Below are 56,174 nucleotides of genomic sequence, written 5' to 3'. Positions count from 1 at the left end.
GAAGACGTACTTGCCGACGGTCGGCCAGTCGAACGCCTCGCGCTGCGCGGCGTCGATGATGAAGACGGCGACGACCGCGAGCAGCAGCACGGCGACGACGATGCGCCACGGATGCCGCAAGCGCACGACCTTCGTCGGGACCGGGGCGGCACCGGGGCCGCCCGCCGGCGCGGGCATCGTCGCCCGGCCGGAGGACGTGTCGTTCATCAGGTGCCCGCGTTGATCTCGATCGTGTCGACGGCGCCGGACTCGACGCCCCACTCGGCGAGGATGTCGCCGTAGGTGCCGTCGTCGATCAGCGACTGCATCGCGGCCTGGACGGCCGCGGCGAGCTCGGAGCCCTTCGCCACCGGGAAGCCGTACGGCGCGGAGTCGAACACGTCGCCGGCCGCCTCGAGCTTGCCGTCGGTCTGGGCGATCGCGTAGCCGGTGACGGGAGAGTCGGCGCTCATGGCGTCGGCCTGGCCGAGCACCACGGCGTTCGCCGCGGCATCCTGCGTGTCGAACGGGGTGATCTGGATCGCGGGCTTGCCGGCGTCGACGCAGGCCTGGCTCTTGGCGGGCAGTTCATCGGTGTGCTCGTACGTCGTGGCCTGCACGGCGACCTTCAGGCCGCAGGCGTCGTCGGGGTCGACGGTCTTTCCGGCGGGAGCGGCCCACAGGATGCCGGCGCTGTAGTAGTCGACGAAGTCGACCTGCTTCTGGCGCTCGGCGTTGTCGGTGAAGCTCGACATCCCGAGGTCCATCGTGCCGCCGGTGATCGACGGGATGATCTTGTCGAAGCTGGCGATCTCGTACTGGACCTCGAGGCCGAGCTTCGCGCCCAGGGCGTCGACGAGGTCGACGTCCCACCCGATCGGGTTGCCGTCGTCGTCCTTGTACTCGTTGGGCGGGTAGGCGGCGTCGGTGCCGACGACGAGCTTGCCGGAATCGGCGATCTCGGCGGGCAGCAGGGCCGCGGCGGCCTCGTCGACCGCGATCGTGGGGGCCGAGGCGTCGGTGTCGGCTTCGCCGCCACCGGTCGTGTTGTCGACACATCCGGAGAGGAGGAGGACCGCTGCTGCGGCCACGGTCGGGATGAGCAGTCGTCGGGAGTGCATGGGAGAACCTCTGTCATTGCGATGGGGATCGACGACGAAGACCCAGGCCCCGGCGCCGTTACAGAGAGAGCATATGTCACCTGCGGCGCGCGGGATCCGGCTCCGAGATCACGATCCGACCGTCGATAGAGTTGATCCCACTGTGGGAAGCTACTCCGAACTGCTCAGAACCTCGGGCGTCGCTCGCATCATCGCCGCCCAGCTGACGGCGCGCTTCCCGTCGGGCATGCTCTCGCTCGCGTTCCTGCTCCACGTCGAACAGCAGACGGGCTCGTACGGCGCCGCCGGACTCGTGCTCGCGGCGACCTCGATCGGCCAGGCCGTCGCCGGGCCGCTCACGAGCCGGCTCATGGGCCGGCTCGGCATGCGGCCCGTGCTCATCGCGACCCTCGCCGTCTGCGTCACGGCGATCGTCGCGATCGCGTTGCTCCCGCTCACGGTGCCCCTCTACATGGCGATCGGCCTCGTCGCCGGGCTCGCGAACCCGCCGGTGCAGCCGGCGGTGCGCACGATCTATCCCAAGATGGTGAACTCCCGTCAGCTCACCCCACTCTTCTCGCTCGACGCCTCGGCGCAGGAGATCATCTGGGTCGTCGGGCCCGTGGTCACGACGTTCGTTGCGACCCAGATCGGGACCGTCTGGGCGATCCTCCTGGCCGCGGTGCTCATGGTCGTCGGCGGCATCTGGTTCATCTCCTCGCCCGAGCTCGGCCGGGTGCGGATCCCGCGGTCGAAGCGGCGCTTCGGCGCGGTGCTCGGCCGCCCTCCCGTGATGCTCGCGACCATCGTCGGCTTCCTGCTGATCGGCGCCACCGCGGCGATCGAGGCCGGCGTCGTCGCGGTGTTCGGTCATGGCGGCGCCGAAGCCGGCATCGTGCTCGCGATCTTCGCGGTGGGCTCCCTCGCCGGCGGCCTCTTCCTCGGCCACGTGCCGATCGGGCCGTGGTCGACGGCCCGCCGCATGTTCATCGTCTTCGCGGGCACGGCGCTGGCCGCGGGCCTCATGGACTTCTGGTGGCTCTCGATCACCCTCTTCATCGCGGGCATCGGCATCGCCCCGGCACTCGCCGTGCTCTTCGCGATCGTCTCCGCGAGCGTGAAGTTCTCGGACACCGCCGAGGCGTACGGATGGGTCGGCACCGGCCAGCTCATCGGCGCCGCCCTCGGCTCGGCGCTCGCGGGCTTCCTCATCGACGGCAGCGGCCCGCAGGGAGCCTTCTGGGCCGCTGCGGCGCTCGCCTTCCTGGGCTTCCTCGTCGCCGTGCTGGGCAAGCGATGGCATCCCGACCTCCGAGGGCGCGACGCCAGCCCGATCCCCGACACCGAGCCGGTGCCGGCGCAGCCGAGCTGATGCTCCCGCGCCGACGCCCCCGCTGAGAGAAGCACCGGATGCCACGACCACTGCCCGCAGCTCCCCGACTCCCGCTCGCCGACGGCTCGAGCATTCCGCAGCTCGGGTACGGCCTGTACAAGGTGCCGGCAGCGGATGCCACGGGCCTCTGCCTCGACGCGATCGACGCGGGCTACCGGCACCTCGACACCGCGGCGTTCTACGGCAATGAACGCGAGGTCGGCGAGGCGGTGCGCGCATCGGGGCTCGCGCGCGACGAGCTGTTCGTGACGAGCAAGGTGTGGAAGGACGACAACGGCTACGATCAGGCGCTGCGCGCCTTCGACGAGTCGATGCGGCGGTTCGCGCTCGATCGGCTCGACCTCTTCCTCATCCACTGGCCGGTGCCGTCCACCGACCGGTACGTCGACACCTGGCGAGCGCTCATCCGCCTCCGCGACGAGGGCCGCGTGCGTTCGATCGGCGTCTCGAACTTCCACGCCCATCACATCGAGCGACTCGTCGCCGAGACGGGCGAAGCGCCCGTCGTGAACCAGGTCGAACTGCATCCGTGGCTGCCGCAGGCGGCGTTGCGCGAGTTCGACGCGGCCCACGGCATCCGCACCGAGGCGTGGTCGCCGCTCGCGCGAGGCCGCGTGCTCGGTACGCCGCTCCTCGACGAGATCGCCGCGAAGCACGGCCGGAGCCCGGCACAGGTCGTGCTGCGCTGGCATGTCCAACTCGGCAACGTCGTGATCCCGAAGGCAAGTCGCCCGGAACGCATCCGCGAGAACCTCGACGTCTTCGGCTTCGAGCTCGACGGCGACGACCTCGCGGCGATCGCCGCACTCGACAGCGGCGAGCGCACCGGTCGGGACCCCGACGACGACTGAATCGGGGCGGCGGAGCGACATCCGATCGTGACCCGACTCCCAGCCGAGTTCCAGACATCGCATTCCGGGCCGGCAATACAGTGAGCGCATGAGACGACGACTCGCACCGACGGCGGCCGTTGCAGCCGCGCTCACCGCCCTCCTGCTCGCCGGGTGCACGGCCGGTCAGAGCACCTCGACGGGCGAGCCCGGCGTCATGAGCGGCGAGATGGCGCCCGATGCCCCGCTGTCGGTCGAGGGCGGCGACGCCGCCGACGACGCGGTCGCCGACCGCAGCGTCGTCACGACCGGCTGGATGGCGATCACCGTCGACGACCCGATCGCCGCGGCGCAGCGCACCGCCGACATCGCCGATGCCTCGGGCGGACGCGTCGACAGCCGCAACGAGACCCCCGGCACCGACACGCAGACGCCCAGCGCGCGGCTCACGCTGCGCGTTCCGGCCGACGCGCTCGAGGCCGTCGTCGCCGACCTCCGCGAACTGGGCACCGTCACCTCCGTCTCGATGGACGCCACCGACGTGACCGCGCAGCGCCAGGACCTCGATGCGCGCATCGAAGCGCTCACCGCCTCCGTCGACCGGCTCCGGGAACTCCTCGGCACGGCGACGTCGATCACCGACCTCATCGCGATCGAGTCCGAGCTGACGACCCGGCAGGCCGAGCTCGACAGCCTGACGCAGCAGCGCGACGCGCTCGTCGACCAGGTCGACTACTCGACCCTCGGCGTCGAGCTCGTGACCGAGGCCCAGGCACCCGCCGCGGTGCCGGGCGACTTCTGGAGCGGCCTCGCTGCCGGCTGGAATGCGCTCGTGGTGTTCGGCGCGTGGCTGGGCGTCGCGATCGGCGTGCTGCTGCCGTGGCTCCTCGCCGCGGCCGTGATCGCCGCGATCGTGGTCGGGATCGTCCTGTCGTCGACGCGGCGGCGACGCGCCCGTCGAGCGGATGCCGCGGCATCCGTCGCCCCGCAGACCCCGCCGACGGCGGACTCGGCGCAGCCCGCGGTGCCCCCGCACGACCGGACGCCCGAGGCGTAGTCTGGCGGCGTGAGCACCACGCCTGAGACCCTGCTGAACGATGAGCTGCTCGAACGCTTCCGCGAGCGGGCCGCCCGGTACGACCGCGACAACGCCTTCTTCGACGAGGACCTCGCCGAGCTCCGGGAGACCGGCTACCTGACGGCCCTCGTGCCGCTCGAGCTCGGCGGCCTCGGCTGGACGTTCGCCGATGCCGTGCGCGGCCAGATGCGCCTCGCGGGCGCTGCGCCGGCGACCGCACTCGCCGTCAACATGCACCTCGTCTGGACCGGCGTCGCCAAGGTGCTGCGCGATCGCGGCGACGACTCGCTCGACTTCGTGCTGCGCGAGGCCGGCGCGGGCGAGCTCTTCGGCTTCGGCATCAGCGAGGCCGGCAACGACCTCATGCTCTTCGGCTCGCGCACGGTCGCAGAGCCCCAGGCCGACGGCGGGTACCGTTACACGGGCCGCAAGATCTTCACCTCGCTCTCGCCGGCATGGACGCGGATCGGCACGATGGGCCTCGACACCGCGTCGGCCGATGCGCCGAAGCTCGTCTACGGCTTCATCGACCGCGAGGATCCCGACGTGCGCATCCTCGACGACTGGGACACGATGGGCATGCGGGCGAGCCAGAGCCGCACGACCGTGCTCGACGGGGCGTTCGCGGCATCCGACCGCATCGTGCGCCGGCTCGACCCCGGGCCGAACGCCGATCCGCTCATCTTCGGCATCTTCGCGAACTTCGAACTGCTGCTCGCCTCGGTGTACGCCGGCATCGGCGACCGGGCCCTCGACCTCGCCGTCGCGGCGGCGCGCCGGCGCACCTCGATGAAGAACGGCGGCGCGCCGCTCTCCCAGGATCCCGACATCCGCTGGCGCATCGCCGATGCCGCACTTGCACAGGAGGCCATCGCGCCTCAGCTCCTCGCGATCGCGCACGACCTCGACGAGCTCGTCGACCACGGCTCGTTCTGGTTCGCGAAGCTCGTGGGCATCAAGGTGCGCGCGACCGAGACCGCGAAGCACGTCGTCGATCAGGCCGTGCGCGTCTCGGGTGGATCGACGTACTTCGCGGGCTCCGAGCTCGGCCGCCTCTACCGCGACGTGCTCGCCGGCATCTTCCACCCGTCGGACGACGAGTCCGCGCACTCGACGGTCGCGAACGCCTGGCTCGGCCCGATCGACTCGTGAGCCCGACCTCGGGTGCGCCCGCCCGGTAGACTCGACCGGGCGGCGCGGACCGCCACCGGAACTCTGGAGGTCGTTGTGAACGTCGTCACTTTCCTCATCTCGATGGGACTCTTCGTCTTCGGCATGTGGCTCATGGGCACCGCGCCCGTGATGACCGAGTTCCAGGCGCCCGTGTTCTTCGGCGGCATCGTCGCCGTGGCGCTCTCCCTGGCGATCCCGTTCCACCTCCTCGGTCGCAGCGACGGCGTCTGAGCCCCGACGTGCTGCCCGCTCGCGACACGCTCGTCACCTACCCCGACGGCGCACTCGACGCCGACACCGTAGTGCTGCACGTCGCACCGGCGGATGACGGCCGGATCGCCGTCGTCACCGAGGCGACGAGCTTCCACCCGGTCGACGCGGCGTGGCCCGACCAGCCGGCCGACACCGGGTCGCTGACGGTCGGCGCCGTCGAGATCCCGATCGTCGACGCCGTCGTCGCGGCCACCGACGGCGCCGAGCTCTTCCTCGGCGCCGACATCCCGGTGCGCAAGGGCACCGAGGGCTGGTCGTTCCTCGTCGCCCACCTCGTCGCAGACGGTTCCGCCGTCGCCGAGGGCGATGCGGTGACGGTGCGAGCGGATGCCTCGGCGCGCCGCGCCCTCTCGACCGGCCACACCGCCTGCCACGCGGCGGCGCTCGCCCTGAACGCCGCACTCGCCGGCAACTGGTCGAAGGCCGCCCGCGAAGACGCGCTCGGGGCACCCGACTTCGACGGCATCGCGATCGCGTCGAGCCGCATCGTGCCCGGCGGCTCGGTCGACGTGTACCGCCTGAACAAGTCGCTGCGCCGGGCCGGGTTCGACACGGCCTCGGTCGCCGCCGACGGGCTCGGCGAGCTCGCGGCATCCGTCACCGCGACGATCGCGGAGTGGGCCGCCGCCGGCGCCTCCGTGCGCATCGAGCGCGACGGCGACGGGCTCACCGACCGTCGGTACTGGGTCGCCGAACTGCCCGTCGGCACCGCGCGCATCGCGTGCGGCGGAACCCACGTCGCCTCGCTCCCGGAGCTCGGCGACGTGCGGGTCGAGTTGGAGGCCGGCGACGACGCGGGCACCCCCGTGCTGACGATGCGCACGCACACTGCGCCGCCGCGCTGAGCACCGCTGGCCGCGACACCTCCGCGCGGGGTTACGATTGCGGATGTGGGTATACGCATCGAGAAGGTCGACCTGCCCGGCATCGGCATTCGACACGACCTCGTCACCGAGAGCGGGCGGCGCATCAGCGTCGTGTCGCACCGTGACGGTGAACGCGACCTCGGGCTCTTCGATCAAGACGATCCCGACGCCTGCCGCGACTCCATTCCGTTGAACGACGACGAGGCCGCCGCCCTCGCCGACGTGCTCGGCGCCTCGGTCATGCTGAGCCGTCTCACGACGCTCAGCGACGAGACCGCAGGCCTCTACACCGAGCAGATCGCCCTGCCGACGGACTCGCCGTACCTGAACCGCACCCTCGGCGCCACGAAGGCGCGCACGCGCACGCACGCCTCGATCGTGGCCATCGTCCGCGACGGCGCGATCATCCCCTCGCCCACGCCCGCAGAGACACTGCGTGCTGGAGACGTCATCGTCGTCGTCGGAACACGTGAAGGACTCGACGGAGTAGCCCGGCTGCTCGCCAACGGCCCCGACTGAGGCCGGGCGTATGCACGAGACCACGCTGCTCCTCATCGAAGTCGGCGCGCTGCTTCTCGGCATGAGTCTGCTCGGGCGCCTCGCGCTCGCGTTCGGCATCTCGCCGATCCCGTTCTACCTCGTGCTCGGCCTCGCCTTCGGCGAGGGCGGGTTCATCGCGCTCGACGCGAGCGAGGAGTTCTTCCAGACGGGCGCCGAGATCGGCGTCATCCTGCTGCTCGCCCTGCTCGGCCTCGAGTACACCGCGTCGGAGCTCTTCGGCAGCCTGAAGTCGGCGCGCACCGCCGGCCTCATCGACGCCGCGCTCAACGCCGTGCCGGGTGCCGCGCTCGCCCTCCTGCTCGGCTGGGGTCCGGTCGCCGCGGTCGCCATGGCGGGCGTGACCTGGGTGTCGTCGTCGGGCGTCATCGCCAAGCTCCTGCGCGACCTCGGCCGGCTCTCGAACCGCGAGACGCCCGCGATCCTGGCGCTGCTCGTCATCGAGGACCTCGCGATGGCGTTCTACCTGCCCGTGCTCTCGGCCCTCGTCGTGGGCATGAGCCTCATGCAGGGCGCCGTCTCCGTCGCGATCGCGGTGAGCGTCGTCGCCGTCATCCTGTACGTCGCCCTGCGACACGGGCACATCGTCTCGCGGCTCTTCCCGGCCGACCACTTCGAGCCGTTGCTGCTCGGCGTGCTCGGCCTCACGATGCTCGTCGCCGGACTCGCGGCGGAGGTCAGCGTCTCGGCCGCGGTCGGCGCGTTCCTCGTCGGCATCGCACTGTCGGGGCGGGTCGCGGCGAACGCGAGCCAGGTGCTCACTCCGCTCCGCGACCTCTTCGCCGCGATCTTCTTCGTGTTCTTCGGGCTCACGACCGACTCGTCGGCGCTCCTGTCGATGCTGCCGGCGGCACTCGCCCTGGCCATCGTGACGATCATCACGAAGCTCATCACGGGCTCCTACGCCGCGCGGCGGGCCGGCGTCGGCACGCTCGGCCAGTGGCGGGCCGGGCTCTCGCTCGCACCGCGCGGCGAGTTCTCGATCGTCATCGCTGGGTTGGCGGTCGGCTCGGGCGTCGTGGCGCCCGAGCTCGCACCGCTCGCGACGGGCTACGTGCTCATCACGATCGTCGCCGGCACGTTCCTCGCCCGCGTGCCCGATGCACTCTGGTTCCGTGCGGCCGTGCGCCGGCGACGGGCGGCCTCCGGGGCGAGCTCGGCGCCGCCCGTCGCGTGAGCGCGTCGGCCCCGGGTCAGTCGATCGGGCGATCGGCGGATGCCGCGGCATCCGCTCGATCGGCCGCGGCCAGTTCGGTGCCGAGGTCGGCGACCGAGCTCAGCTCGGCGTCGGCGGCGTCCGAGGCCGCGAGCAGTTCCTTGACGCGCGGCACGACCTCGGTGGCGTAGAGCTCGATGCTGCGCATCATCGACTCGTGCGGCAGGGCGCCGTTCGAGTACTTCATGTCGAACCGGGTGGCCCCGATCGCGCGCATGGCCGCGGCGATCTTGACGGCGACCTTCTCGGGCGATCCCGCGTAGAGCGCGCCGTTCGGCCCCGCCTCGTCCTCGAAGTGGGCGCGGTCGACCGCACCCCAGCCGCGCTCGCGGCCGATGCGGTCGATGCTGACCTTGTAGTGCGGCCAGAGCGTGTCGAGCGCCTCGGCGTCGGTCTCGGAGATGAATCCGGGCGAGTGGATCGCGATCGGCTGGAGCGGGTTGCCGAACTGCTCGAGGGCGCGCCGGTAGAGGTCGGCGAGCGGAGCGAATCGTGCGGGGCTGCCGCCGATGATCGCGAGCACGAGCGGCAGGCCGTAGTGGGCGGCGCGCACGACGGACTCGGGGCTGCCGCCGACGCCGACCCACGTCTTCAGGCGGCCGTGCTCGACGGGCGGGAAGACGAGTTGGTCGGTGAGCGAGGAGCGGAGCTGGCCGCTCCACGTGACGGGCTCCTGCGGCAGGAGGGCGGAGAACAGGTTGAGCTTCTCCTCGAAGAGCTCCTGGTACTGGTTCAGCTCGAAGCCGAACAGCGGGAAGGACTCGATGAAGGAGCCGCGACCCAGGATGACCTCGGCGCGGCCGTTCGAGAGGCCGTCGAGGGTGGCGAAGCGTTCGAACACGCGCACGGGGTCGTCGGAGCTCAGCACCGTGACCGCCGAGCCGAGGTGGATGCGCTCGGTGCGGCCGGCGATCGCGCCGAGCACGACCTCGGGCGCCGAGACCGCGAAGTCCACGCGGTGGTGCTCGCCGAGTCCGAAGAAGTCGAGGCCGAGCCGGTCGGCGAGCACGGCCTCCTCCACGACGTTGCGCAGCACCTGGGCGTGCGGCAGCGGCGCGCCGTCGGCCCCGTTCGTCACATCGCCGAAGGTGTCGACCCCGAATTCGTACCGCTCAGACATCCCGATCCCTTTCCTTGCTTCCATGCGTTCGCATACAGAGTTCGGAACCACCGTCGGGATGAGACTATTCCCCCGAGGTCGCCGAGCGCACGGGCGCGGGAATGCGCACCGGCGATGGTGCGTTCATTTCCATGACGATGCATCTATCGGGTGCGGCGAGTGATGGGAGAATCAAGACGTGACGGATCGGCCGGTCATCGGAATCTACGGCGCGGGCAAGGTGGGCACAGCCCTCGCCCGCCTCCTCGTGGCATCCGGGCATCGCGTGCTCATCGCGGGTTCACCGCGCCAGACCACGCTCGACCTGCTCGTCGGCGTCGTCGCCCCCGGCGCTGAGGTGACCTCGCCCGAAGCCCTCGCCGCCACCGCCGACGTCATCATCGTGGCCGTGCCGTTCGGCAAGGCCGGCACGGTGCCCTGGGACGCGTTCGACGGCCGCATCGTCGTCGACGCGATGAACTACTGGCCGCCGGTCGACGGCAACATCGCCGAGGTCGACGACGACCCCCGCACGACGAGCGAGATCAACGCCGCACGCAACCCGCGCGCCCGCGTCGTGAAGTCGCTGAACCACCTCGGCTACCACGAGATGGAGGACGACAGCATGGCCGCCGGCTCCCCCCTGCGCCGCGCCCTCGCCGTCGTCGGCGATGACGCCGATGCCCGCGCCGTCGTCGCCGAGATCATCGACGAACTGGGCTTCGACCCGGTCGACGGCGGCGAGCTCGGTCACGGCGTCGCGCTCGAGCCCGGCCACCCGGCGTTCGGCCGTGAACTCTCGGCCGCCGAGCTCGCGGCGCTCCTCACGCCGGCCGTGCACCTCGCCGCCTGAGCCCGGCGCGAGTGGCGTCATCCGCTCGCTTAGGGTGAGTGGATGCCCGAACCAGTGACCGTTCGCGACGGCTCGGCCGAGCGCCTCTCCCGCATGGTGCAGCTGCCGACCGTGTCGGCCGAGCTCGCCGAACGCGGCCTCGCCGACTTCGACCGATTCCGACTGCTCATCGCCGAGCTCTACCCGCTCGTGCACGAGCGCCTCGACTTCGAACAGGTCACCGAGCTCGGCCTCCTCTTCCGCTGGCGGGGGCGCAGCGATGCCGACCCCGTCGTGCTGATGGCCCACTTCGACGTCGTGCCGGTCGACGAGCGCGACGGATGGCGCTTCCCGCCGTTCGAGGGCCGCATCGCCGACGGATCGGTGTGGGGCCGCGGCACCCTCGACGACAAGGGCCCACTGCTCGTCGTGCTCGAGGCCGTCGAGAACCTGCTCGCCGACGGGTTCACCCCGGCGCGCGACGTCTACCTCTCGTTCGGCGGCAACGAGGAGAGCCACGGCGCCGCAGCCGTGGCGATCGCGGCCCTGTTCCGCGAGCGCGGCATCACCCCGTGGCTGGTGCTCGACGAGGGCGGTGCGGTCGTCGACGCTCCCCTTCCGTTCGTGCAGGTGCCCGCCGCGATGGTCGGCGTCGGCGAGAAGGGCGTGCTGACCGTCCGGTTGACCGCTCGCGGCGACGGGGGCCACGCCTCCGCGCCGCCGAGGACCACGCCGACCGCGCGCATCGCCCGCGCCGTCGACCGGCTCGCGCCGAACCCGTTCCCGAAGCGCATGCCCCGTTCGATGCGGGCCATGCTCTCGAGCTTCGTACCGCACACGCGGGGCGCCTCTCGGCTGCTGCTCCGCCTGCTCATCGCCCTCCCGTGGGTGACGGCACGCGTGTTCTCGCGACTCGGCGGCGAGCCCGCGGCCCTCGTGCACACGACCGTCGCCGCCACGATGCTCGAGGCCGGCACCGCCGACAACGTGCTCCCGTCGCAGGCGACGGCGACGCTGAACCTGCGCATCGCCGTCGGCGAGACGGTCGAGTCGGTCGTCGCGCACCTGCGCCGCGTCATCCGCGACCCCGAGGTGGAGGTGACGGTCGTCGACGGCGGCGACCCGTCGCCCGAATCGCCGACCGACTCCGCGCAGTTCGCGGCGATCGCGTCGGCCGTCGCGGCCTCGTATCCCGAGGCGGTGACCGCGCCGTACCTCATGATGGCGGCCACCGATTCGCGGTACTTCCACCGCTTCTCCCCTGCCGTGTACCGCTTCGCGCCGATCGCTATGACGGCCGCGCAGCGCGCCGCCATCCACGGGGTCGACGAGTGGGTGACGATCGACAGCCTCGAGCGCGGCGAGCGATTCCACCGCGCCCTCATCACCGCGATTCCCGAGTGAGACGGATGACCCATTAGGGTGAATCCACCCCGTCCCGAAGGAGCCCCGATGTTGCGTGCTGCCAGACTCGGTCCCGTCGCCGCGATCGTCGGATTCCTCGCCTTCGTCGAGTTCACGAGCGGCATCCTGCAGGGCTACTACACGCCACTGCTGACCGACATCGCACGTCACCTCGGCATCCACGACGCCGACGTCAACTGGCTCGAGGGCACGCAGCTCATGCTCTCGGCCCTCGTCGTGCCGGCCTTCGCGAAGCTCGGCGACATGGTCGGCCACAAGCGGATGCTCGTCTGGTCGACCGCGGTCACGGCCATCGCCTCGATCGCGCTCGCCTTCACCGACCAGTTCTGGGTGTTCCTCGTCGCCTGGGCGCTGCAGGGCTTCTACGTCGTCTGGCTGCCCCTCGAGATCGCCCTCATCTGGTCGCGCAGCCGCTCGGCCGAGCGGCCCGCGGCGATGACCCGCAAGGCCGCCGGCCTGCTCGTCGCCGCGCTCGAGCTCGGCGCGATCGCCGGTGCCCTCTCGGCAGGCGCACTCGCCGAGCTGCTCCCCATGCAGGTGCTGCTCCTCGTCCCTGCCGTCGCGGTGGTCGCCTGCTTCTTCGTCGTGCTCTTCGGGGTGAAGGAGTCGCCCGACCTCACGGGCGGCACGCTCGACACCGGCGGCCTCATCCTCATCTCGCTCGCCCTGCTCTCGCTCACCGGCGGGCTCAGCTTCATGCGCCTGAACGGCCCGGCCGACCTGCTCTCGTGGGCGCTCGTGGCGCTCGGCGCCCTGCTCGTGATCCCCTTCGCCCGCTACGAGCTGAAGCACCCCGACCCGCTCATCGACGTTCGCATGTTCCGCGAGCCCACCCTGTGGCCGATCTTCCTCACCGCCGGCCTCTTCGGCGTCAGCGTGCTCGGCGCCCAGGCACCGCTCTCGACGTTCGCCCGCACGGATGCCTCGGCGTACGGCTTCGGCCTCAGCGCGACGACCGGGCAGACGTCGATCCTCGTCGGGGCCTACGTGCTGTCGCTCGTCGTCGGCGCGATGCTCTTCCCGCTCGCGACCCGGTGGGTCACGCCGCGCGTCGCGCTCATCGGCGCCAGCTCGCTCGTCGCGATCGGGTACCTGCTGTTCCTGCCGTTCCACGACGGGTACGCGCAGGTGCTCGCGAACATGGTCATCGCGGGCATCGGCTCGGGCGCCCTCGTCGCCGCCCTCCCCGCTGCGGCAGCGGCGGCAGCGCCGGCCCACCAGACCGGGGTCGCGACGGGCCTCACGAACTCGGTGAAGACTGTCGGCGGCGCGATCGCGTCGTGCGTGTTCGGCATCGCACTGCTCGGCGCCGCCGGGGAGGCCGCCACGGGCACCGCGGGCGCCTTCGGCGGCTACGTGACCGTGTGGCTCGTGTGCGGCCTCACTGCGGCCGTCGCGGCCGTGCTGCTCGCCTTCGTGCCGAAGCTCGCGTTCTCGGACGCCCCTGTCGTGGAGGCCGCTGCCGCCGTACGCTGATCCCGACGACGGGAGGCGCGATGTCGGATGCCGCGGAGCTCATCGCGGCCCTCGAGGCGCTCGCGAGCGACGAGGAGCGGGAGAAGTACACCCGGTACTTCCCGCCCGACCCCGACGCCCCGTTCATCGGAGTGCGCATGGGCGCCGTGTTCGAGCTCGCGAAGACCGCGCTCGACCTTCCGCCGGGTGAGCTCGAGACGCTGCTCGAGCAGCCCACCCACGAGGTGCGCGCCCTCGCCTGCAGCATCATGGGCAAGTGCGCGGCTCGGCCGAAGACCACCGAGGAGCGACGCGCGGAGCTGTACGGGCTCTACCTGCGCCGCCACGATCGCATCGACCAGTGGGACCTCGTCGACCTCGCCGCCCGTGACGTCGTCGGCGGGTACCTGCTCGAACGCGACCGAGCGCCGCTCGCCGAGCTCGCGTCATCCGCGTTCTGGCCGGAGCGCCGCACCGCGCTCGTCGCGACCTTCGCCTTCCTCCGCCGCGGCGAACTCGACGACGCCTACAAACTCGCGGAGTCGCTCGCCGACGATCCCGAGCCGCTCGTGCAGAAGGCGCTCGGCTGGGTGCTCAGGGCCGCGGGCGACCACGACCGCGACCGCCTCACCGCCTTCGTCGAGCGGCACGCGGCGACGATGCCGCGCGTTGCGCTGCGCGCCGCGATCGAGCACTACGACAGGCCCGAGCGGGCGCGCATCCTCACGATCCGCTGAGGACGCGGCGGGTCAGTCCGCTTCCTCCGCCGGCGGCTCGCCGAGCGCGCTCCGCTGCCGACCGCGCGCACCGAGGTCGAGCACGCCGATCGCGAAGGCCACCGCCACGAGCACGGCGACGGCGATCATGCCCATGGCATAGGCGTCGCGGTAGACGGACAGGTCGGGCTCGCCGCTCGACTCCCGGTAGATCGTCGAGTAGAAGAGCGAGAGGGTGATCGCCGTGCCGATCGCCGTGCCGATGCGCTGGCCGAGCTGGCCGACGGATCCGGCGAGCCCTCCCTGCTTCACCGGCACGTCGGCGAGGGCGAGCGTCTGGTTCGGGGAGATCACGAATCCGCCGCCCGCTCCGCTGAAGACCATGGCGATGGCGATCGCCCACGGCGTCAGCTCGGGCGGCGTCGCGAAGACGGCGAGCACCGAGAGGCCGATGCCGACGAGCAGCAGCACGAGCCCCCACACGACGAGCGGTCGGCCGATCCGGTTCACGAGATTGCCGCCGACGTACGAGGTCACCGCGCTCACGAGCGCGAATCCGATGGTGACCATGCCCGCGTAGACCGCGGCGAGCCCGAGGCCGTGCTGCAGGTAGAGCGTCGTGAGCAGGAACATCGGCGGCAGCGCGGCGAAGTAGACGCTCGCGAGCGCGGTGCCGTTGCGGTAGGAGCTGATGCCGAAGAGCGCGAGGGGCACGAGCGGATGCTTCCCGCTCGCCGCGTAGCGCCGCTCCCACACGAGGAACGCGGTGAACGCGAACACGAAGATCACGAGCACCCACCACCGGGCCGGGTCGTCTTCGGGAGATCCGGTCGTGAAGAGGAACGGCCACATGAGCGACACCACGCTGATGCCGAAGAGGGCGATGCCGACGGGGTCGAGCGACAGGGGCTTGCCCGACGGATGCCTCGTCAGCGGCAGCAGCCAGATCGCCAGCACGATCGCCGCGAGGGCGAGCGGCACGTTGATCCAGAAGATGCCGCGCCATCCGTCTTCGGGTCCGCCGATCGCGATCATGAGCCCGCCGAGGGTCGGACCGAACGCGGTCGCGAGGCCGATGGTCGCCCCGAACAGGCCGAACGCCTTGCCGCGCTCCTTGCCGTGGAAGAGCTCCTGGATGAGGCCGAGCACCTGCGGCATCTGGATGCCGGCGGCGACGCCCTGCAGAAGCCGCGCGATCAGCAGCACCGTCGCGTTCGGCGCGAGCGCCGCGATGCAGCTCGTGAGCGTGAAGAGGCTGAGGCCGACGATGAAGAGGGTCTTGCGCGAGCGCTGGTCGCCGATGCGCCCGGCCGGCACGAGCGTGAGGCCGAACGTGAGCACGTACCCCGCGACGATGAGCTGCAGCTCGGTCGAGCCGGCGTCGAACGCGTCCTCGATCGCGGGCAGCCCGACGTTGACCTTCGAGAGGTCCATGATCGTGAGCGCCGCGACGGCGACGCACACCCAGTACGCGCGCCAGCGGTGCGCTTCGGAGACGGGGATCGAGCGAGTGGCCGGCGCGTCTGACATCGCCACAAGCCTACGCCCCGGGGTGGAGCCCGCCCGGCGCCCCGCCTTGCCGCCGCAACGCAGAAGTCCCCGCCCGATCAGGGCGGGGACTTCTGCTGCACGGTGGACCCTAGGAGATTCGAACTCCTGACCTCCTCGATGCGAACGAGGCGCGCTACCAACTGCGCCAAGGGCCCGAGCGAGAAAAAGCCTATCATCCCGCAGTCGGTGGTTCAGACCATACGGACCGCTCGGCTCGATCAACCGGCCTGGCGCCGACGACGCAGGACGGCGTCGAGGTCGTCGAAGCCCGCGTGCGCCTCGTCGACGATGCCCATGCGCGCGTACGGGCTGACGGGAACGTCGTCGTGGACCTGCGGCGCGACACGAGCGCGAGCTGCGGATGCCGCGGCCGCCGCGGCGGGCGCGGCGGGCGCGATGACCGGCAGCTCAGGCTCGAGCTCGGCGGCACGACGCGCGATGTCGTCGCCGATCTCTGCCCGCTTGAGTTCGGCCGCCGCGTCGATGGAGGCCATCGCCATCGCGGCGATCGTGCCTCTGGAGAGGTGCAGCGGCTTCGGCAGCGGCTGCGGAACCCAGCCGTCTGCCGGCGACTCGGTCTCGACGAGGTCGATGGGCTCGAACGGCGCCGCCTCGGCGGTGGCCGCCGGTCGCGCCGCCACGGGAGCCGCGGGTCGCACCCGCGCGAGCCGGACGAGTCCCGCGAGCGCGAGAGCGACGCCGAACGCGCCGATCACCGGGGCGATGAGCGATGCGCCGAACGCGGCAGCGACGCCGCCGCCGATGACCGTGAGCAGGGAGACGAGCAGGACGAGCGAGCACACGGCCCGCCCACGGCGCAGCCGCTTGCGTGCAAGCGCACTCGCAGCACTGCGGGCGACCGGTACGGGCGCGCTCGGCGGCTCGACGGGAGCGATGATGGCGATCGGCTCGGTCGCCGCTGCGTGGGCGGCGAGCACGACGCCCACACGGAGGCGCGCGGCATCCACTGCGCCCTCTGCGGCCCAGCGCTCTGCGAGCGCCTCCCGCTCCTCGGCCTCCGCCGTGAGCCGGGCCGTCGCCTCGCGCTGCTGCAGGATGCGCTGCTGCGCTGCAACCTCGCGAGCCGTCGCCTCGACCCTGACCGCCTCGGGCGTCTCGGCCGTCTCAGCGAGGATGCGGAGCGTCTGCTGGAGCCGCACGGCGTTGCGTTCGGTGGCCATGTACTGGCGACGACGCAGCCAGTTCGGCAGGAGGTACGCGATCCACAGCGCGGCCGCCACGGCCACGAGCAGTCCCCCACCGATCACGTCCATGGGACAACGCTAGGTCACTGCATGCCTTCAGGCGTACTCGGCGCCCGCGTGTTCACCGATCGGGCAGCTGCAGCGGCCTCGCGGATGCCGCGCGGTCGACGTCGCTCACCCGCGCGACCTCCTCGGACACGAGTCCGTCGCGCCAGCGCCGGAGCACCCCGCGGGGCACCTCCTCGCTCACGAGCGCGAACGCGAAGTGGTCGCTCCAGACGCCGTCGATGTGGATGAACCGTCGCCGGAGCCCCTCGTAGCGGAACCCGAGCTTCTCGACCACACGGAGCGACGGCGCGTTCTCGGGCCGGATGCAGATCTCCATGCGGTGCAGCCGCAGCGTGTGGAAGCAGTAGTCGGTGGCGAGTGCGACGGCCGTCGGGGTGATGCCGCGACCGGCGACCTCACGCGCGACCCAGTAGCCGATCGTCGCGGACGACAGCGAGCCGTACGCGATCGACGAGACGTTCAGCTGCCCGACCAATTGACCGTCGACCTCGATGACGAAGGGCAGGGCATGACCGGTGCGCGCGTGCGCCAGCAGGTTGCGGATGCTCGCGCGCGTGTCGATCACCGAGCCGCCGCCCGGGTACGTCGCCTCCCACTGCCGGAGCCACCCGCGATTGGCGAGCAGGACTCGTTCGAGCGGCTTCGCGTCGCGGACGCGGATGGGCCGCAGCGTGACGTCACCGTCTCGCAGGGTTGGCACGGCGACTGCGGGCATTCTCAGACTGTATCGAGTCCTGCCGCGTACTCGATGAGCCACGGGCGGAGTTCCGGCCCGAGGTCGTCTCGATCCGCGGCGAGCTGGATGACCGCCTTGATGTAGTCGAGCTTGTCGCCCGTGTCGTAGCGGCGGCCGCGGAAGACGACGCCGTAGACGCCGCCGGTTCCCTCGACGTCGCCGGCCATGGTCATGAGCGCATCGGTCAGCTGGATCTCGCCGCCCTTGCCCGGCGGCGTGTCCTCGAGGATGTCGAACACCTCGGGCTTCAGCACGTAGCGGCCGATGACCGCGTAGTTCGACGGTGCGACGTCTTTGCTCGGCTTCTCGACGAGGCCCGTGACCCGCACGACGTCGGGGTCGTCGGTCGCCTCGACCGCTGCGGCGCCGTACAGGTGGATCGAATCGGGGTCGACCTCGAGGAGCGCGACGATCGACGCATCCCGAAGGCCCTGCTCGTCGAGCATTCGCGTCAGCAGCGTGTCGCGGGCATCGATGATGTCGTCGCCGAGCAGCACGGCGAACGGTTCCTTGCCGACGTGCATGCGCGCGCGCAGCACCGCGTGTCCGAGGCCGAGCGGGTCGCCCTGGCGGACGTAGTGCATGTCGGCCAGGTGGGTGGACTCGTTGACCTTCGCGAGCTTGGCCGTGTCGCCCTTCGCCTCGAGCGTCGCCTCGAGTTCGGCGACGCGGTCGAAGTGGTTCTCGAGCGCGTTCTTGTTGCGTCCGGTCACCATGAGCACATCCGTCAGACCTGCTTCGACGGCCTCTTCCACGACGTACTGGATGGCGGGCCGGTCGACGACCGGCAGCATCTCCTTCGGCATCGCCTTCGTCGCCGGCAGGAATCGAGTGCCGAGTCCTGCAGCGGGGATGACGGCCTTCGTGATCCGTTGAGTCATGCGACTCAGCGTACCGGCCGCCCCTCCGAGGTGTTCAGGCCGCCTCGCCATAGGATGTGTGCCATGCCCGACGATCCGGATGTGGACAAGCGGATCCTCCGCGCCGAACTGCGCGAGCGACGCCGGAACATGCCGGCGCACGAGCGCGACGTCGCGACCGAGGGCTTCACCGCGCGCCTCGAGGAGCTGATCGGCTCGACCGAGGCGCAGTCGATCTCGTGCTACCTGTCGATGCCGACCGAGCCGAACACCCGGCCGTTCGTGAACTGGGCCGAGGCCAGGGGCATCCGCGTGCTGTTCCCGGTGACTCGCGAGGACGGCCTACTCGACTGGACCGTCGGCGAGGAGGAGACCGAGACGCTCGGCCTCCACGGCACCCCGGAGGCGGTCGGCGAACTGCTCGGCCCGATGGCGATCAACGACGTCGATCTCATCATCGTGCCGGCCGCCGCGATCGACGCGACGGGCATGCGCCTCGGGTGGGGCAGGGGCTATTTCGACAAGACCCTCGGATCGATGGGAAAATGTCCTCCGGTGTACGCCGTGGTCTTCGACAGCGAGTTCGTCGAGACCGTGCCGCGTGAGGTGCACGACCAGCCCGTGAACGGCATCGTGACGCCCACGCGCATCATCGCGTTCTGACCGGCCGAGCGCCGGCGAATCACCCGAGATCGGAAGAAGTTCCATGCCCACGTACTCCTACCGTTGCACCGAGTGCGACAACGCCTTCGACATCCACCAGGCCTTCACCGACGACACGCTGACGGTCTGCGAGGTCTGCGGCGGCAAGCTTCGCAAGCTCTTCAACACGATCGGCGTGACCTTCAACGGCTCGGGCTTCTACCGCACCGACTCCCGCAGCGGCGGCTCGGGTTCATCGGGTTCCGGCTCCTCGGGGTCGTCCGGGTCGTCGGGCTCGAGCTCCAGCAGCGGCTCCTCCGGGTCGTCGGCGTCGGGTTCCTCCTCGTCGTCGAGCGGCGGCACGGCCGGCGGCGGCGCTTCATCGTCGAAGTGACCTTCGGCTAGCGTGGTGCCGGTCGGTCCCACGACACCGGGATCCGCCGAACTCGGATCCGCCATCGACCAAGGGGGAGAGCCATGATCAAGGGCTTCAAAGAATTCATCATGCGGGGCAACGTCATCGACCTCGCGGTCGCGGTCGTCATCGGCGCCGCCTTCACGCAGGTCGTGAACGCCATCGTCGAGGGACTCATCAACCCGCTGATCAGCCTGCTGTTCAAGGCGGAGAGCCTCGATTCGCTGACGTTCCAGCTCGGCCCCGCGACCTTCGCGTACGGCTCGATCATCGGCGCGATCATCTCGTTCCTCGCCGTCGCCGCCGTCGTCTACTTCGTCTTCGTGATGCCGATGAACCACTTCAAGGAGCGGGCGGAGGCCAAGCGCAAGGCGGGTCAGCCCGACCCCGAAGAGCCCGAGACCGAGCTCACCATGCTCGCCCAGATCCGCGACCTGCTCGCCGAGCGCGCCGGTGGCACCGGCGCCCATCGCGAGTGAGCTAGGTCTGCCTCCAGTGCGGCGGCCGGTCGCGGGTCAGGCGCTCGTCGTCGGATGACCCCGCGCCGGCCTTCCCCTTCGGCGGCCGCGCCGGTTCGTCCGGGCGATCGACCGGCGCCTCAGGCGACGGATCGGAACCCGGCGCCGGCGTGAGACGCGCACGGCGCGCCCGACCGGAGGCGCGTTCGACGCGCTGGCGCGGCTCTTCGGTCATCGGCGTTCGGCCGCGGCATCCGCGGTGTGCTCCGCATCGGGTCGCCCGAGCAGCGACGCGACGCGTGAGGCGACCGCATCGGGGTTGCCGAAGAGCTCGAAGCTGTGCACGCGCAGGTAGTGCCAGCCGAGGCGGCGCAGCACGTCGGGGCGCAGCCGCAGCGACTCGCGAAGGCTGAGTCCGGCGAGCGCGTCGTCGGTCTCGACGACGACCGCCTTGCCCGCGTTCGCAGCGGCCAGCGCGAGTCGGCCGCGATGGCCGACGCTGACCCGCACGCCGCGGCGCTCGAGCCGCGCGGCGAGGTCGTGCAGCATCGAGGGCGCCTCCCCCGTCGCGCTCGGCCCAGCAGCGCGCTCCTCGGTCTGCGTGAGCACGTTCGCGAGTGCCAGCACGCCGTGGCTCTGCCGGTCCTCGTCGATGTCCTCCGGGCGGAACGCCGAGACGACGTCCATCGAACGGCGGGCGCGGGTCATGCCGACGGCCAGCAGACGGTCTCCGCCCGGTTCGCCGAGAGAGCCGAAGTTCGAGAGCAGCCGGCCGTGCGGGGTGCGACCGTAGCCGACCGAGAAGATCACCCGGTCGCGGCTCTGCGCGACCGCCTGCTCGAGCGTCAGCACCGTGAACGGCTCGGCGCGGTCCTTCAGGATGAAGTCCGAGAGGTCGGTGCGCTTGGCGAAGGCCGCGAGCACCGACTGGTGCACGCGCCCGGCGTGCTTCGTGCTCGCGGTGATCACCATGAGCGACTCCCGCGGCCGCTTGACCGCGTGCTCCATCACGAGCTCGACGACCTTCGCGACCTCGGAGTCGATCGACTCGACGGTGCCGGTGACGGTGTCGGGCAGGCCGTTGCCCGCGACGTAGTGCAGGCCGAGGCTGCCGTGACCGAGGAAGCTGCCGGCCCAGGGCAGCGAGGAGATGCGCCCCGCGTAGAAGCGGTTGTTGACGAGTTCGGCGAGGTCCTCCCCGCCGGCGCGGTAGCTGCGGGTGAGCGTGAGCGTCGGCAGCAGTTCGCCGAGCCGCGCGAGCGCCGAGTCGGCGTGCAGGGCGTCGACGCCGTGCTCGGTCGACGAGATCCTGGACTGCTCGACGTCGTCGAGGCCCGTCTCGAAGAGCGTGGGCGTCTGGGTCACGGGATCGCCGAACGCGACGACCTGCTTCGCCCGCCGGATGGCGCCGAGGTTCTCGGCGATGCTCGTGGCGCCCGCGTCGACGAGGATCACCGTGTCGAAGCCGATCGAATCGTCGATCGCTGCGACGTCGTACGGCGAGGCCAGCCAGATCGGGGCGAGGGCGCGGAAGAGGTGCGGCGTCTCCGCCTGCAGCGTCTCGGGTCGCACCCGGTCGCCGCGGAGCATCCGCTTCAGCCGTCCGGCCTCGTCGGCGTGGTCGACGAGCGCGACCTTCCAGTTCTCGGCGAGCCGCCACGCGAGGAGCGGGCCCGCCGCTGAGGCGTGGGCCTCGTCGACGAGCCGGAAGTCGCCCTCGAGGCGGTCGAGCACCGAGGTGTTCGCGCCGAGCAGGGCCTTCTCGTGTGCGAGCACCGATTCCAGCACCGACTGCCACCACGCGAGCTCGAGCTCGGCGGCGACGGCCCGCTCGGGCACGTGGCGCTTGGCGAGGTCGAGCAGCAGCGGGTCGAGGCCGAGGTCGCGGAGCCGCCCGAGCACCGCCGTGCGCTCCTGCAGGTTGGTCAGGACCTCGGACTCGGCGGCGAGGCCCTCGAGCGCCGAGGTGAGCTCCCGGATCGGACGGGATCCGAGCTGGCGCGACGTGCCGACGACGCCGAGCGGCGCATCGAGCGCCGCGAGGTCGCCGACGACGTGCTGGTAGGCGACGTGCACGTCGTCGATGCCGACGGGAACGCCGGGGATCGCGCCGGCATCGGAGTACCGCTGCCAGAGCGTGCGCTGCTGCTGGATGCCGCGGAGCGCCGAGTTCAGGTCGGAGACGTGCACTCCGGGGCGCACGAACTCGAGCGCGTGCCGGCGCAGGCGCCTGCGGTTGGCGCCCGACATGCCGGGCGAGTCGCGGCGCGACGAGGTCGCGGCGATGAGCTCTCCGAGCGGCCGGTCGAAGACCGAGGGCTGGAAGCGGTCGAGCGTCTCGCGCACATCGAGCAGCAATCGCAGGAAGACGCCGAGCTCGGCGACCGACTCGAACTCGCGCAGCCGGGTCTGGGCGATGAGCGCGCGGCCCCGGTCGAGGAGGCGCGGCAGATCGCTCCGGGAGAGTCGTTTCGCGAGTTCGTGGGCACCGGTCGCCTCGTCGGAGGAGGTGAACGACGCCCCGTACCAGGGCGAATCGCCGGGACCGTAGCGGAACTCGCCGAGCGCGGCTGCGCGCGCGAGGTCGCCCGCGATCTCCTCGCGGCGGTCGGCGACGGCCACGAGCGCGGCGTGGTCGAGGCGCGCTGTGGTCGACGGCGGGTTCGGCACGAGCGCGAGGCTCGCGAGCTCACCGAGCGCGTCGAGCACCGAGACGTGCAGTTCGGGGTCGGTGCGGGTCAGCGCCGAGCGGTAGTCGAGCAGCACCTTGCGGAGCCGCACGAGCGCGTCGTCGACGTCGGCGACCCGGGGCCGCTCGGCCTTCTCGTTGCGCGAGATCGACTGGATCAGCTCGCGGCGGAGCCCGGCGGTCGTGACGGCGGCGCCGCCGAGCCCGACCTGGCCGAGCCGGTGCGCGATGCCGTCGAGGCTCGCCCGACGGGCGCCGACCACGAGCACTCGCTTGTCCTTCGCGACGAGCGCGCCGATGGCGTTCACGATCGTCTGCGTGCCGCCGGTGCCGGGCAGCGTCTTCACGACGACCGAGGTGCCCGCTTCGATCTCGGCGACCGCCTGCTCCTGCTCGGGGTCGGCGTCGAGGAGCAGCGTGTCGGTCGACGGCGGCCGCGCGTCCTGCGCCACCGCGCGCACCCGCTCGCCGGTCGCGGCGACGACGGCCGCGCGGGCGGCGGGGTTGCCGGCGATCGCGTCGATGACGGGGTGGTCGAGCTTCGCGGCATCCGCTGCCATCTCGGGGCCGACCTCGGCGAACGAGGAGACGACGAGGCGCGGCGCCACGTGGAACCACGGCAGGTGACTCGTGAGTCCGCGGAGCCGGTCGATGACGGGCTGCGGCTTGAAGACGCCGTTCGTGATCGCGAGGGCCACGAACGCGTCGGCGTCGAGCGTGATCTGGAACTGCTCGCGGAGTTCCCGGGCGAGCGCCGGGTTCAGGAACGGCTGCCCCTTGAGCTTCAGTTCGAAGTCGCGCCCGTATCGCCGGATGGCGAGGGGCCGCAGCAGCACCGGGGCCAGGAACTCCTCGCCGGCGTTGCGCCAGGAGGCGAGGCCGATCGCCAGGTGCACCGACTCGATGCCGCGAACCGAGCGCAGCTCGATGCCCTTCTGGGTGATCTCGGCTGCGGCGAGCCTCGCGTTGCGGAGCGCGAGCTCGTCGCGGATGAGGCTCGAGAGCAGGGTGGACTTGCCGGTGATGAACTGCGGCAGGCCACCGGGATGCGTCGTGGAGAGCTCGATGCGGGTGTGCGGGGTGTCGACGAAGCGGGCGAGCGGCGAGCGGCCGCCCACCGCGGCGAGCTCGGAGTTCCATCGCCGCCACGCGGGTTCGGCGACGTTGCCCGCGACGAGGTCGGGGTCGCCGAGGCTCAATCCATCGGGGCTCGTGATGTCGTGTCGCATATGCTCCGGGGTGAGGTTCTCGGCGGCAGCATCGACCTCGGGGTCGAGGATGTCCTCCTCGTCGTGATTCCGATCGAGCCGCCGCACACCGACACCATACGTGGAATCACGCGGATTCCTCGGAGCATCGCCGCGTCCGGAGCTCTTTCGATACCCCCAGGGTATTGTGCTACCGTCGCCCGGGTGAGTCCAGCACTGCCCGAGAGCCCTTCCGCAACGTCCGAGTCCCCCGCGACCGCACCCCGCACGACGGTCGTCGTCGGCGGCGTCGCCGGGGGCATGTCCGCCGCGACACGCCTGCGGCGACTCGACGAGGAACGCGAGATCATCGTGCTCGAGCGCAGCAGCGAGGTCTCGTTCGCGAACTGCGGCCTGCCCTACCACGTGTCCGGCGTGATCGCCGATCGAGACGCCCTGTCGCTGCAGTCGCCGGAGCGGCTCGCGGCGCGATTCCGCATCGACGCGCGGGTGCGGCACGAGGCCGTCGCGATCGACCGGGCGGCCAGGACCGTCACGGTGCGCAGGCTCGACGACGACACGACGTCGGAGATCCGCTACGACGAGCTCGTGCTCTCCCCCGGTGCGGCACCACGTCGGCTCGCGAACACGTCGACGGATGCCCCGGTGCGCACGCTCCGCACCCTCGACGACCTCGACCGGATCATGGCCGACCTCGACGCGATGCCGGCCTCCGGCCCGGTCGTGGTCATCGGCGGCGGGTTCATCGGCATCGAGATGGCCGACAACCTGCTCCGCCGGGGACTCGACGTCGCGCTCGTGCAGCGCGGCGCGCACCTGCTCGCCGAACTCGACGAGGAGATGGCGTCGCCCATCGCCGACCACCTCGTCGGACTCGGCATCGACGTGCGCCTCGGCCAGCCCGTCGTCGCGATCGACGCCGACCACGTGCTGCTCGGCGACGGCAGCCGGCTGCCGGCCGCACTCGTGATCACCGCGATCGGCGTGACGCCCGAGGCATCCCTCGCCGCCGATGCCGGCATCGCGATCGGCGCGAGCGGCGGTATCGCGGTCGACGCCTTCCATCGCACGAGCGACCCGGCGATCTTCGCGATCGGCGACGCCGCGGAGAAGCGCGACGCGAACGACGGCACCGGCACGCTGACGACCCTCGCCGGCCTGGCGAACCGCCACGGACGCGCCGTCGCCGACACGATCGCGGGAACGGAGGCCCCGTCACGGCCCGCGCTCGGGACGTCGATCGTCGATGCGGCCGGCCTCACGGCCGCGAGCGTCGGCTGGTCGGAGCGCGTCGCCCGCGAACGCGGTCGCGAGGTCCGCGTCATCCACACCCATCCCTTCTCCCACGCCACGTACTACCCCGGCGCAGCGCCGCTCTCGCTGAAGCTCGTGATCGACGCCCACGACGACCGCATCCTCGGGGCGCAGGCCGTCGGCACCGACGGCGTCGACAAGCGCATCGACGTCATCGCCACGGCGATGAGCATCGGCCTCGCGGCATCCGCTCTCGCCGATCTCGAGCTCGCGTACGCGCCGCAGTACGGATCGGCGAAGGACCCGATCAACATGCTCGGCTACGTCGCGCGCAATCTCGCGAGCGGCGAGGACCGAGTCATCCAGTGGCACGAACTCGAACACGAGCTGGCCACGGGCGCCGTGCTCCTCGACGTGCGCGCCGAGGCGCAGCTCGCCGAGGGGCGCATCCCCGGTTCCCGCTGGATCCCGGTCGAATCGCTCCGCGAGCGTCACGCCGAGTTCGCGGGCCGCCGCGTCGTCGTGCAGTGCCGCGTCGGGCAGGGCGCGCACACTGCCGCCCGTCTGCTCGCCGTGCTCGGCCACGACGTCGTGAACCTCGACGGCGGCTACCTCACCTGGCGCGACGGCCGGCGCGCCAGGGCGCTCGCCGAGCTGCCGCTCGCCGCCTGAACCCCGCACCCCCACCCACTGCCCTCACCGGCATCGACCAGACACCGAAACAGGAGCCCAGATGCGATCCATCACCCCGAACGACGTCCACGCGATCACCGACGCCGTCATCCTCGACGTGCGAGAGCCGAACGAACTCGCCCAGGCCCGCATCGAGGGCACGCTCGACATCCCGCTCGGCGAACTCGTCGAACGCGTCGCCGAGGTGCCGAGCGACACGACCGTGTACGTGCTCTGCCACGCCGGCGGTCGGAGCGCACAGGCCGCGCAGTACCTCGAGAGCCGCGGCGTCGACGCCGTCAACATCGACGGCGGCATCGTCGCGTGGCACCGGGCGGGACTCCCCGTCTCGCTCGGCGGCGCATCATGACGACCACGACCGAGTCCAAGGCCGACGCGCAGCGCCGGATCGCCAACCGCCTGAAGCGTGCGCGGGGTCAGCTCAACGCCGTCATCGACGCGGTCGAGTCCGGCGCCGACTGCCGCACGGTCGTCACCCAGCTCTCCGCGGTCTCGAGCGCCCTCGACAAGGCCGGCTTCGCGGTCATCTCGACCGCGATGCGCGAGTGCCTCGCCGAGCCCGACGAGTCGCCGACCACGGATGCCTCGGAGCGCCTCAGCGTCGACGAACTCGAGAAGCTCTTCCTCACGCTCTCCTGAGCGCGTCTGCCGAGACCGCAGCAGCACGCACGACCGGACGCCGCGGCGGCGGCCCGGAGGCACGCCGCTGCGGTCCCGGATCAGATCAGATCGATGCGAGCTCGAGGCCGTGCGCCGCGGCGACGCCCTCGTTCGTGAGCTTGCCGGCGGTCGCGTTCAGGCCCTTGGCGAGCGCGGGGTCTGCGGCGAGCGCGGCCTCCCAGCCGAGGTCGGCGATCTTCAGCGTGTACGGCAGCGTCGCGTTCGTGAGCGCGGGCGTCGACGTCGCGGGCACCGCACCGGGCATGTTGGCGACGCAGTAGTAGATCGCGTCGTGCACCCGGAAGGTCGGGTCGGCGTGCGTCGTCGGGCGCGAGCCCTCGAAGCATCCGCCCTGGTCGATCGCGATGTCGACGAGAACCGAGCCCGGCTTCATCGCGGCGACCATGGCGTCGCTGACGACCTTCGGCGCGGCCGCACCGGGAACGAGCACGGCGCCGACGACGAGGTCGGCGTCCTTCAGCTGCCGCGCGATCTCGTACGGCGACGAGGCGAGCGTGTGGATGCGGTGGTCGTAGCGCGCATCGATCTCGCGCAGCTTCGGCAGCGAGATGTCGAACACGGTGACGTCGGCGCCGAGGCCCAGCGCGGTGGCCGCGGCCTGCTCGCCCGCGACGCCGCCGCCGATGACGACGACCTTGGCGGGCGAGGTGCCGGGAACACCCGCGAGCAGCACCCCGCGCCCGCCCTTCGAGGCGAGCAGCTCGGCCGCGCCGACCTGCGGAGCGAGACGGCCGGCGACCTCGCTCATGGGGGTGAGCAGCGGCAGCGACCGGTCGGCGAGCTGCACCGTCTCGTAGGCGATCGCGGTGACGCCCGAGTCGAGGATCGCCCGGGTCAGCGGCAGGTCGGCCGCGAGGTGGAGGTAGGTGAAGAGCGTGAGGTCGGTGCGGAGGAATCCGTACTCGGCCGCGATCGGCTCCTTGACCTTCAGCACGAGGTCGGCCGCCCACGCCTCAGCGGCGGTCGCGACGATCGTCGCGCCGGCCTCGGCGTACTCGGCGTCGAGGTACCCGGCACCCGTGCCGGCGCCGGCCTGGATGGCGACCTCGTGGCCGCGACCGGCGAGCGCGTGCACGCCCGCGGGCGTCATCGCGACGCGGAACTCGTTGTTCTTGATCTCTGCAGGCACGCCGATGCGCATGGGGTTTGCTCCGTTGCTGTGGTCCGAATGTCGTGGTGACAAGTGGCACAATTCTCGCCGCTTGTTCGCCACTCCGACAGATCAACCGCACAGAATTCGATAGAATGGCGATATCCGCCGCACTCATTCGAATCAAGGATGTCTCGATGCCCGATGCACCGCAGATCAGCGCACCCGGTGCGGAGCCCACACCGGTCGTGCTCGACGCGATCGACCGCCAGATCATCGCCCGGCTCCACGAGAACGCGCGCATCCCCAACGTCGACCTCGCCCGGGCGGTCGGGGTCTCGCCCTCCACGTGCCTGGCGCGCGTGCGGTCGCTCCGCGAACGCGGCGTCATCGTGCGCTACACCGCCGAGATCGATCCCGCAGCGCTCGGGTACCACCTGCAGGCGCTCGTGAGCGTACGCATCCGGCCGGGCGCCCGGCACCTCATGGAGCAGATCTCCGACGAACTCCGAACGCAGCCCGAGGTCTCCCAGCTCTTCTTCCTCGGCGGATCCGAGGACTTCCTCATCCACGTGCGCGTCCGCGACAGCGACCACGTGCGCCAGTTCGTGCTGAAGAACCTCTCGGCGAACCCGGCGGTCGCCCTCACCGAGACGAACCTCGTCTTCGAGCACCACACGGCGTTGTCAGCCGGCCTGCGCGCCGTGATCTGAGGCGGGCCTCTGGTCTCAACGCCGGGCAGCGGATGCCTCGCGCTCTCGCCAGCCGGGGCATCCCGGTTCTATCGTTCGGCGCCGGTGATCTCAGCCGCCCGCTCTCGCCAGCTGAGGCATCCCGCAATATCGTTGAGGCCATGGCGCCCAACGAGATCGTCGCCCCCATGCTCGCCAAGGCCGTTCCCGGCGTGCCCGACCCCGACTCGGTCGACGGCGGTCTCGCCTACGAGCCGAAATGGGACGGCTTCCGCGGCATCGTCTCGTTCGACGGCGAGGACGTCGAGATCGGCAGCCGGGGGGCGAAGCCGCTCACCCGGTACTTCCCCGAGCTCGTCGAGGCGTTCACGCGCCTCCTGCCGGTGCCGTGCGTGCTCGACGGCGAGATCGTGATCTCGACGGCCCGCACCGGCCAGGCGCGGCTCGACTGGGAGGCGTTGTCGCAGCGCATCCACCCCGCCGCGAGCCGGGTCGAGCTGCTCGCACGCGAGACCCCGGCGATGTTCGTGGCATTCGACCTGATCGAGTCCGACGGCGTCTCGCTGCTCGATCGGCCGTTCTCGGAGCGACGGGCAGCGCTCGAACGCCTCGTCGGCGACATCGGCGACCCGATCAGGCTGACCCGCATCACGACGGACGTCTCGCTCGCCCGACGCTGGCTCGAGGAGTTCGAGGGCGCCGGACTCGACGGCGTCGTCGCCAAGCCGCTCGCCGCGCCCTACTCCCCCGGCAAGCGCGTGATGCTGAAGGCGAAGCACCACCGCACCGCCGACGTGGTCGCGCTCGGCTACCGCATCCACGCCTCGGGCAGCGGTGTCGGCTCGATCCTGCTCGGCCTCTACGACGACGAGGGGCGGCTCCGCAACGTCGGCGGCATGTCGGCGTTCAGCAATGCACGGCGGCTCGAGCTCATCGACGAGCTCGCGCCCTACGTCGTGCGCGGCGACGACGGCGCGATGGTCACCGGCGAGACGGAGCGCAGTCGATTCTCATCGGGCCGCGACGTGTCGTTCGTGCAACTGCGGCCGGAGCTCGTCGCCGAGGTGCGCTACGACCAGCTCGAAGGCGACCGGTTCCGCCACACGGCGCAGTTCGAACGATGGCGGCCCGACCGCGAGCCGCGCTCGTGCACCTTCGAGCAGATCGAGCGGCCGGTCGCGTACGACCTCGACGACGTGCTCGGCTGAGGCGAAGGGCGGCAGGAACGTGAGCTCGGCGACCCCCACTGCGCACCGCTACGAACGTGAGAGCGTCGAGTTCGCGCGAACCTTCGCGTTCCTCGATGCGGTCTATGCGATCGCCCTGACCATCCTCGTCGTGAACATCGATCCGCCCGACGCGTCGGAGTGGCAGAGCATGTCGACCCTCCTCGCGAGCGGCCTCGGCTGGCAACTGCTCGGGTTCGGCGTCAGCTTCGCCGTGATCGCCGTGTTCTGGCGCGCCAACCACCGGATCGTCGCGGGGTTCGGCGCGATCACTCCCGCGGTCATCACGGCGAACCTCGTGGCGATCGCCTTCGTCGTGCTGATCCCCTTCTCGACCCAGGGCGTCAGCGACCTCGCCCTGGCCGACGAGCCGCTGACCGTGACGGTCTACGCGCTGAACATCAGCGTCGCCGTGCTCGCGCAGTCGGCGGTCTTCTTCGTCGCCCGCCGCGACGGAGTGCTCCGCGACCCGCTTCCGCGGCGCGCCGACACGGTGAAGTTCATCGACACCCTCATGACGCCGGCCGTCTTCCTCGCCTCGATCCCGGTCGCCTACCTCTTCGGCACCGACTGGGCCCGGTACACGTGGGCGCTCCTCATCGTCGTCGGCCCGCTCAGCGGGCGGTGGTCGACACGGCGCATCGCGCGCATCCAGGCGTCGGCGGCGTCGCATCCGTCGGGTCGGGGCGCCGCCTGAGCGCCCGGATGCCTCGTCGGGCCCTGCGCACGAGCCCGACGTGTGCATTCCGACCCTCGCGGGGTGCGACGATTGAAGGATGCCCGTCGACACGTACCCGTTCGTGGAGGAACTCGCGATCGCGAGGTTCGTCGGTCCGCTGAACCTGAGCCGCGGCCGCACCGCCGAGCGCGCCGGTGCCGTCGTCTCGCTGGACTGGGACCCCGCCCACTTCCGGTTGAGCGCCGACGTGCGAGGCACCGCGCCCGAACCGTACCGCTCGACCGTGAAGCTCGACCTCGGCATGCCGGGGCGGGCGACGATCCTCGCGGGCGCGTGCACGTGCCCGGTCGGTCGCAACTGCAAGCACGTCGCAGCCACCCTGATCGCCGCGGCCGAACGCCACAAGCGCGAGCAGGCCGACGCCGCCGGCCTCGAGGCCCGCGACGCGGCGAGCGCGGCGGCGACCGGATGGCGCGGAGAGCTCGCGGCACTCGCCGGCATCGCGCAGGGCTCCTCCGAACCCGCGGACGACGCGGCGATCCGCCAGCCGCTCGCGCTCCAGTTCGAACTGCGCGAACGGGTCTCCCGCAAGGCCAGCGCCCGCCAGACGGCCCGCGACGAACCGGCGTCGTCGGCGGCATCGGTCGATCGCCTCGCCGTGCGCCCGGTGACGCGCGGCAGCCGCGGCGGCTGGATCAAGGGCAGCCTGACCTGGCAGAACGTCGGCTTCCAGGGTCGCGCCGGCGGGTTCGACCCCGCGCAGGCGCGTTGGTTCGCCGAGTTCTCGCTGCTGAAGGGCACGAGGCACTCCGCATTCGCCGAGTACGGCTCCGCGTGGATCTCGCTCGACGAGTACGAGAGCCGCACGCTGTGGGCCCTGCTCGACGCCGCGCCGCGACTCGGCATCGCGCTCGTCGGCGGCACGGCGCGCACGGTGATCGACATCGCACGGCCCGCGGTGATCGGGCTCGACGCACGGCTCGCAGCGGTCGCGCCCGGTGCGGACGAGGAGCACGAGGCGGACACGGATGCCGCGTCAGATGCGGCCGCGTCGCCCGACACCGACCTCGTGCTCGCCCCGTCGGTCGCCGTCGGCGGGCGCAGCTACCCGACCGAGCTCGTGCGGCTCATCGGAGACCACGGCGTCTACGCCTTCGACTTCCTGGACGGCACGATCACCCTCGCACCGCTCGCAGCGCCGCTCACCCCCGCCGGCCGCGCCGCGGTGCGGCGGCGTGCACCGATCATCGTTCCCGCCGCAGAGGTCGAGGCCTTCGTCGACGAGCAGTACCCGGCGCTCGCACGATCGCTGCGCCTCGCGAGCGGCGACGGCAGCTTCGCGCTGCCCGAGCTGCCACCCGCGACGCTCGTGGCGACCATGCACCACGAGCCGAACCACGTCGTGCGACTCGAGTGGCAGTGGGAGGCCGACGGCGGGCGCAGGTTCGCCCTCGACGCCCCCGACGCCGAGTTCCACGATCCCGAGCGGGAGCGGCTCGTCGCGGCATCCGCTGCCGCACTGCTCGCCGACGACCCGGCCGGCCTGCCGGCGGTCGCCCCCGGCACCGAGCCGAGGCTCCGCCCTGAGGCGGAGCTGCGCGGCCTCGCGAGCGCGGAGTTCACGGCCCGTCTCGTGCCGCGCCTGCAGGAGCTCGAACGGCTGCGGATCGACGTCGTCGGGGATCCCCCCGCGTACCGCGAGCTCGTCGAGGCGCCGACGCTCACCGTCACCACGGTCGAGAGCGATCGCACCGACTGGTTCGACCTCGGCGTCGTCGTCACGGTCGAGGGCAAGCGGGTGCCGTTCGGGCCGCTGTTCAGCGCGCTCGCGAAGGGGCGGGCGAAGCTCCTCCTCGTCGACGGCAGCTACCTGTCGCTGAAGCAACCGGTGTTCGACCCGCTGCGCGAACTCATCGAGGAGGCCGGCTCGCTCCGCGAGTGGGAGGCCGGCCTGCGGATCAGCCGCTACCAGACGAGCCTCTGGGCCGAGTTCGAGGACCTCGCCGACCAGTCGGAGACGGCGGTGGCATGGCGCGACACCGTCGCCGGCCTCCGGGCCGCCGACGGCGTGGAGGAGATCGCCCCGCCCGCCGGTCTCGCGATGGAGCTGCGGCCGTACCAGCTCGCCGGCTTCCGCTGGCTCGCCTTCCTGCACCGACACGGGCTCGGCGGCATCCTCGCCGACGACATGGGCCTCGGCAAGACCGCGCAGACGCTCGCGCTCATCGCACACGCCCATGAGACCGCCGCCGAGGGCGAGCGTCGCCCGTTCCTGGTCGTGGCGCCGACCTCGGTCGTCTCGAACTGGGCGGCAGAGGCCACGCGCTTCGTGCCCGGCCTGCGCGTCGAGACGGTCACCGCCACGAGGGCGGCCAGCGGCGCACGGCTCGCGGATGTCGCGGCGCGCGCCGACATCGTCGTGACGAGCTACGCGATCCTGCGCCTCGACGCCCCCGAGTTCGCCGGCTTCGACTGGGCCGGGCTCGTGCTCGACGAGGCGCAGTTCGTGAAGAACCACTCGTCGAAGGCGAATGCCGCCGCACGCGACATCCGTGCACCGTTCCGCCTGGCCGTCACCGGCACGCCCGTCGAGAACAACCTCATGGAACTGTGGGCGCTGCTGAAGATCGTCGCGCCCGGGCTCTTCCCCTCGGCCCGCGGCTTCGCCGAGCGCTTCGCCCGGCCGATCGAGAACGACCACAACGCCGAGCGCCTGGCCACGCTGCGCCGGCGCATCCGCCCGTTCATGCTGCGCCGCACGAAGGACGTCGTCGCGCCCGAGCTGCCGCCGAAGCAGGAGCAGGTGCTGACCGTCCAGCTCGACCCCGAGCACCAGCGGGTCTACGACGCGTTCCTGCAGCTCGAGCGGCAGAAGCTGCTCGGCCTCATCGACGACCTCGATCGCAACCGCTTCACGGTGTTCCGCTCGCTCACCCTGCTCCGCATGCTGAGCCTGCATGCGGCGCTCATCGATTCGGAGCAGTACGCCGAGGTGCCGTCTGCCAAGCTCGACGCCCTGTTCGACCAGCTCGACGAGGTCGTTGCAGAGGGGCACCGTGCGCTCGTGTTCAGCCAGTTCACCTCGTTCCTGCAGATCGCCGCAGCGCGACTCGAGGCGGCCGGGGTGCCGTACGCGTACCTCGACGGCGCGACGACGAAGCGTGCCGACGTCATCGCGCGGTTCCGCGAGGGCGATGCACCCGTGTTCCTGATCAGCCTGAAGGCCGGCGGCTTCGGCCTGAACCTCACCGAGGCCGACTACGTGTTCCTGCTCGACCCGTGGTGGAACCCCGCGAGCGAGGCGCAGGCCGTCGACCGGGCGCACCGCATCGGCCAGTCGAAGTCGGTGAACGTCTACCGCATGGTCGCGGAGGGCACGATCGAGGAGAAGGTGATGGCGCTGAAGGCCCGCAAGGCGAAGCTCGTCTCGTCGCTCATGGACGACGGCGAGCTCTTCAGCGAGACGCTCACCGCCGACGACATCAGGGGCCTGATCGGCGGCTGAACTGGTGCCCCTGGAGGGACTCGAACCCCCAACCTGCTCCTTAGGACGGAGTTGCTCTTCCATTGAGCTACAGAGGCTGGCCGCATCAGAGTCTACCTGCCGCGCGGTAGCGTGTTCTGCGGCGCGCGAGCGTCGGCGAATCGCGGCGGTGCCGCAGAACGGAGCGGCATGAGCGGGTCGACGGGCACGAGGTTCTGGGTGGGCGCGTCGACGGTCGGTGCGCTCGGCACTGCGGCGCGCGGCATCCGCTCGCTCGATATCGCGGCCGACGGCGCCGCAACGCTCGGCGAACCCGTCGACGTCGGCCCGAACCCCATGTTCCTCGCCGTCTCAGCTGCGACGGGCGTGCTCGGCATCGTGCACGAGCTCGCCGAGGGCCGCGTCTCGACGTGGACGTTCGAGGGCGACACGCTCGCGCCCTTCGGGCTGGTGGGCGCCACCGGAGCCGCCGATCCCTGCCACCTCGCCTTCGACGAGGCCGGCGGCCTGGTCTTCGCGGCGAACTACTCGGGCGCGCGGGTCTCGGTGCACCACGCGGCTCCGGATGCCCCGGCCGACGTCGCCCTCAGCGCAGACTTCTCCGGCTCGGGCCCGAACCGGGAGCGCCAGGAGTCGTCGCACCCCCATCAGGCGGTGCTCGACACGGCACGGGACCAGCTGCTCGTGCCCGACCTCGGCTCCGATCGCGTGCGCGTGCTCGCGCTCGACGCGCTCCCCGAAGCCCTCGGCCACGACGAGCAGCGCGACATCGTCGTGCACGCCGGCGCGGGCCCCCGGCACCTCGTGATCGCCGGCGACCTCGCCGTCACCGCGAACGAACTCGACCGCACGGCGAGCATCATCGACCTCGCCGAGGGTCGTGAGGTGGCGTGGTTCTCGATCGGCGACGACGTCGAGCCGCGCGGGCTCGGCTGCTCGGCGATCCGGCTGACCCGCGGCGGCATCGTGCTCATCGGCGATCGAGACGCCGACGCGCTGCGCGCCATGCGGCTCGACCCCGAGGCGCGCACGCTCGAACTCGTCGCGACGATCGCGACGGGCGGGCGGCATCCGCGCGATCTCGAGCTGACGCACGACGAACGGTTCGCGCTCGTCGCCGACCAGGGTTCGGACTCGATCGCCGTCGTCGCGCTCGATGAGGTCGGCGTGCCGGTGCGCGTCGTGGGTGTCGTCGAGACGCCGGCGCCGGCCTGCCTGGCGCGGGCCTAGCGGTCGCGGGCCGAGCGGTCTCGGGACCGGGGCGGCTCGACGGACCGCGCCGGACGACGACGTCGGGGCTAGCCCGGCGGGTAGAGGTACAGCGCGGAACCCGCCGGAATCGTACGGCGATGGTACGAGTGGTCGGAGTTCTGGTTGTACTCCTCGATGTTCACGCTTCCGTCGGCGTTGATCGACTGCACGTAGGCGACGTGGTTGTACGGGAACCACGCGACCGCGCCGATGACCGGTTCGCTCGAGGTCGGCCATCCCTTGCTCGCCCAGGCGTCGGCCCACGCGTAGGCACTGCCCGAGGCGAGGTTCGACCAGTCCCATTTCCAGGGGGCGCTCGTGACGCCGGCATCGCGGTTCATGCGCCAGGCCACGAAGTCGACGCACTCGCGGAAGTAGTACCGCAGCGGCGACAGCCCTCCGCCGTAGTCGTCGGGCGTCTGGTCCCACCAGGGGTAGTCGTCGCCCTCGGCCTTGACCGTGTAGATGGCGTAGCTGCCGGAGCCGCGCGACGCGAGGTTGGCCGCCCATGCGGCCTTGTCTCGCTCCTCCTGGTCGAGGGCCGCGGCCTCGATCTCGGCCTTCGTCTCGACCGTGTAGGCCTCGGTCGACAGCGGAGCACCGCTCACGAGCGAGGAGACCTCGACGTCTTGCGCTTCGGCTCGCGAAAGGCTGAAGGTGCCGGATGCCCCGAACGTCTCGCCGCCCGGCATGAACGCGTACGCCGGCAGCGCAACGGTGCCGACGATCGCCGGCACCACGAGCATCGTCGAGAAGACGCGGAGCGGGCCGTTGCGGCGGGTGGGCATGCGAGGCGCACGGGTGACGGCTGCGGCGACATCGGCTGTCGCTGAGGAACCCGGTGCGGCCGGGACGGATGCCGCGGCATCCGCTCGACCCTTCGCCTGCTTCGAGCGTCGTCGCTCGGCTGGGGCGCTTCGTCGCGCTCGACCTCGGTCGGCCGATCGGCGCGAGGAGCGCGGGCGCTCCGATGCGTCGTTCGTCTCGTCACCGTTCAACAGTTGGACCTCCGGGCACCGTTCCGAGGCCGCAGTGCAGCCCGGGAATGGAGTGGCTTCTCGGGTGTGCCGGCGACTCGGGGACGCCGGACTCGTTTCACCTTAGGGCACAGCTCGCGTCTTTGTCACGGCCTGCCCGTCATCGTGCGGGAGCTGCGGCCCGCCGTCGCCCTGTTCCACCGCGCCCGTGTTGCGCAGGAAGACGATGACCCAGCTGAAGACCAGCACGGCGACGATCAGTTCGACGGCGGTGAGGTTGTAGTACCCGCTGATGAAGAATGCTGCGAGCACCACGATGACGCCGACGTAGACGTACCCGAGCACGATGAACACCTTCGGCATCGTCGGCAGCAGCGCGTGCAGGCTCAGCACCATGACCACGTACACGATCGCCATGCCCGTCGCCGAGAGGTTGTGCAGGCCGAGGAACTCGTCGACGGGGAAGATGCCGACGCAGGCGAGCAGGATTCCGATGACGATCAGGCCCAGGCGCACGAGGTTCCGGCCCCGTCGCTCGGCGGGGCTGAGGGCGGGAAGGAACGATGTCGCGTAGTGCGCGATGGTCGTCACCATCACACCGGCGATCACGAGCGTCAGGTTGAACGCCATAGCCGAGACGTCGTCGCTGATGCCGAGCGTGCTGAGGTTCTTCTGCCACCAGAGCGGATCGGTCGCGCTCAGCATGCTCGCGAGCGCCCCGACGGCGAGGAACAACGCGAGCACGAGCGAGAGCAGCATCGGCGTGAGGTTCACCGCCGAGAGATAGGCCATGTAGGCCGAGACCGCCATCGCGACCCCGCCGAGGACTGCAGCCGGGAACCCGTAGACGAGGGCGCCGACGAAGCTCTCGCTGAGCAGGGACGCCAACCCGGTCCAGCCGAGGAGGGCGATGACGCCGAGTGCGAGCGCCAGGGCGGCGACGTCGAACCAGTGCAGGCGCTGCCGGAACCCCGGCGCCGTGCGGGCACGGGAGCGGCGCACCATGCACCCGAACACGAACGCGACGAGCGCGGCGATGCCGCCGCCGATCGCCGCGTAGACGCCGATCGACCCCTGACCGGCGATCGGAACGTCGCGGTCCCAGAAGACGAACAGGCCGATGAGGCCGCCGACGGCGAACGCCGCCGCTCCGACGAGGAGGGCCGAGGACTCCTTGGCCTCTGCGCTCCGAGCGGGGTGCCGCAGCATCTGCGCGAGAGCCGATGATTCAACCATTCCGATCCTCCTGCACGTCCGCACCGGCGGAGCCGAAACGAGCTCCCGATCGGCAGCGTAGACCCGCCGCGCCCGCGAGGGAAGAAGCCGCGCCCGACCTGCCGGACGACCGGGTCAGGCCGCCGTCGCGAGGTACTCGTCCCACTGCGGGAGCGGTCGTTCGAACCCGCGCGCCACCCAGTTGCGCCCGGTCGGGCGCCCGGGCGTGAACCGGAGCTCCCATCCCATCTCGGCCGGCGTGCGGTCGCTCTTCGTGTTGTTGCAGCGAAGGCAGCAGGCGACGAGGTTCTCCCAGGTGTCCCGCCCTCCCCTCGAACGCGGAAGCACGTGGTCGATCGTCGCCGCCGGCCGGGCGCAGTACGCGCACGCGTGGTCGTCACGTCGGAGCACCCCTCGCCGGCTCACCGGCGCCTGATTCAGCCGAGGAGCGCGCACGTACCGTGTCAGGAGGATGACGCTCGGTCGCTGCCACGATCCGTTCGCGGCGCAGACGGGGTTCCCGACGTCGTGCTGGATGACGGTGGCCTTGTGATTCATGACGAGGAGCAGCGCCCGCTTGAAGGAGACGACGGCGAGCGGCTCATAGCCCGCGTTGAGCACGAGGGTGCGCATGGAGTGCCTTTCGATCGGTGCTGGATGGCTTCCAGCCGCGTGAACGGATCGGCGGTCCGAGAGGACGTCGGGCGATGGCGGGCAACACCGGATCGCGGTGGCTCGAGGAGCCCGGAGAACAGAGAACGGGCACCGTCGTGATGACAGTGCCCGTCGGAGCATGGGCCCGGGTGGTGCTCGTTCGACTGCTGCGCCGATGGTCGAAGTGCGCGCGCGCATCCGTGGAATGGATGCTGCACGACTGGCCCATCGGCTTCCCCTGCCCGGATCTCTCGGATCGTCAGGGTCTCAGGTTAGAACACGAATGGCGCGCCGGGAACTTCCGGCGCGCCATTCACGCGTGGAGTCACGCGATGTTCATCGATCAGATGCCGATGCGCACGATGTAGTAGTCGCTCGTCCAGATGGGCTGCACACGAACGGATGCGCCTTCGTAGGGCGCGTGCAGGATCATGCCGTTTCCGGCGTAGAAGCCGTCGTGACCCGGCATGATCACGAGGTCGCCGGGCTGGGCGTCGGCCTCGGAGATGCGGGTGCCCATGGCCCCCTGACCGGCCGAGGAGTGGGGCATGCTGACGCCGAACTGCGCGTAGACGTACATCACGAAGCCCGAGCAGTCGAAGCCGGCCGGCGTGGCGCCACCGTAGACGTAGGGGACGCCGGTGTACTGCGTGGCGACGCTGTAGACGCTCGCGAGGTCGAAGTTCGGGTACGGCGGGTTGGCGAGGAAGTCGCCGACCGACGGGCCCGAGTACGACGCGGCGTACGACGTCATGGCCTGCTCAGCAGCGACCCGCGCGGCTTCGGCCTCGGCGGCCGCCTGCAGCTCGGCGCCGGTGACGGTGTCGTAGCCGTCGGCCGTCACCGGGGCGGCGATGACGTCGTCGGTCACCTCGACCGACTGCGCCTGGGCCTTGGTCAGCTTCGTCACGTCGGTCTGCGCGAACTGCGGACCGGTCGAGCCGGGCGCGAACGCGTATGCCGGGATCGCGAGCGTGCCGACGATGCCCGCCGACACCGCCATCACGAGCACGTTCGCGACCGGGCCACGCCGCAGTCGACGCGTCGACGGCAGCGTCGACGCGACGCGAGCCGCGGCATCAGGCTGGGGGGAAGTGGGGGAAACGGGTGCTTTCGCGGCGATGATCGCCTTCGTCGCAGCTCCGCGGGCGGGGTTCCTGGTGAGCCGTCGCCGTGAGAATCGAGCCAAAATGTGTACCTCCGTCGCCCCATGACAACGGATGTCATCCCACCGGATGCGCACGCGGGCGCCTACGGGTACTTGATCGAGCGGTGGGCTTGGGAGGCGTCTCGACCCTGGTCCCCCGACTGGCTTCTCGCCGGCGGACTCGAATGAGACTACGCGAGGAGTGCCCGAATGTCACATTCTGGTCACGGCGTGGCGCTGATCAGGCTATTTGGCGATGAAGAGGTGGCTCGCGACTTCGGTCGGCAGCTCGAGGCCGCCCTCGACGCCGTCGACGACGACGAGCACGTAGCCGCCTGCACGGCTGAACGTCGCGATGGCACCGGGCACGACCCCGGCCTGCTTCATCTGGCTCAGGAGCTCGGGATCGAACTGCACGGGCTCGCCCAGCCGGCGGAGCACGCCGCGCACGGGCGCGTCGCTCGCCTCGACGGCTTCGACGAGGTTGACGACACCCTCCATGAAGGCGTCTGCTGGCGGAAGCCCGAGTTCCTCGAGTCCGGGAATGGGGTTGCCGTAGGGCGACTCGCGAGGGCCGCCGAGGATCTCGATGAGGCGGCGCTCGACCTGCTCGCTCATCACGTGCTCCCAGCGGCAGGCCTCGTCGTGGACGAACTCCCACTCGAGCCCGATGACGTCGGCGAGCAGTCGCTCGGCGAGACGATGCTTGCGCATGACGTGCACGGCCTTGGAGCGGCCGTCGGAGGTGAGCTCGAGGTGCCGGTCTCCGGAGACCACGACGAGTCCGTCGCGTTCCATGCGGGCCACGGTCTGGGAGACGGTCGGCCCTGAATGACCGAGTCGTTCGGAGATCCGTGCGCGCAGCGGCACGATGTTCTCCTCCTCGAGATCGAGGATCGTGCGGAGATACATCTCCGTGGTGTCGATCAGGTCGGTCACGCGCCATCCTCCCGTTGTCACAGCCCGTCGTCCAGCCTACCGGGCGGCACCCGATCACTAGACTCGACCCATGCCGAGCATCGTGATTCCCAGTGACCTGCTGCCCGCCGACGGCCGATTCGGATGCGGACCCTCCAAGGTGCGCCCCGAGCAGCTCGCGCATCTCGCCGCAGTCGGCCCGTCGATCCTCGGCACCTCGCACCGCCAGGCGCCGGTCAAGCAGCTCGTCGGACGCGTTCGCACCGGCCTCTCGGAGCTCTTCACCCTCCCCGACGGCTACGAGGTCGTGCTCGGCAACGGCGGATCGACCGCGTTCTGGGATGCCGCGGCGTTCGGCCTGATCGAGGAGCGCGCCCAGCTCGCCTCGTTCGGCGAGTTCGGCGCGAAGTTCGCCGCGGCCGCGGCAGCACCCTGGCTGCAGGCGCCCGACGTGCGCAAGGCCGAGCCCGGGTCGCGCGCCGAGCCGTCGGCGCTCGCCGGCGTCGACGTCTACGCCTGGCCGCAGAACGAGACCTCCACGGGCGTGATGGCCCCGGTCACCCGCGTGGCCGGCGACGAGGGCGCGCTCACCGTCATCGACGCCACGAGCGCTGCGGGCGGCATCCAGGTCGACCCCTCGCAGTTCGACGTCTACTACTTCGCCCCGCAGAAGAACTTCGCCTCCGACGGCGGAATCTGGTTCGCACTCCTCTCGCCTGCGGCGATCGAGCGCGTCGAGCGCGTCGCGGCGAGCGGACGGTACATCCCCGAGTTCCTGTCGCTGAAGAACGCGGTCGACAACTCGCGACTGAACCAGACGCTGAACACCCCCGCCCTCGCGACCCTGCTGCTGCTCGAGAACCAGCTCGAGTGGATGAACGGCTCCGGCGGCCTCGCCTGGGCCGACGCCCGCACCCGCGAGTCGTCGTCGGTGCTCTACGACTGGGCCGAGCGCACCTCGATCGCGACCCCGTTCGTCGCCGACCCCGCGCACCGCTCGCAGGTCGTCGTGACGATCGACTTCGACGAGTCGACGGATGCCGCGGCGCTCGCCTCGGTGCTCCGTGCGAACGGCATCGTCGACACCGAGCCGTACCGCAAGCTCGGCCGCAACCAGCTGCGCGTCGCGACCTTCACCGCGATCGAGCCCGACGATGTGCGGGCGCTCACGGCTTCGATCGACTACGTGCTCTCGCAGATCGGCTGATTCCGATGCGGCTGTGGCTCAGCGACGACGAACGACGTCCCGACCCGGTGCCCGCGCGGGCCGACGGCCGCAAGGCGGTGCTCGCCGGCACGCTCGCGTGGGGCATCGCACTCGTCGCGTGCCTCGTGTTCCGTGAGCCGCTCGAGTCGGCCGGCCTCGGCTGGTTCACGGTGGCCGCGATCACCGGCGTCGTGCTCGGCCTCATCGGGCTCGCGGCGGTGCAGGTGATCCGGCGTCGCGTCGATCAGTCGGCGGAGCGCTCGACCGACTGATCGTCGTCGTCCGAGTCGTCCTCGTCGGAGTCGTCCTCGTCGGAGTCGTCCTCGTCGGAGTCGTCCTCGTCGGAGTCGTCCTCCGAGTCGTCCTCCTCCGAGTCATCCGTGTCTTCGACCGCGCCGAGCGCATCGATGTCGATGCCGTCGAACTCGTCGTCGTCATCGTCGTGCTCGTCGTCATCGTCGTGCTCGTCGTCGAGCTCGTCGCCGTCGGCACGCTCATCGTCGTCGTCGTCGGCGCCACCGGCGGCGGCGACCGCCTCTTGCGCTGCGCGGTAGTCGGCCAGTCGCTCCGACCACGGCACCCAGTCGGGTGCGAGCAGCGCGGTCTCGCCGGGCATGAGCTCGGTCTCGAGCACGGTCGGCTCCGCCGTGTCGTCGAACCGCGACAGCGTGACGCTCCAGTGCCAGCCCGGGTAGCCGCTGAGGTCCGAGGCGAAGAGCAGCGTCAGCACGTGCTCCCCCTCGACGAGGTGCCCGACGACGGATCCGACCGTCTCGGGAGCGGTGACCTCGAGCAGTGCACGTCGAGCCAAATCGACCGATGACAGGAGCACCTCGTCGGCCACGACGACCGGAGCGACCTCGGGCTCGGTGGACGCTGCTTCCGCCTGCTCGACGTCGGCCTGCTCGACCTCCGTCGGCACGGCTTCGGCCTGCTCGGGTTCCGTCGTCTCAGGCATCGAGATCGTCTGCCACCTTGCGCAGCACTGCGGCAACCGTGCGTGCCTTCGACTTCTCGGGGTACCGGCCGCGGCGGAGGTCGGCGCCGATTCCGTCGAGCACCTTCACGACGTCCTCGACGATGATCGCCATGTCATCGGCCGGCTTGCGGTTGATCTTGGTGAGGCTCACGGGCGTGTCGAGCACGCGCACCGACAGCGCCTGCGCGCCGCGCTTGCCCTCTGCGACACCGAACTCGAGTCGGCTGCCCGCCCGCACGGTCGCGCCGGCGGGAAGCGCGGATGCGTGGAGGAAGACCTCCTGGCCGTCATCGGAGCTGATGAAGCCGAATCCCTTTTCCTCGTCGTAGAACTTGACCTTGCCGGTGGGCATCGTATGAACCTCGCTCATGTCTGCAGGCGCGCTGAAACCACAGCGCCGTCCACGGCCCAGTCTATTGCCGGGACACCCGAGAGCGGGTCGTCTGGCCTATTCTGGGAGGGTGAGCGATTCCGGCCCCATCACCGACAATCGCGCCGAACGCGTCCTCGCGTACATGTTCGCCGCCATCGTCGGTCTCTCCATCATCTGCTTCTTCGCCGTGATGATCGGCACGATGTCCGGCGTCGACGTCCGCGAGATGGGCTCGGGAGTCTGGGCCGTCGTCACGATGCTGCCCTGGTTCGGGCTGCCGATCGCCTTCGTGCTCCTCATCATCCTGCTCATCGTCAACGGCGTCCGGCGGGGCCGATCAGCTCGATCCGGATCGAGCTGATCGGAGACGATGCTCGAGCTCGCCGCACGACTCCGCGGGCTGTCGCGAGACTCCCTCGCCGCAGCGCTGCACTCGCGCGAGTTCGAGCCGACCGGAGTGCGTGACCTCTTCGACCTCGCCGAAGCGGTGCTCACCCCCGACTCGATCGATCACGCCGTCGGCCGTCTCGATCGGCGACACCTCGCCGTGCTCGCCACGGCCGTCGAACTCGTCGCCGACGGCGACACCACGGTCGATGGCGTGCGCGACGCGCTCGTGCGGCACGCGGCATCCGCCGACCTGTCCGGTTCCGCGGGCGACCTGCTCGACGAGTTGAGCGGCCTCATGCTGCTGGTGCGCATCGACGACCGCGTGCACGTGCCAGCGGCCGTCATCGCGCGAGTCGCGCCGCGCCTCGGCGCCGAACTGCCCTCGGCGGCCGAGCTCACAGCGCCGGCGCCGCCGGTGCTCGCCTCGGGCGACGACATCGACCGGACCCTCATCGACCGGCGCGCCGCAGAGACGGCGTACGCGACCGTCGCCGCCACGGCCGAGGTGCTCGCAGCGCTCGGCACGCAGCCCGCCCGCGAGCTCGCGAAGGGCGGCCTCGCCCTGCCCGACTCCAAGCGGCTCGCCGAGGCGAGCGGCATCGCCCTCGACGCGCTGCCCCGGCTCTTCCACCGAGCCGACGAGGCCGGGCTCGTCGTACGAGAGGGCGCGTTCTGGCTCGAGTCCGAACGCGGCGCCGAGTGGTCGCTCGAATCGACCGCCGGCCGCTGGCGGCGCCTCGCCGAGTGCTGGCGCGACCGCATCCCCGAGGCGCTCCGCGACCTCGTGGCCCGCCGCAGCGAGTCGCTGACCGCGAGCACCCTCGGCGACGACGTGCGGTGGTTCTATCCGGCCGGCGGGCGCTGGATCGACGAGGGCCTCGAACGCCTCATCGGCGAGGCCGAGGCGCTCGGCCTCGCCGTGGCGGGCGAGCCCGCACCGACCGCGCTCCTCGTGCTCGCCGGGGAGCTCGACCAGGCCGCGGCCCGGCTGGCGGCGTACTTCCCCGCCCAGGTCGAACAGGTCTACCTGCAGCATGACCTCTCGATCGTCTCCCCGGGGCCGCTCGAGCCGACGCTCGACTCCCGCCTGCGCGGTTTCGCCGATGTCGAGGGTCGCGACCTCGCGTCGACATATCGCGTCAGCGCGGCATCCGTCAATCGCGGACTCGCCGCAGGCGAGACGGCCTCGTCGATCCTGGAGTTCCTCGGCGGGCTCTCCCTCACCGGCATCCCCCAACCGCTCTCCTACCTCGTCCACGAGGCCGCCGCGAAGTTCGGGTCGCTGCGTGTCTCGCTCGCCGACGAAGCGGATGCCCCGGCGCGCGCGAGCGTGCGTTCCGACGACGAGCAGCTCGTGCGCACCCTCGCCGTCGACCAGTCGCTCGTCTCGGTGGGCCTCCGCCAGACCGGTCCGCACCGGCTGCTCTCCCGCTTTCCACCCGAGGTCGTGTTCTGGGCGCTCTCCGACGCGCGGTACCCGGTGGCCGCCGAAGACGCCTCCGGCGAGATCATCCGGTTGAGCCGCCACCACCTGGCGTCGGTGCCCGAGCCGGCGCCGAAGCCCGATCCGATCGAGACGCTCCTCGACGTCGTGCTCGCCGAGGGCGACGAGGGCGACGAGGGCGCGACCGAGCAGGCGTGGCTCGCCCGCCAGCTCGAGGCCGCGGCCCGATCGAAGGAGACGCTCACCGTCACGGTGCGCATGCCGGGCGGCGACACCGCCGACTACCTGCTGGCTCCGGCGAGCGTCGCCAACGGGCGGCTTCGAGCCCGCGACCGCAAGGCAGACATCGAACGCACCCTTCCGTTGTCGGCGATCGCGGCCGTCTCACCGGCCCCCGCCGGCACCTGACACCGCGTCGTCCGCTCGGAGTTCCGCACGGATTCGGATCGCATCCGCTCGTGCCTCCGTCGGGGTGCAGATCTCCGAACGCACCGCAACGGCCGACCTCCCATGAACCGGGCGTAGACTCGACCGCTATGTCAGACGGCCCACTCATCGTGCAGAGCGACCGAACCGTGCTCCTCGAGGTCGCGCATCCGCTCGCCGAAGACGCGCGCCACGACCTCGCGGTGTTCGCCGAGCTCGAGCGCGCGCCCGAGCACATGCACACGTACCGCATCACCCGGCTGGGCCTCTGGAACGCGCGGGCCGCCGGGCACGACGCCGACGACATGCTCTCGACGCTCGAGCGCTACGCGAAGTTCCCGGTACCGCAGACCGTCGCCGTCGACATGCGCGAGACGGTCGGCCGATACGGGCGCCTCGTGGTCGACCGCACCGAAGACGGCGCACTGCGCCTGCACAGCGATGACATCGCCGTGCTCACCGAGGTCGCCTCGGCCAAGCGCATCGCGCCGCTGCTGACCGAGCGCCTCGACGACCGCAGCTTCCTCGTCGAGGCGTGGGCGCGCGGTGCGCTCAAGCAGGAACTCGTGAAGCTCGGCTGGCCGGCCGAGGACCTCGCGGGGTACACGCCGGGCACACCGCACCGGATCGACCTCGAGGAGGCCGGCTGGCAGCTGCGGGGCTATCAGCAGCAGGCGATCGACAACTTCTTCGACGGCGGCTCGGGCGTCGTCGTGCTGCCCTGCGGCGCGGGCAAGACGCTCGTCGGCGCCGGAGCGATGGCGACGGCGAAGACCACGACGCTGATCCTCGTGACGAACACGGTCTCGGCCCGCCAGTGGCGCGACGAACTGCTGCGCCGCACGACCCTCACCGCCGACGAGATCGGCGAGTACTCGGGGCAGGTGAAGGAGGTCAAGCCGGTCACGATCGCGACCTACCAGATCCTCACCGCGAAGCGGAAGGGCGAATACGCGCATCTCGCCCTCCTCGACGCGCTCGACTGGGGGCTCGTGGTCTACGACGAGGTGCACCTGCTGCCCGCGCCGGTGTTCAAGCTCACCGCCGAACTGCAGGCCCGCCGGCGACTCGGCCTCACCGCGACGCTCGTGCGCGAGGACGGCCGCGAGGGCGACGTCTTCAGCCTCATCGGCCCGAAGCGCTTCGACGCGCCGTGGAAGGAGATCGAGGCCCAGGGCTTCATCTCCCCCGCGGCCTGCTACGAGGTGCGCATCGACCTGCCTCAGTCGGAGCGGCTGACGTACGCGGCATCCGCCGACGACGAGCGCTACCGGCTCGCGGCGACGGCGCCGGCGAAGCTCGGCGTGGTGAAGGAGCTCGTGGCCAAGCACGCCGGCGAGCGCATCCTCGTGATCGGCCAGTACCTCGACCAGATCGACGAACTCGCCGAGGCGCTCGGTGCACCCCAGTTGACCGGGTCGACGCCGGTCGACGAGCGCGAGCGCCTCTTCCAGGAGTTCCGCGACGGCCGCACCCCCGTGCTCGTCGTCTCGAAGGTCGCGAACTTCTCGGTCGACCTGCCCGAGGCGACGGTCGCGATCCAGGTGTCGGGATCGTTCGGCTCACGCCAGGAGGAGGCGCAGCGACTCGGCCGGCTCCTGCGGCCGAAGGAGTCGGGCCTCAGCGCGAACTTCTACACGCTCGTCTCGCGCGACACCGTCGACCAGGACTTCGCGCAGAACCGACAGCGCTTCCTCGCCGAACAGGGCTACAGCTACACGATCCTCGACGCGCACTCGCTCGACGCCGCCGCCTGAGCCTCGACGCGCACTCGCTCGATGCGGCGGCCTGAGCCTCGACGCGCACTCGCTCGACGCGGCCGCTGTGCCGTCGCCTGAGCCCCCGCGCGACGCTCAGCGGGCGCGGGCGTAGCGCAGCAGCAGCAGGTCGCCGGCGGGCAGCGCGTGGACGAGCCGCATCCGCCGCGCGTGCTGGGTGAGCCCCTGGGCGATCCGCCCGGCGCCACCCGATACGAGCAGCGGGCTGAGGCTCAGGCACAGCTCGTCGACGAGATCGGCGTCGAGGAGCGAGCCGAAGAGGTGCGGGCCGCCCTCGCAGAGGATCTGCGGGAGTCCTCGCTCGGCGAGCGCATCGCGCACCAGTGCAGCCTCGACCCGCTCGGCGCCGCAGTCGACCAGGTCGGCCACCGCCGACAGCGCGGCTCGCCGCTCGGAGTCGGCTGCCTCGTGGGTCAGCACGAGCGGTCGACCCACCGCCTCGGCGAACACCGCGTCGGCCGGATCGAGGTCGAGCGCCGACGAGACGACGGCGACACGGGGCGAGTCGGCGAGGCCGTGCTCGCGGCGCCAGGCGACGTTCTCCGCGCGGAGCCGGAGCCCGCCGTAGCCCTCGGCGCGCACGGTGCCCGCACCGACGAGCACGACGTCGGCGAGGGTGCGCAGGACCCCCATCGCGAGCCGGTCGGCCTCGTCCCCGAGGCCGCCGCTGCGCCCGTCGAGCGTCACCGCGCCGTCGAGGCTCATGACGAAGTTCATCCGGATCCGCGGCGTCTCGCGATCGGGCAGGGCGTACGCCGCGAGCAGCGCGGCGCGGTCGACGGTCGGGGCGGAGGCGCTCACTGGTTGTGCTCCAGGAACACGGGCTCGCGCCATCCCTCGATCGCCTCGATCATGCGCATCGCGTCGACGGTCTCGCGCACGTTGTGCACGCGCACGATGCGGGCGCCCTGCATGACGCAGTAGACCGCCGCGGCGATCGAGCCCTCGATGCGCTGCTCGCGCGGCCGGCCGAGGCTCTCGCCCACGAAGTCCTTGTTCGAGAGCGCGACGAGGGTCGGATAGCCGAGGCTCGTGATCTCGCCGAGTCGGCGGGTCAGCTCGAGCGAGTGCAGCGTGTGCTTGTTGAGGTCGTGGCCGGGGTCGATGATGATGCGATCGGATGCCACGCCCCGCGCCTCGGCGAGCGCCACGCGCTCCGCCAGGAACGCCGACACCTCGGCGACGACGTCCTCGTACCGCGGCGAGGGATACGGCGTACGGGGTTTCGCGAGGCTGTGCGTGACGACGATCGTCGCCCCGGTCTCCGCGACGACGTCGGCCATGGCGGGATCGTGGATGCCGGTCGTGTCGTTGACCACGTGCGCACCCGCCGCGACGGCGGCGCGAGCGACCTCGGGGAGGAAGGTGTCGACCGAGATGACGGCACCGGATCCGGCGAGCGCGGCGACGACGGGGACCACCCGTTCGATCTCCTCGTCGGCGGGGATGGCCGGGCCGGGGGCGAACTTCGCGCCGCCGATGTCGATCCAGTCGGCGCCCTGCTCGATCGCGAGCGTCGCCGCGGCGACCGCGGCGTCGAGCGCCTCGGTGCGCCCGCGGTCGTAGAAGGAATCCGGAGTGCGATTGACGATCGCCATCACGGCGACCTCGCGCGAGAAATCGAACTCGCGGGGGCCGATGCGCCGGATCACCGGGGTTCGATTCGCCATGCTGCGAGTCTTCCACGCCTGCTGCGGCGCTCCAATCCGCATCTCGTCCGACACACCGGATCGGCGACCCTCGAAGAATGTTCAGGAAAGTTCCAGCCGATGCGCAGAGAATCATCACATGAGCGACGGACCACGAATTCTCATCGTCGACGACGAGCCCAACATCCGCGATCTCCTCACGACGAGCCTGCGGTTCGCCGGCTTCGCGGTGCGCGCAGTCGGCAACGGCGCGCAGACCATCTCGGCGGTACTCGAGGAGGAGCCCGATCTCATCATCCTCGACGTCATGCTGCCCGACATGAACGGCTTCGGCGTCACCAAGCGCCTGCGTTCGGCCGGCTACACCGCCCCGATCCTCTTCCTCACCGCGAAGGACGACACCGAGGACAAGATCACCGGTCTCACCGTGGGCGGCGACGACTACGTCACGAAGCCCTTCAGCCTCGACGAGATCGTCGCGCGCATCAAGGCCATCCTGCGCCGCACGATGCACGCGGAGGAAGACGCCGTGATCCGCACAGGCGAACTCACGATGGACCAGGACACGCACGAAGTGCTCGTCGGCGACGTGCCGGTCGAGCTCTCCCCCACCGAGTTCAAGCTGCTGCGCTACCTCATGCTGAACCCCAACCGGGTGCTGTCGAAGGCGCAGATCCTCGACCACGTGTGGGAGTACGACTTCAACGGCGACGCCGGCATCGTGGAGAGCTACATCTCCTACCTCCGCCGCAAGCTCGATCAGCACTCCGCGGAGCCCCTGATCCAGACCAAGCGCGGATTCGGCTACATGCTGAAGTCCTCCAAGCCCTGACTCAGGAAGGCCCACCTAGACTCGGCCCGCCATGAATCAGATCTCCGAGCGGTGGAACCGCATCTCGCTGCGTACCAAGATCACGGGTGTCACCGTGCTCATGCTCACGCTCGGACTTCTGGTGTCCGGAATCGGCACCGCGGCGATGTTGCGCTCCTACATGGAGAACCAGGTGCAGGGCAAGCTCGAGACGATCGCCTCGGGCGACCTGCGCAAGTACTTCACCGATCAGGGTGAGGCACCGAGCGACAAGGCGAACCTCAACGACCTCACGTTCCGGCCCGATCTCGACGTCTTCGTCGCCGTCTACGACGGCGAGACCGGCGAGCGCGAGAAGTACAACTGGCGCGACCGCGATCCCTCCGAGCTGCCGCAGATCCCCGAGACACTGACCACCGCCGAGGTCAACGCGAAGAACCAGGGCCAGTACGAGGTCTTCGCCCTGCGCGACAATGCGGGAAACCCGACCTTCCGCGCGGTCTATGCCATCACGTGGGCCGACAACCACGGCAACTACTCGCCCATCATCCTCGCGATCTCCTCGAAGGAGACCGAGCAGCTGCTCGCGATGTACCTCACGATCTTCTTCGGGTTCGGGTTCGGCGTCGTGCTCGTCGGCGCCCTGCTCACGCGCATGCTCGTGACGACGACGTTCATGCCGCTCCGCGAGGTCGAACGCACCGCAGCGGCGATCGCCGACGGCGACTTCAGCCAGCGGCTCGGCGGCGCGACCCCGAACACCGAGGTCGGGCGGCTGAACCGGTCGCTCAACACGATGCTGAACCGCATCGACCGGGCCTTCCGCGACCGCGCGCGCACCATCGACCAGATGCGCCGCTTCGTCGGCGATGCCTCGCACGAGCTGCGCACGCCGCTCGTGTCGGTGCGCGGCTACGCCGAGCTCTATCGCATGGGCGCACTGCAGTCGCCCGAAGAGGTCGGCCAGGCCATGGAGCGCATCGAGAAGGAGGCCATCCGCATGGGCCTCCTCGTCGAAGACCTGCTCGCGCTCGCCCGACTCGACGAGGCGAAGCCGCTCGACCTGGCCGAGGTCGACCTCGTGCCACTGGCCCGCGACGCCGCGCTCGACACGATGGCCGCTCACCCCGCGCGCACGATCACGGTCATCGCACCCGAAGACCTGAGCAGCGCGGATGCCTCGGGCGAGCCCGCCCCCGAACTCGAGGTCGAGCTCGACCCCGCCGGCGACCGCGCAGCGCCGCCGACCGGGCCGATCTCGTTCGCCGGCGCGACGCTCGCTCGCCTCAGGGGTCGTCGTCCGAAGGGCGAGGCCGCGACCACCACCGGCAGCCGTCGAGCCGCCACGAAGTCGAGCGGCTCGTCCGCTGCGTCGAAGCGCGCAGCCCGGGCATCGGCGGCGGCATCCGCGGCCGCTGCGGCCGCCTCCGACGCGATCGCCGCACCGTCGACGGCGCGCACCTCGGTCTCCGCCGGCGCATCCGGCCAGCCGATGCCGGTCCGCCGTACGGTGGTGCTGGCCGAAGAGAACAAGATCCGCCAGGTGATCACCAACCTGATGGGCAACGCGATCCGCTTCACGTCACCCGACAGCCCCATCGAGATCCGCATCTCGGTCGACGACACGGCCGAGCGGGCCATGATCGAGGTCGTCGACCACGGCGAGGGCATCCCGCCGCAGATCCGCGAGAAGATCTTCCAGCGATTCTGGCGCGCCGACACCTCGCGCACCCGCGAGACCGGCGGGTCGGGGCTCGGCCTCGCGATCGTGTCGTCGATCGTGGCGGCGCACAACGGCACCGTCGATGTCGTCGAGACGCCCGGCGGCGGAGCGACGTTCCGAGTGTCCCTGCCGCTCGCCGGCTCGGCCGCCGCGCCGCAGCCGGTCTCCGCCGACTGAGCCGCGATCCCGGCGCGTGCACGCGGCGCCCGCTCCGCCGCCGGCACTCCGCCTCGACAGGCGACGACCAGCAGACGACTCCCACAACGGTCCATCACGGCCGATTCGTTCACCGGCCCAGCCGTAGCGTGGCGCGCACACCGAACGAAAGGGGCCGAGATGGCCGTCTACCAGGTCGATGCCGAACAGGTGTCCGCCGCCACCCAGACCGTGCAGGGCACGATCGGGCGCATCCAGTCCGAGGTGGCATCGCTCCTCGGACAGCTGACCGGGCTGCAGTCGTCGTGGTCGGGTCAGGCCTCGAGCGCCTTCCAGGGCGCGGTCGCCGATTGGCGGGCCACCCAGCTGCAGGTGGAGGAGAGCCTGGCTGGTCTCAACCGCGCGCTCGGCGTCGCAGCGATGCAGTATTCCGACGCTGAACAGGCCAATGCGCGGTTGTTCCTGCGCTGACGTTTCGCCGTGAGGTGCCGCGGCATCTCTTCCCTTCACGGCACGGAGTCATAGCATGGGGGCGAGACGTCGCCCTGATGACGGCGCCCCGACCAACGATGAGGGAGCGATGATGTCCGAATCGAACCGACCCGCTGAGCCGCAGTCCTCCGACGAGCCGGGCACGCCCGCCGACGCGGTCGACGCCACCGACGATCTCGAGGGCAGCTACACCGAGGTCGACGGCGAGGGGCCCCACGAGCGCACTGTCGCGGGCGAGTACACCCGCACCGACGGCGCTGCCGACGACGAATCGAGCGTCGGCGACTACACCTCGACCGAGGCGAATCCCGATGCCCACGATCCCGCCGAACGACACGGCAAGTTCGTGCGGTCGGAGCCGCCGAAGCCGCACCCCGGCATGCACCACATCTGACGGGCGCACGAGAGCGGTTCAGCTCGGGCCGACGCCCTGGGTCTCGGCCTCGGTCTCGCCCTGAGTCTCGGCCTCGGTCTCGGCTGCGAGCTGTGCGCCGGCCGCCTCGAGCCAGCGCAGCGGGTCCGCCATCGCAGGCTCGCTCCCGCCGGCGAGCACGGTCAAGTCGACGGATGCCGCGAACCCGCGCGGCTCCGCCGTGATCGCGCCTGCGACGAGCGCCACCGGCACCCCGCGCGACGCTGCCAACCGGGCGACCTCGCTCGGCGCCTTGCCCGCCTCGGACTGCCCGTCGAATCGCCCCTCGCCGGTGATCACGAGGTCGGCGTCGGCGATGTCGCGCTCCAGGCCGAGCGCGTCGGCGACGAGCTCGGCTCCCCCGCCCATCGCCGCCCCCCAGACCAGCAGGGCGAAGCCGGTGCCGCCGGCCGCCCCGGCGCCCGGCGTCTCCGAATCGATGTCTGCGACGAGACGTGCGAGCCGGGCGAGGTTGGCATCGAGCACAGCGACGGTCGCGGCATCCGCGCCCTTCTGCGGGCCGAAGACCGCTGCAGCTCCCCGCTCGCCGAGCAGTGGGTTCGTGACGTCGCCGAGGATCAGCGCCCCGCCGCGCGGCAGCGGGCGCAGCCCGGTGAGATCGACGCCGGCGAGCGCGCCGAGTCCGCGATTGCCGAGCTGCACGGTCGCCTGATCGGCATCGAGGAATCGCGCGCCCAGCACCGACAGTGCGCCTGCGCCACCGTCGGTGGAGGCGCTGCCGCCGAGTGCGAGCAGGAGTCGCTCGACACCGGTGTCGAGCGCGTCGGCGATGGCCTCACCGAACCCCGCCGAGTGCGCGTCGAGCGGCGCGAGCGGGTCGAGCAGCGTGATTCCCGACGTCGCGGCGAGCTCGACGACACCCGTGCCGTCGGGCAGCAGGAGCCAGTGGGTGACCACGGGCGATGAGACCGGCCCGCGCACCGTGATCGGCATCCGCCGCGCACCGGGCACCGCGGCCTCGAAGGCGTCGAGCGTGCCCTCGCCGCCGTCGGCCATCGGCCGGGCGACCAGCTCGTCGTCGGCGCGCACCGAGTGCCATCCGCGCGCGATGGCGGCCGCGGCATCCGCTGCGTTCGCCGTGCCCTTGAACGAATCAGGGGCGATGACGACGCGGCTCACCGATCGTTCGCCGTCGGAGCCGGCACGCGCGCGAGCCAGTCGAGCGAGGCCGCGAGCAGGGCCAGGTGCCCGGCCGAGCCGTAGGAGCGACCGTCGTGGCCGAGCGCGTCGTAGACGAGGCGCGAGCGGCCGAACTCCCGCGCCCAGACGAGCGGATGGCGCACGCCGTCGTGCTCGTGCTCGGCGATCGGCTCGATCACGTCGTCGAGCCGGAAGTCGGTGTACCGCTCGTCGAACACCGTGAAGTCCTCGAGTCCGTCGGCGATCGCGTGATTGCCGACGATGTGCACCGCAGCCTCGCCGATCGGCGGATGCCACGAGCTGTCCCGGATCCATCGCGCGCCGAGCGCCCGCTCGTAGGCGGGATAGTCGTGCAGGCTCGCCGCCGCCGTGTGCACGGCGAGGATGCCGACGCCACGGTCGATCGCCCGTTCGAGGGCGGCGTTCGCCGCAGCGAGCACGGATGCCTCGGGCACGACGTCGGTCGCGCCGTCGGGGGTCGGCGCGTACGGGTCGCCGGCGTTCACGACGATGAGCGCGACGTCGTCGGGCAACGACGCGAGCGACTCGTCGACCTCGTCGGCGACGTCGACGGTGAACCCGGCCTCCGCGACGAGTTCGGCGAGCACCGCACTGGTCTCGGAGTGGTGGTGCCACGGGTCGGCGTAACGACCGGAACCGTTCAGAATCACGGCACGCATTGCGCCTCCTCGCGTTTCGGGCATCTTATCGCTCGTCGCCGATCGGACCCGTGTCGGGACGACGCCCGATGACGGTCGTCGCTGGTTCACACCGATTCCGGTAAGCGCTATCCAGCATGGCCTCATTCCTATCAGTCGACCGCCCGGCGGCCAACTCCCGCGACCTGCACGATAGGGTCGAGCCGCAGCAGCAGCGCACGGAACAGGAGGGGTGATGGGCGCCGGAGGCACGGACGGGGAACGACGCGCACCCGCCACGCTTCACGACGTCGCGCGTGAAGCGGGTGTCTCATTGGCCACCGCGTCGCGGTCGCTCAACGGCAGCACCCGCAAGGTCAACGAGGACTACCGGCAACGCGTGCTCGCCGCCGCCGCGAAGCTCGACTACTCGCCGAACCTCTCGGCCCAGGCCGTCGCCCGCGGCACCTCGACGACGGTGGCACTGCTCGTCGCCGACATCGCGGACCCGTACTTCGCACAGATCGCGGCCGGTGTCGTTCGCGAGGCGGACCACGAGGGCCTCGTGGTCACGATGGCGGCGACCGAGCGCGACTCGGAGCGCGAGCTCGAACTCGTGCGGAGCCTTCGCGGCCAGCGGCCGCGTGTCATGATCCTCGCCGCCTCGCGGCGCACTGACGACCCCACCGCTCCGGCACTCGCCGAAGAGCTGCGCGCATTCGAGGCGAACGGCGGCCGCGTCTCTTTCATCGGCACCGCCGAGCCGCCGTATCGCAGCATCTCCCTCGACAACGCGGTCGGGGCCGAATCGCTCGCGCGAGCACTCGTCGAGGCGGGCTACCGGAGCTTCGCCGCACTCACCGGAGCCGAGGGACTCCGCACGGCCGAGGACCGCCTCGGCGGATTCCTCGCCGGCTTGACGGCCTCGGGGATCTCGATCGATCCCGCGCGCATCGTGCGCCCGGCGTTCACCCGTGATGGCGGCTACGACGGCATGCGCACGCTCATCGATCAGGGGATCGAGGGGATCGACGCGGTCTTCGCCGCCAATGACGTCATGGCCATTGGGGCGATGTCCGCGATCCGCGACGTCGGGCTCCTCCCCGGCCGGGACATCGCCATCGCCGGATTCGACGACATTCCGACGGCGCGCGACGTCACCCCGCCGCTCAGCACGGTGCGCCTCCCCCTCGAAGAGGTCGGCCGACGCGCGTTGCGCCTCGCACTCGGACCTCTCGACGAGGCAGGCGACTTCCCGGTGCGAGCCGAAGTCGTCCTGCGAGAGTCCACGCCGACTCGCGCCGACTGACTCGGTCGCGGTCGCGGTCGACATCGAGGGCGGGGTCGGCCTGAGCTGTCGCCGAGCATCCGCCGCCGCACGCCGCAGGGCGCGTCAGACGATCGAATCCGCGATGCAGCCGATCGCACTCGGCGGCGCAGCGTCCCTGTCACGAGGTTGCGGATCAGCAGGCCCTGTCCTACTCTCGGGTAAACGCTTTCCGGCCGCATTGGCGAGCATCGCCGATGGCCGACGACTCGAGAAGGACGAAGCACATGGTCGATCACTCCACCCGCCGCCCCATCGGCATCATCATGAACGGCGTCTCGGGCCGCATGGGCTATCGCCAGCACCTCGTGCGCTCGATCCTCGCCATCCGCGAGCAGGGCGGCGTGCTCCTCGCCGACTGCGAGACGCGCGTGCAGGTCGAGCCGATCCTCGTCGGTCGCAGCGAGAAGAAGCTCGCCGACCTTGCCGCGAAGCACGGCATCGAGCACTACACGACGAACCTCGACGAGGCGCTCGCCGACGACCGCTGGCAGATCTACGCCGATTTCCTCGTGACGAAGGCGCGTGCCGTTGCGATCAAGAAGGCCATCGCCGCAGGCAAGGCGATCTACACCGAGAAGCCCACCGCCGAGAGCTTCGAGGAGGCGCTCGAGCTCGCGCGTCTCGCCGATGCCGCCGGCATCAAGAACGGCGTCGTGCACGACAAGCTCTACCTCCCGGGCCTGCAGAAGCTCAAGCGCCTCATCGACTCCGGCTTCTTCGGCCGCATCCTGAGCGTGCGCGGCGAGTTCGGCTACTGGGTCTTCGAGGGCGATTGGCAGCCCGCCCAGCGCCCGAGCTGGAACTACCGCGCCGAGGACGGCGGCGGCATCATCGTCGACATGTTCCCCCATTGGAACTACGTGCTCGAGAACCTGTTCGGCCGCGTCGAGTCGGTCTACGCCAAGGCCGTCACCGAGATCCCCGAGCGCTTCGACGAGCGCGGCGAGGCCTACCCCGCGACCGCCGACGACGCCGCCTACGCCATCTTCGAGCTCGAGGGCGGCGTGGTCGCGCAACTCAACTCGAGCTGGACCACGCGCGTCAACCGCGACGAGCTCGTCGAGTTCCAGGTCGACGGCACTCACGGCTCGGCCGTCGTCGGCCTGTTCGGCTGCAAGATCCAGCCGCGCAACGCCACTCCCAAGCCCGTGTGGAACCCCGACCTCGCCGACCAGCACGACTACGACGCCGACTGGATCGAGAGCCCCGGCAACCAGGAGTTCGAGAACGGCTTCAAGACGCAGTGGGAGGAGTTCATCCGCCACGTCGTCGAGGATGCGCCCAACGAGTTCGACTTCCTCGCCGGCGCCCGGGGCGTGCTGCTCGCCGAAGCCGGCCTCGAGAGCTCGAAGGCCGGTCGTCGCATCGACGTCCCGGTGGTCGCGCTCGACGGGGCAGCGGATGCCGCGGCATCCGCT

At 71.1% G+C, this 56,174-nt stretch carries 55 protein-coding genes and 2 tRNA genes (1 of these 57 running past the window's edge); 35 read left to right on the top strand and 22 right to left on the bottom strand.

Annotation, left to right across the window (positions count from 1 at the left end):
* Positions 1-207, bottom strand: the beginning of a protein-coding gene (locus ACFTQE_RS04900) for an amino acid ABC transporter permease (RefSeq protein WP_376924012.1). The gene continues 789 nt to the left of window position 1, outside the view; the window shows 207 of its 996 coding nt (coding positions 1-207); its start codon is at positions 205-207; its stop codon lies beyond the left edge, outside the window.
* Complete coding sequence (locus ACFTQE_RS04895) at positions 207-1,100, bottom strand: ABC transporter substrate-binding protein (protein WP_376924011.1); 894 nt, start codon at positions 1,098-1,100, stop codon at positions 207-209. Before ACFTQE_RS04895 ends, ACFTQE_RS04900 begins: the two co-directional genes overlap by 1 nt.
* Positions 1,101-1,242: 142 nt before the next feature.
* Between ACFTQE_RS04895 and ACFTQE_RS04890 the strand changes: the two genes are divergently transcribed.
* The 8 genes from ACFTQE_RS04890 (at position 1,243) to ACFTQE_RS04855 (ending at position 8,427) form a co-directional block, all read left to right on the top strand.
* Entirely contained in the window at positions 1,243-2,451 is a 1,209-nt protein-coding gene (locus ACFTQE_RS04890; RefSeq protein WP_376924010.1) for an MFS transporter, read from the top strand.
* Positions 2,452-2,489: 38 nt separating this feature from the next.
* On the top strand, positions 2,490-3,323 hold the full coding sequence (locus ACFTQE_RS04885; protein ID WP_376924009.1) for an aldo/keto reductase: 834 nt from the start codon (positions 2,490-2,492) through the stop codon (positions 3,321-3,323).
* 88 nt (positions 3,324-3,411) lie between these two features.
* Positions 3,412-4,359 (top strand): DUF4349 domain-containing protein, encoded by a 948-nt coding sequence (locus ACFTQE_RS04880; RefSeq protein WP_376924008.1) that lies wholly within the window; start codon positions 3,412-3,414, stop codon positions 4,357-4,359.
* 9 nt (positions 4,360-4,368) lie between these two features.
* On the top strand, positions 4,369-5,532 hold the full coding sequence (locus ACFTQE_RS04875) for an acyl-CoA dehydrogenase family protein (protein WP_376924007.1): 1,164 nt from the start codon (positions 4,369-4,371) through the stop codon (positions 5,530-5,532).
* 75 nt (positions 5,533-5,607) lie between these two features.
* Positions 5,608-5,784 (top strand): hypothetical protein, encoded by a 177-nt coding sequence (locus ACFTQE_RS04870; protein ID WP_204460525.1) that lies wholly within the window; start codon positions 5,608-5,610, stop codon positions 5,782-5,784.
* Between the two features lie 8 nt (positions 5,785-5,792).
* Positions 5,793-6,671, top strand: coding sequence for a metal-dependent hydrolase (locus ACFTQE_RS04865; RefSeq protein WP_376924006.1), 879 nt, complete (start codon positions 5,793-5,795; stop codon positions 6,669-6,671).
* Between the two features lie 45 nt (positions 6,672-6,716).
* Positions 6,717-7,211 (top strand): cation:proton antiporter regulatory subunit, encoded by a 495-nt coding sequence (locus ACFTQE_RS04860; RefSeq protein ID WP_376924005.1) that lies wholly within the window; start codon positions 6,717-6,719, stop codon positions 7,209-7,211.
* A 10-nt stretch (positions 7,212-7,221) separates the two neighbouring features.
* Positions 7,222-8,427: a cation:proton antiporter gene (locus ACFTQE_RS04855; protein WP_375838306.1), complete on the top strand. Its 1,206-nt coding sequence runs from the start codon at positions 7,222-7,224 to the stop codon at positions 8,425-8,427.
* A gap of 16 nt (positions 8,428-8,443) precedes the next feature.
* Here the strand turns inward: ACFTQE_RS04855 and ACFTQE_RS04850 are convergent, their stop codons facing one another.
* Complete coding sequence (locus ACFTQE_RS04850) at positions 8,444-9,586, bottom strand: LLM class flavin-dependent oxidoreductase (protein ID WP_376924004.1); 1,143 nt, start codon at positions 9,584-9,586, stop codon at positions 8,444-8,446.
* 178 nt (positions 9,587-9,764) lie between these two features.
* On the opposite strand from ACFTQE_RS04850, the gene ACFTQE_RS04845 reads away from it, so the two are divergent.
* The 4 genes from ACFTQE_RS04845 to ACFTQE_RS04830 are packed head-to-tail and all read left to right on the top strand — an operon-like array spanning position 9,765 to position 14,014.
* Positions 9,765-10,418 carry an NADPH-dependent F420 reductase gene (locus ACFTQE_RS04845; RefSeq protein ID WP_376924003.1) on the top strand — a complete coding sequence of 218 codons (654 nt, stop codon included), beginning with the start codon at positions 9,765-9,767 and terminating at the stop codon, positions 10,416-10,418.
* 42 nt (positions 10,419-10,460) lie between these two features.
* Positions 10,461-11,801, top strand: coding sequence for a M20/M25/M40 family metallo-hydrolase (locus ACFTQE_RS04840; RefSeq protein WP_376924002.1), 1,341 nt, complete (start codon positions 10,461-10,463; stop codon positions 11,799-11,801).
* A gap of 48 nt (positions 11,802-11,849) precedes the next feature.
* Positions 11,850-13,298, top strand: a complete 1,449-nt coding sequence (locus tag ACFTQE_RS04835; RefSeq protein WP_376924001.1) for an MFS transporter — start codon at positions 11,850-11,852, stop codon at positions 13,296-13,298.
* 20 nt (positions 13,299-13,318) lie between these two features.
* Complete coding sequence (locus ACFTQE_RS04830) at positions 13,319-14,014, top strand: DNA alkylation repair protein (RefSeq protein WP_376924000.1); 696 nt, start codon at positions 13,319-13,321, stop codon at positions 14,012-14,014.
* Positions 14,015-14,026: 12 nt separating this feature from the next.
* Here ACFTQE_RS04830 and ACFTQE_RS04825 read toward each other — a convergent pair whose 3' ends face one another.
* The 5 genes from ACFTQE_RS04825 to galU all read right to left on the bottom strand — a co-directional run bounded on the left by ACFTQE_RS04825 (position 14,027) and on the right by galU (position 18,435).
* Positions 14,027-15,523, bottom strand: coding sequence for an MFS transporter (locus tag ACFTQE_RS04825; RefSeq protein WP_376923999.1), 1,497 nt, complete (start codon positions 15,521-15,523; stop codon positions 14,027-14,029).
* A gap of 103 nt (positions 15,524-15,626) precedes the next feature.
* Positions 15,627-15,699, bottom strand: a tRNA-Ala gene (locus ACFTQE_RS04820).
* Between the two features lie 63 nt (positions 15,700-15,762).
* Positions 15,763-16,818, bottom strand: a complete 1,056-nt coding sequence (locus ACFTQE_RS04815) for a hypothetical protein (RefSeq protein WP_376923998.1) — start codon at positions 16,816-16,818, stop codon at positions 15,763-15,765.
* 52 nt (positions 16,819-16,870) lie between these two features.
* The gene (locus ACFTQE_RS04810; RefSeq protein ID WP_376923997.1) at positions 16,871-17,533 is read right to left on the bottom strand and encodes a GNAT family N-acetyltransferase; all 663 of its coding nucleotides are present in this window, start codon (positions 17,531-17,533) and stop codon (positions 16,871-16,873) included.
* A 2-nt stretch (positions 17,534-17,535) separates the two neighbouring features.
* A complete protein-coding gene (gene galU / locus ACFTQE_RS04805; RefSeq protein WP_376923996.1) occupies positions 17,536-18,435 on the bottom strand; it encodes a UTP--glucose-1-phosphate uridylyltransferase GalU in 900 nt (299 codons plus the stop codon).
* A gap of 63 nt (positions 18,436-18,498) precedes the next feature.
* Here galU and ACFTQE_RS04800 point away from each other — a divergent pair, with 63 nt between their 5' ends.
* The 3 genes from ACFTQE_RS04800 (at position 18,499) to mscL (ending at position 19,950) form a co-directional block, all read left to right on the top strand.
* Positions 18,499-19,077 carry a 5-formyltetrahydrofolate cyclo-ligase gene (locus tag ACFTQE_RS04800; RefSeq protein WP_376923995.1) on the top strand — a complete coding sequence of 193 codons (579 nt, stop codon included), beginning with the start codon at positions 18,499-18,501 and terminating at the stop codon, positions 19,075-19,077.
* Positions 19,078-19,120: 43 nt separating this feature from the next.
* Positions 19,121-19,450, top strand: a complete 330-nt coding sequence (locus tag ACFTQE_RS04795; protein ID WP_376923994.1) for an FmdB family zinc ribbon protein — start codon at positions 19,121-19,123, stop codon at positions 19,448-19,450.
* An 83-nt stretch (positions 19,451-19,533) separates the two neighbouring features.
* Entirely contained in the window at positions 19,534-19,950 is a 417-nt protein-coding gene (gene mscL / locus ACFTQE_RS04790) for a large conductance mechanosensitive channel protein MscL (RefSeq protein ID WP_376923993.1), read from the top strand.
* Between the two features lie 210 nt (positions 19,951-20,160).
* Here mscL and ACFTQE_RS04785 read toward each other — a convergent pair whose 3' ends face one another.
* Positions 20,161-23,934, bottom strand: coding sequence for an AAA family ATPase (locus ACFTQE_RS04785; protein ID WP_376923992.1), 3,774 nt, complete (start codon positions 23,932-23,934; stop codon positions 20,161-20,163).
* A 96-nt stretch (positions 23,935-24,030) separates the two neighbouring features.
* On the opposite strand from ACFTQE_RS04785, the gene ACFTQE_RS04780 reads away from it, so the two are divergent.
* From ACFTQE_RS04780 to ACFTQE_RS04770, 3 genes are all read left to right on the top strand, one after another.
* Complete coding sequence (locus ACFTQE_RS04780; protein ID WP_376923991.1) at positions 24,031-25,752, top strand: FAD-dependent oxidoreductase; 1,722 nt, start codon at positions 24,031-24,033, stop codon at positions 25,750-25,752.
* Between the two features lie 61 nt (positions 25,753-25,813).
* Positions 25,814-26,122, top strand: a complete 309-nt coding sequence (locus ACFTQE_RS04775) for a rhodanese-like domain-containing protein (protein WP_376923990.1) — start codon at positions 25,814-25,816, stop codon at positions 26,120-26,122.
* Positions 26,119-26,412: a metal-sensitive transcriptional regulator gene (locus tag ACFTQE_RS04770; RefSeq protein WP_376923989.1), complete on the top strand. Its 294-nt coding sequence runs from the start codon at positions 26,119-26,121 to the stop codon at positions 26,410-26,412. The genes ACFTQE_RS04775 and ACFTQE_RS04770 overlap by 4 nt, the downstream gene beginning before the upstream one ends.
* An 85-nt stretch (positions 26,413-26,497) precedes the next feature.
* On the opposite strand, the gene ald is transcribed toward ACFTQE_RS04770, so the two are convergent.
* The gene (ald, locus tag ACFTQE_RS04765) at positions 26,498-27,595 is read right to left on the bottom strand and encodes an alanine dehydrogenase (RefSeq protein ID WP_376923988.1); all 1,098 of its coding nucleotides are present in this window, start codon (positions 27,593-27,595) and stop codon (positions 26,498-26,500) included.
* Positions 27,596-27,741: 146 nt separating this feature from the next.
* On the opposite strand from ald, the gene ACFTQE_RS04760 reads away from it, so the two are divergent.
* The 4 genes from ACFTQE_RS04760 (at position 27,742) to ACFTQE_RS04745 (ending at position 33,646) form a co-directional block, all read left to right on the top strand.
* Positions 27,742-28,257, top strand: coding sequence for an Lrp/AsnC family transcriptional regulator (locus ACFTQE_RS04760; RefSeq protein WP_375838288.1), 516 nt, complete (start codon positions 27,742-27,744; stop codon positions 28,255-28,257).
* Positions 28,258-28,397: 140 nt separating this feature from the next.
* Positions 28,398-29,444, top strand: coding sequence for an ATP-dependent DNA ligase (locus ACFTQE_RS04755; protein WP_376923987.1), 1,047 nt, complete (start codon positions 28,398-28,400; stop codon positions 29,442-29,444).
* Between the two features lie 19 nt (positions 29,445-29,463).
* A complete protein-coding gene (locus ACFTQE_RS04750) occupies positions 29,464-30,159 on the top strand; it encodes a TMEM175 family protein (RefSeq protein WP_376923986.1) in 696 nt (231 codons plus the stop codon).
* Positions 30,160-30,238: 79 nt separating this feature from the next.
* The gene (locus ACFTQE_RS04745; protein ID WP_376923985.1) at positions 30,239-33,646 is read left to right on the top strand and encodes an SNF2-related protein; all 3,408 of its coding nucleotides are present in this window, start codon (positions 30,239-30,241) and stop codon (positions 33,644-33,646) included.
* A gap of 2 nt (positions 33,647-33,648) precedes the next feature.
* Here the strand turns inward: ACFTQE_RS04745 and ACFTQE_RS04740 are convergent.
* Positions 33,649-33,723 (bottom strand) — tRNA-Arg (locus tag ACFTQE_RS04740).
* A 91-nt stretch (positions 33,724-33,814) separates the two neighbouring features.
* Here ACFTQE_RS04740 and ACFTQE_RS04735 point away from each other — a divergent pair.
* Positions 33,815-34,855: a lactonase family protein gene (locus ACFTQE_RS04735; protein WP_376923984.1), complete on the top strand. Its 1,041-nt coding sequence runs from the start codon at positions 33,815-33,817 to the stop codon at positions 34,853-34,855.
* A 68-nt stretch (positions 34,856-34,923) separates the two neighbouring features.
* Here the strand turns inward: ACFTQE_RS04735 and ACFTQE_RS04730 are convergent, their stop codons facing one another.
* From ACFTQE_RS04730 to ACFTQE_RS04720, 3 genes are all read right to left on the bottom strand, one after another.
* On the bottom strand, positions 34,924-35,664 hold the full coding sequence (locus tag ACFTQE_RS04730) for a CHAP domain-containing protein (RefSeq protein ID WP_376923983.1): 741 nt from the start codon (positions 35,662-35,664) through the stop codon (positions 34,924-34,926).
* Between the two features lie 312 nt (positions 35,665-35,976).
* Positions 35,977-37,089, bottom strand: coding sequence for a hypothetical protein (locus ACFTQE_RS04725; RefSeq protein WP_376923982.1), 1,113 nt, complete (start codon positions 37,087-37,089; stop codon positions 35,977-35,979).
* Positions 37,090-37,203: 114 nt separating this feature from the next.
* Complete coding sequence (locus tag ACFTQE_RS04720) at positions 37,204-37,701, bottom strand: HNH endonuclease (protein WP_376923981.1); 498 nt, start codon at positions 37,699-37,701, stop codon at positions 37,204-37,206.
* A 74-nt stretch (positions 37,702-37,775) separates the two neighbouring features.
* Between ACFTQE_RS04720 and ACFTQE_RS04715 the strand changes: the two genes are divergently transcribed.
* The gene (locus ACFTQE_RS04715; RefSeq protein WP_376923980.1) at positions 37,776-38,090 is read left to right on the top strand and encodes a hypothetical protein; all 315 of its coding nucleotides are present in this window, start codon (positions 37,776-37,778) and stop codon (positions 38,088-38,090) included.
* Here the strand turns inward: ACFTQE_RS04715 and ACFTQE_RS04710 are convergent.
* Together ACFTQE_RS04710 and ACFTQE_RS04705 are read right to left on the bottom strand one after the other, a co-directional pair.
* Entirely contained in the window at positions 38,066-38,911 is an 846-nt protein-coding gene (locus ACFTQE_RS04710) for a C40 family peptidase (protein WP_376923979.1), read from the bottom strand. The two genes, ACFTQE_RS04715 and ACFTQE_RS04710, sit on opposite strands and share 25 nt — an antisense overlap.
* 204 nt (positions 38,912-39,115) lie before the next feature.
* On the bottom strand, positions 39,116-39,808 hold the full coding sequence (locus ACFTQE_RS04705; RefSeq protein WP_376923978.1) for a metal-dependent transcriptional regulator: 693 nt from the start codon (positions 39,806-39,808) through the stop codon (positions 39,116-39,118).
* 70 nt (positions 39,809-39,878) lie between these two features.
* Here ACFTQE_RS04705 and serC point away from each other — a divergent pair, with 70 nt between their 5' ends.
* Together serC and ACFTQE_RS04695 are read left to right on the top strand one after the other, a co-directional pair.
* Positions 39,879-40,994, top strand: a complete 1,116-nt coding sequence (gene serC, locus ACFTQE_RS04700; RefSeq protein ID WP_376923977.1) for a phosphoserine transaminase — start codon at positions 39,879-39,881, stop codon at positions 40,992-40,994.
* A 5-nt stretch (positions 40,995-40,999) separates the two neighbouring features.
* The gene (locus ACFTQE_RS04695) at positions 41,000-41,266 is read left to right on the top strand and encodes a DUF2530 domain-containing protein (protein WP_376923976.1); all 267 of its coding nucleotides are present in this window, start codon (positions 41,000-41,002) and stop codon (positions 41,264-41,266) included.
* Here ACFTQE_RS04695 and ACFTQE_RS04690 read toward each other — a convergent pair.
* Together ACFTQE_RS04690 and ACFTQE_RS04685 are read right to left on the bottom strand one after the other, a co-directional pair.
* Entirely contained in the window at positions 41,239-41,952 is a 714-nt protein-coding gene (locus ACFTQE_RS04690; protein ID WP_376923975.1) for a DUF3027 domain-containing protein, read from the bottom strand. The two genes, ACFTQE_RS04695 and ACFTQE_RS04690, sit on opposite strands and share 28 nt — an antisense overlap.
* Positions 41,945-42,325 (bottom strand): cold-shock protein, encoded by a 381-nt coding sequence (locus tag ACFTQE_RS04685; protein ID WP_375838274.1) that lies wholly within the window; start codon positions 42,323-42,325, stop codon positions 41,945-41,947. The genes ACFTQE_RS04690 and ACFTQE_RS04685 overlap by 8 nt, the downstream gene beginning before the upstream one ends.
* A 109-nt stretch (positions 42,326-42,434) precedes the next feature.
* Between ACFTQE_RS04685 and ACFTQE_RS04680 the strand changes: the two genes are divergently transcribed.
* The 3 genes from ACFTQE_RS04680 (at position 42,435) to ACFTQE_RS04670 (ending at position 46,363) form a co-directional block, all read left to right on the top strand.
* Positions 42,435-42,707: a multidrug ABC transporter ATPase gene (locus tag ACFTQE_RS04680; RefSeq protein ID WP_375838273.1), complete on the top strand. Its 273-nt coding sequence runs from the start codon at positions 42,435-42,437 to the stop codon at positions 42,705-42,707.
* 9 nt (positions 42,708-42,716) lie between these two features.
* Positions 42,717-44,588 (top strand): helicase-associated domain-containing protein, encoded by a 1,872-nt coding sequence (locus ACFTQE_RS04675; RefSeq protein WP_376923974.1) that lies wholly within the window; start codon positions 42,717-42,719, stop codon positions 44,586-44,588.
* A 128-nt stretch (positions 44,589-44,716) separates the two neighbouring features.
* Complete coding sequence (locus tag ACFTQE_RS04670; RefSeq protein WP_376923973.1) at positions 44,717-46,363, top strand: DNA repair helicase XPB; 1,647 nt, start codon at positions 44,717-44,719, stop codon at positions 46,361-46,363.
* 96 nt (positions 46,364-46,459) lie between these two features.
* Here ACFTQE_RS04670 and ACFTQE_RS04665 read toward each other — a convergent pair whose 3' ends face one another.
* Together ACFTQE_RS04665 and folP are read right to left on the bottom strand one after the other, a co-directional pair.
* Positions 46,460-47,185 (bottom strand): pyrimidine reductase family protein, encoded by a 726-nt coding sequence (locus tag ACFTQE_RS04665; RefSeq protein WP_376923972.1) that lies wholly within the window; start codon positions 47,183-47,185, stop codon positions 46,460-46,462.
* Positions 47,182-48,054 (bottom strand): dihydropteroate synthase, encoded by an 873-nt coding sequence (gene folP, locus ACFTQE_RS04660; protein WP_376923971.1) that lies wholly within the window; start codon positions 48,052-48,054, stop codon positions 47,182-47,184. The genes ACFTQE_RS04665 and folP overlap by 4 nt, the downstream gene beginning before the upstream one ends.
* Positions 48,055-48,172: 118 nt before the next feature.
* Between folP and ACFTQE_RS04655 the strand changes: the two genes are divergently transcribed.
* From ACFTQE_RS04655 to ACFTQE_RS04640, 4 genes are all read left to right on the top strand, one after another.
* The gene (locus tag ACFTQE_RS04655; RefSeq protein WP_022894322.1) at positions 48,173-48,865 is read left to right on the top strand and encodes a response regulator transcription factor; all 693 of its coding nucleotides are present in this window, start codon (positions 48,173-48,175) and stop codon (positions 48,863-48,865) included.
* A 31-nt stretch (positions 48,866-48,896) separates the two neighbouring features.
* Positions 48,897-50,744, top strand: coding sequence for a sensor histidine kinase (locus ACFTQE_RS04650; protein ID WP_376923970.1), 1,848 nt, complete (start codon positions 48,897-48,899; stop codon positions 50,742-50,744).
* A gap of 159 nt (positions 50,745-50,903) precedes the next feature.
* Entirely contained in the window at positions 50,904-51,194 is a 291-nt protein-coding gene (locus ACFTQE_RS04645; RefSeq protein WP_376923969.1) for a WXG100 family type VII secretion target, read from the top strand.
* Positions 51,195-51,303: 109 nt separating this feature from the next.
* Entirely contained in the window at positions 51,304-51,609 is a 306-nt protein-coding gene (locus ACFTQE_RS04640) for a hypothetical protein (protein WP_376923968.1), read from the top strand.
* An 18-nt stretch (positions 51,610-51,627) separates the two neighbouring features.
* Here ACFTQE_RS04640 and ACFTQE_RS04635 read toward each other — a convergent pair whose 3' ends face one another.
* Both ACFTQE_RS04635 and ACFTQE_RS04630 read right to left on the bottom strand, forming a co-directional pair.
* Positions 51,628-52,767, bottom strand: coding sequence for a glycerate kinase (locus ACFTQE_RS04635; protein WP_376923967.1), 1,140 nt, complete (start codon positions 52,765-52,767; stop codon positions 51,628-51,630).
* On the bottom strand, positions 52,764-53,468 hold the full coding sequence (locus ACFTQE_RS04630; RefSeq protein ID WP_376923966.1) for a ThuA domain-containing protein: 705 nt from the start codon (positions 53,466-53,468) through the stop codon (positions 52,764-52,766). Before ACFTQE_RS04630 ends, ACFTQE_RS04635 begins: the two co-directional genes overlap by 4 nt.
* Before the next feature lie 214 nt (positions 53,469-53,682).
* Here ACFTQE_RS04630 and ACFTQE_RS04625 point away from each other — a divergent pair, with 214 nt between their 5' ends.
* Both ACFTQE_RS04625 and ACFTQE_RS04620 read left to right on the top strand, forming a co-directional pair.
* Positions 53,683-54,735 (top strand): LacI family DNA-binding transcriptional regulator, encoded by a 1,053-nt coding sequence (locus ACFTQE_RS04625; protein WP_376923965.1) that lies wholly within the window; start codon positions 53,683-53,685, stop codon positions 54,733-54,735.
* A gap of 245 nt (positions 54,736-54,980) precedes the next feature.
* On the top strand, positions 54,981-56,174 hold a 1,194-nt coding region (locus tag ACFTQE_RS04620), incomplete at its 3' end, for a Gfo/Idh/MocA family protein (protein ID WP_376923964.1).

It is taken from the genome of Agromyces sp. NPDC056965, assembly GCF_042673425.1.
Lineage (GTDB): Bacteria > Actinomycetota > Actinomycetes > Actinomycetales > Microbacteriaceae > Agromyces.
This window is presented reverse-complemented; position numbering and strand designations above follow the sequence as displayed.

Coding starts and splice junctions, on each gene's coding strand:
- ACFTQE_RS04895 (WP_376924011.1), bottom strand. CDS start 1,100: ATGCACTCCCGACGACTGCTCATCCCGACCGTGGCCGCAGCAGCGGTC.
- ACFTQE_RS04885 (WP_376924009.1), top strand. CDS start 2,490: ATGCCACGACCACTGCCCGCAGCTCCCCGACTCCCGCTCGCCGACGGC.
- ACFTQE_RS04880 (WP_376924008.1), top strand. CDS start 3,412: ATGAGACGACGACTCGCACCGACGGCGGCCGTTGCAGCCGCGCTCACC.
- ACFTQE_RS04855 (WP_375838306.1), top strand. CDS start 7,222: ATGCACGAGACCACGCTGCTCCTCATCGAAGTCGGCGCGCTGCTTCTC.
- ACFTQE_RS04850 (WP_376924004.1), bottom strand. CDS start 9,586: ATGTCTGAGCGGTACGAATTCGGGGTCGACACCTTCGGCGATGTGACG.
- ACFTQE_RS04840 (WP_376924002.1), top strand. CDS start 10,461: ATGCCCGAACCAGTGACCGTTCGCGACGGCTCGGCCGAGCGCCTCTCC.
- ACFTQE_RS04835 (WP_376924001.1), top strand. CDS start 11,850: ATGTTGCGTGCTGCCAGACTCGGTCCCGTCGCCGCGATCGTCGGATTC.
- ACFTQE_RS04830 (WP_376924000.1), top strand. CDS start 13,319: ATGTCGGATGCCGCGGAGCTCATCGCGGCCCTCGAGGCGCTCGCGAGC.
- ACFTQE_RS04825 (WP_376923999.1), bottom strand. CDS start 15,523: ATGTCAGACGCGCCGGCCACTCGCTCGATCCCCGTCTCCGAAGCGCAC.
- ACFTQE_RS04815 (WP_376923998.1), bottom strand. CDS start 16,818: ATGGACGTGATCGGTGGGGGACTGCTCGTGGCCGTGGCGGCCGCGCTG.
- ACFTQE_RS04810 (WP_376923997.1), bottom strand. CDS start 17,533: ATGCCCGCAGTCGCCGTGCCAACCCTGCGAGACGGTGACGTCACGCTG.
- galU (WP_376923996.1), bottom strand. CDS start 18,435: ATGACTCAACGGATCACGAAGGCCGTCATCCCCGCTGCAGGACTCGGC.
- ACFTQE_RS04800 (WP_376923995.1), top strand. CDS start 18,499: ATGCCCGACGATCCGGATGTGGACAAGCGGATCCTCCGCGCCGAACTG.
- ACFTQE_RS04795 (WP_376923994.1), top strand. CDS start 19,121: ATGCCCACGTACTCCTACCGTTGCACCGAGTGCGACAACGCCTTCGAC.
- mscL (WP_376923993.1), top strand. CDS start 19,534: ATGATCAAGGGCTTCAAAGAATTCATCATGCGGGGCAACGTCATCGAC.
- ACFTQE_RS04775 (WP_376923990.1), top strand. CDS start 25,814: ATGCGATCCATCACCCCGAACGACGTCCACGCGATCACCGACGCCGTC.
- ACFTQE_RS04770 (WP_376923989.1), top strand. CDS start 26,119: ATGACGACCACGACCGAGTCCAAGGCCGACGCGCAGCGCCGGATCGCC.
- ald (WP_376923988.1), bottom strand. CDS start 27,595: ATGCGCATCGGCGTGCCTGCAGAGATCAAGAACAACGAGTTCCGCGTC.
- ACFTQE_RS04760 (WP_375838288.1), top strand. CDS start 27,742: ATGCCCGATGCACCGCAGATCAGCGCACCCGGTGCGGAGCCCACACCG.
- ACFTQE_RS04755 (WP_376923987.1), top strand. CDS start 28,398: ATGGCGCCCAACGAGATCGTCGCCCCCATGCTCGCCAAGGCCGTTCCC.
- ACFTQE_RS04745 (WP_376923985.1), top strand. CDS start 30,239: ATGCCCGTCGACACGTACCCGTTCGTGGAGGAACTCGCGATCGCGAGG.
- ACFTQE_RS04735 (WP_376923984.1), top strand. CDS start 33,815: ATGAGCGGGTCGACGGGCACGAGGTTCTGGGTGGGCGCGTCGACGGTC.
- ACFTQE_RS04730 (WP_376923983.1), bottom strand. CDS start 35,664: ATGCCCACCCGCCGCAACGGCCCGCTCCGCGTCTTCTCGACGATGCTC.
- ACFTQE_RS04725 (WP_376923982.1), bottom strand. CDS start 37,089: ATGGTTGAATCATCGGCTCTCGCGCAGATGCTGCGGCACCCCGCTCGG.
- ACFTQE_RS04720 (WP_376923981.1), bottom strand. CDS start 37,701: ATGCGCACCCTCGTGCTCAACGCGGGCTATGAGCCGCTCGCCGTCGTC.
- ACFTQE_RS04715 (WP_376923980.1), top strand. CDS start 37,776: ATGGCGGGCAACACCGGATCGCGGTGGCTCGAGGAGCCCGGAGAACAG.
- serC (WP_376923977.1), top strand. CDS start 39,879: ATGCCGAGCATCGTGATTCCCAGTGACCTGCTGCCCGCCGACGGCCGA.
- ACFTQE_RS04695 (WP_376923976.1), top strand. CDS start 41,000: ATGCGGCTGTGGCTCAGCGACGACGAACGACGTCCCGACCCGGTGCCC.
- ACFTQE_RS04690 (WP_376923975.1), bottom strand. CDS start 41,952: ATGCCTGAGACGACGGAACCCGAGCAGGCCGAAGCCGTGCCGACGGAG.
- ACFTQE_RS04685 (WP_375838274.1), bottom strand. CDS start 42,325: ATGCCCACCGGCAAGGTCAAGTTCTACGACGAGGAAAAGGGATTCGGC.
- ACFTQE_RS04675 (WP_376923974.1), top strand. CDS start 42,717: ATGCTCGAGCTCGCCGCACGACTCCGCGGGCTGTCGCGAGACTCCCTC.
- ACFTQE_RS04670 (WP_376923973.1), top strand. CDS start 44,717: ATGTCAGACGGCCCACTCATCGTGCAGAGCGACCGAACCGTGCTCCTC.
- folP (WP_376923971.1), bottom strand. CDS start 48,054: ATGGCGAATCGAACCCCGGTGATCCGGCGCATCGGCCCCCGCGAGTTC.
- ACFTQE_RS04655 (WP_022894322.1), top strand. CDS start 48,173: ATGAGCGACGGACCACGAATTCTCATCGTCGACGACGAGCCCAACATC.
- ACFTQE_RS04650 (WP_376923970.1), top strand. CDS start 48,897: ATGAATCAGATCTCCGAGCGGTGGAACCGCATCTCGCTGCGTACCAAG.
- ACFTQE_RS04645 (WP_376923969.1), top strand. CDS start 50,904: ATGGCCGTCTACCAGGTCGATGCCGAACAGGTGTCCGCCGCCACCCAG.
- ACFTQE_RS04640 (WP_376923968.1), top strand. CDS start 51,304: ATGATGTCCGAATCGAACCGACCCGCTGAGCCGCAGTCCTCCGACGAG.
- ACFTQE_RS04630 (WP_376923966.1), bottom strand. CDS start 53,468: ATGCGTGCCGTGATTCTGAACGGTTCCGGTCGTTACGCCGACCCGTGG.
- ACFTQE_RS04625 (WP_376923965.1), top strand. CDS start 53,683: ATGGGCGCCGGAGGCACGGACGGGGAACGACGCGCACCCGCCACGCTT.